Origin of the sequence: Stutzerimonas azotifigens DSM 17556 (genome assembly GCF_000425625.1) — a bacterium.
Taxonomy (GTDB): domain Bacteria; phylum Pseudomonadota; class Gammaproteobacteria; order Pseudomonadales; family Pseudomonadaceae; genus Stutzerimonas; species Stutzerimonas azotifigens.
The window spans coordinates 1-57,671 of record NZ_AUDU01000044.1 but is presented as its reverse complement, the minus strand read 5'-3'; the positions used below and the strand labels follow the sequence as shown (position 1 = coordinate 57,671).

Below are 57,671 nucleotides of genomic sequence, written 5' to 3'. Positions count from 1 at the left end.
CGGCACGCCGATGAAGGCGGCGTCCAGCGCGCGCTTGTCGGCCTCGGCCTGGACGAAGGGCAGGCGCAGCATGGTGGCGATGCCGCCGAAGCGCGGCATCTCGTTGCCGCCCAGCGGCTGGTGGAGAATGCGGGACATGGCGGGCCTCAGGAATCCGGGACGATCCGATTCTTGGCCAAGGGGCAAAACGGAAAAATTGCCGAGGGCAAATAATTACTTCAGAGTTTTCTGAAGCAATGCCTGCCGGAGACGCCGATGCACACCGCCCTGCCCGACCTCAAGCTGCTGCGCATCTTCGTCAGCGTGGTCCAGCACCAGGGCTTCACCGCCGCCCAGCAGGCGCTGAACCTGTCCACCTCGGCGATCAGCACCTACATGAGCCAGCTCGAGGCGCAACTGGGCATCACCCTCTGTCACCGCGGCCGCGGCGGCTTCAGCCTGACCGGCAAGGGCGAGCTGTTCTACCAGGAGTGCCTGCGCCTGCTCGGCGAACTGGAGGGCTTCGAGCGCTACACCGCGGCGCTCAAGGGCGAGCTGCGCGGCACCCTCACCCTCGGCGTGCTGGACTCCACCGTGAGCGACCCGGCCCTGCCGCTGCCGGACGTGATCGGCGCCTACAACCGCAACCACCCAGCCGTGCACCTGCGCCTGCAGGTCATGAGTCCCTACGAGCTGCAGATGGGGGTGCTGGAAAACCGCCTGGACGTCGCCATCGGCGCCTTCTACAACCGCATGAGCGGCCTGGTGTACCAGCCGCTGTACCGCGAGCAGCACTGGCTCTACTGCAGCGACCGGCACCCGCTGTTCGCCGAACGCGGCATCCCGGCGACCCTGATCATGGGCCAGCGCATGGTCGGCCGCGGCTACTGGAGCCAGGCGGAAATGGCCCGTCATGGCATCCGCGACAGCGCCGCCACGGTGGAAAGCATGGAGGCCCAGCTGATCCTGGTGCTCTCCGGCGCCTACATCGGCTACCTGCCCGAACACTACGCGCAGCCCTGGGCTGACCAGGGCCGGCTGAAGGTCCTGCTGCCGGCGACCTTCGGCTACCAGGCGCCCTTCACCCTCATCTATCGCCGCGGGCGCACCCGCGAGCCGCTGATCCAGGCGTTCCGCGACCTGCTCAGGCCCGGCCCGCAGCACTGAGGCTTGCATCCCCGCCGCGGCCGGCATCCAATGGCGGCCCCGACCCGGAGTAGCCATGGCCCGACCCGCCACCGCCCGCAAGCCCCGCGCCAGCAGCCAGGCGCGCATCGACGCGATCCTCGAAGCCGCCCGCACGCTGCTCGCCGAGCAAGGCGTCGGCGGCCTGTCGATGTATGCGGTGGCCGAGCGCGCGGGCCTGCCGCCGTCATCGGTCTACCACTTCTTCCCCAGCGTGCCGGCGCTGCTCGAAGGGTTGATCGCGCAGGTCCACGAGGCCTTCCGGGACTGCCTGGCGCAGCCGCTGGACGGTCCTGTTCCGGCCCGCTGGCAGGAACTCTCGCGGAAGATCGAACTGCGCATGCTGGCGATCTACGAACGCGATCCGGCCGCGCGCCAGCTGATCCTCGCCCAGCACGGGCTGGCCGAGGTGACCCGCGCCGACCTGTCCCACGACATCGAACTCGGGCGCGCCATGCGGGTCCTCTTTGAAAGCCATTTCGTCCTGCCACCGCTGCCGGAGGAGCCGGACGTGTTCAGCCTGGCGCTGGAACTCGGCGACCGCGTCTACGCCCGCTCGATCCAGCAGTACGGCGAGATCACCGCGCGCATGGCCGAGGAAGGCATGCGGGTGTTCGACGCCTACCTGGGCCTGTACCTGCCGCCCTTCCTTCCGCGCACCGACGGAATTACTCGATAAATATCGGTATTCAGCCCTATCCGGATACTCATTGCGAAAGTACCCGGCTAGGCATACGGATAAACATCGAATAGAGTGCACCACTCAATTCCCGCCGTCCCGGCACCCGCCCGTTCGCGAGGTCTCGTCATGTCCCGAATCGTCACCGTCGCCGCCACCCAGATGGCCTGCTCCTGGGATCGCCAGGCCAACATCGCCAACGCCGAGAAGCTGGTCCGCGAAGCGGCCGGCAAGGGCGCGCAGATCATCCTGATCCAGGAGCTGTTCGAGACGCCCTACTTCTGCCAGAAGCCGAACCCGGAATACCTGCAGCTGGCCACCCCGGTCGAGGAGAACCCGGCCATCCAGCACTTCCAGAAAGTCGCCGCCGAACTGCAGGTGGTGCTGCCGGTGAGCTTCTTCGAACTGTCGGGGCGCGCGCGCTTCAACTCCATCGCCATCATCGACGCCGACGGCACGCTGCTCGGCGTCTACCGCAAGAGCCACATCCCGGACGGCCCCGGCTACCACGAGAAGTACTACTTCAACCCGGGCGACACCGGCTTCAAGGTGTGGAACACCCGCTACGCCAAGATCGGCGTGGCCATCTGCTGGGACCAGTGGTTCCCGGAAACCGCGCGCAGCATGGCGCTGATGGGCGCCGAACTGCTGTTCTACCCCACCGCCATCGGCAGCGAGCCGCACGACCCGAGCATCACCTCGCGCGACCACTGGCAGCGCGTGCAGCAGGGCCATGCCGGCGCCAACCTGATGCCGCTGATCGCCAGCAACCGCATCGGCACCGAGGAGCAGGACGGCTACGACATCACCTTCTACGGCTCCTCGTTCATCGCCGACCAGTTCGGCGCCAAGGTCGAGGAAATGGACGAGACCAGCGAAGGGGTGCTGGTGCACAGCTTCGACCTCGACCAGCTGGAACACATCCGTAGCGCCTGGGGCGTGTTCCGCGACCGCCGTCCGAACCTGTACAGCCCGATCCGCACGCTGGACGGCTCGCAGCCCTCCAGCTGAGCCACAGCCATTCGTAGGGTGGAAAACCGCGCAGCGTTTTCCACCGCCAGGCCAAACAGTCGGTGGAAAAGGCCTGCGGCCGTTTTCCACCCTACACGGACATCGCCATGACCACCCTGACCACCACGCCACGCACCGACGGTTACTTCATGCCCGCCGAATGGGCCCGGCACAGCCAGACCTGGATGGTCTGGCCGCAGCGCCCGGACAACTGGCGCGACAACGGCGCGCCGGCGCAGGCCGCCTTCGCCGAGGTGGCGCGGGCCATCGCCCACTTCGAACCGGTCACCGTCTGCGCCACCGCCGAGCAGTTCCTCGCCGCCCGCGCGGCGCTCGACCATCCGCGCATCCGCGTGGTGGAGATGAGCACCGACGACGCCTGGGTGCGCGACACCGGGCCGACCTTCGTCATCGACGGCAAGGGCGGCCTGCGCGGGGTGGACTGGACCTTCAACGCCTGGGGCGGGCTGGAAGGCGGGCTCTACGCCGACTGGCGGCGCGACGACCAGGTGGCGCTGAAGATCCTCGAGATCGAGCGCTGCGATCGCTACCGCACCGAGGGCTTCGTGCTCGAGGGCGGCTCGATCCACGTCGACGGTGAAGGCACCCTGATCACCACCGAGGAATGCCTGCTCAACCGCAATCGCAACCCGCAGCTGTCGCGCGAGCAGATCGAGAACGTGCTGCGCGAGCACCTGGCGGTCGACACCGTCATCTGGTTGCCGCACGGCCTGTACAACGACGAGACCGACGGGCACGTCGACAACTTCTGCTGCTTCGTGCGCCCCGGCGAGGTGCTGCTGGCCTGGACCGACGACGCGGCCAACCCCAACTACGAGCGCTGCCAGGCGGCCATGGCGGTACTGAGGAGCGCCCGCGACGCCCGCGGCCGCCCGATGAAGGTGCATCGCATGCCGATTCCCGGCCCGCTGCATGCCACGGCCGCCGAGTGCGCCGGTGTCGCCCCGCTGGTGGGCAGCCAGCCGCGCGACCCGTCGATCCGCCTGGCCGGCAGCTACGTGAACTTCCTCATCGTCAATGGCGGCATCGTCGCCCCGGCCTTCGACGACCCGCTGGACGCCGAGGCCGAGCGCATCCTCCGCGAATGCTTCCCCGAGCACGAGGTGGTGATGGTCCCCGGCCGCGAGATCCTGCTCGGCGGCGGCAACATCCACTGCATCACCCAGCAGCAACCGGCGCCCTGAGCGGCTGATCGGGCGGGAGCGGTCTTGACCGCGAACGCCGCCCGCCAAGTCGTAGGCAAAGCCTGCTCTTACAGGTGCGTCAAGATCATAGGCCGCGCCATACCTTTCCCTTCTCCCGCCGGGAGAAGGTGGCCCGCAGGGCCGGATGAGGGCGCGTGCAGGCCCTCGACCCTCTCCCGGAGGGAGAGGACGTTGGCTCCTTGTCGGTGCGCGGCTACGTGCAGGCTGGTTCGCGACCGAGGTCGCTCCTACAGGGAGCGGGTGCCTGCATTCCAGTGAGTGCTCTTGACCGCGCGCGAGACGGGTCGCAGGCGGTGCCTGCTCCTACAGGGGCCAGCAAGCATCGAATGCCTTTCCTCGTCCCGCAAGAAAAGGAAAAGCTCGTGCCGGCGTGAAGCCTCGCCTCGCGACTGAACGCCGGGCCGATCCGCGGGGGTCATAGGGATATCGCCCCCTGCTGGAGCCCCGCATGCCGGAACCCCGCGCCCCACGAGAAAGCCCGCAGCAGCGCGCGCTGAGCCGCAGGATCGGCTGGCGGCTGATTCCCTTTCTCTGCCTGTGCTACCTGGCGGCCTACCTCGACCGCATCAACGTCGGCTTCGCCAAGCTGCAGATGGCCGAGCAGCTGGGCTTTTCCGAGACCGCCTTCGGGCTCGGCGCCGGGCTGTTCTTCGTCGGCTACATCCTCTTCGAGGTGCCGAGCAACCTGGTGCTGCAGCGGGTCGGCGCGCGGCTGTGGATCGCGCGGATCATGATCAGCTGGGGGCTGCTGTCGACCTGCACGCTGTTCGTGCAGACGCCGGCGCAGTTCTACCTGGTGCGCTTCCTGCTCGGCGCCGCCGAGGCCGGTTTCCTGCCCGGCGTGCTCTATTACCTGACGCTCTGGTACCCGAGCTGGCGGCGCGGGCGGGTGATCGCCCTGTTCATGCTCGGCCTGCCCTTGTCGAGCATCCTCGGCGCGCCGCTGTCGGGCTGGATCATGGGCAATTTCGACGACCTGCACGGCCTGCAGGGCTGGCAGTGGCTGTTCCTGCTCGAAGGGCTGCCGAGCGTGCTGCTCGGGCTGCTGGCCTTCGCCCTGCTGCCGCGCGACCCGGACCACGCGCGCTGGCTCGACGCCGGCGAGCGGGCCAGCCTGCAGGCCACGCTGGCCGCCGACCTGGCGCAGAGCCCCGAGAGTGGGCAGCGCTTTTCCGAGGGTTTCTTCAACCTGAAGGTATGGATGCTCGGCGGCATCGACTTCTCGATCCTGCTCAGCGCCTATGCGCTGGGCTTCTGGCTGCCGACCTTCCTCCGCAACGCCGGGGTCGCCGACCCGGTGCGGATCGGCTGGCTGACCGCGCTGCCGAGCGTCGCCGCGCTGCTCGGCATGCTGCTGCTCGGCGCCAGCTCCGACCGCTACCGCGAGCGCCGCTGGCACATCATCCTGCCGTTCTGGATCGGTGCCGCGGCGATGGCCGGCAGCACCTTCTTCGCCGGCAACCTGGCGGCCACGGTGGCGCTGTTCGCCCTCGCCCAGGCGATGATCGTCGGCGCGGTGCCGGTGTTCTTCAGCCTGCCGGCGACCTTCCTCACCGGCACCGCCGCGGCCACCGGCTTCGCCCTGGCCTGCTCCCTGGCGAACATCGCCGGGCTGGTGAGCAACTCGCTGGTCGGCCTGGCGCTGGACCTCACCGGTTCCAGCCAGGGCGCTCTCTGGTTCTTCGCCGGCTGCCTGCTGCTCAGCTCGCTGCTGGTCATGGCGTTGCCGGCGAAGGTGGTCAATCGCTGAAGGTAGCGAGGCTCAGAGCGCGTCGGCGAGGAAGGTCAGCGTGCGGCCGTGGGCAATGGCGGCGCTGCGCTGGTCGTACATCGGCCGTTCCCAGCAGTTGAAGCCATGGTCGACGCCCGGGTAGACCTCGATGGTCGCCTGCGGCGAACCGGCGAAGGCGCCGCGCACGGCCTGCACCGCCTGGGCGGGGATGTAGCTGTCCTGTTCGGCGAAGTGCAGGAGGATCGGGCAGTTGACCTTGTCCGCCTTGTCCAGGTGCGCGTCGATGCTGCCGGGGTAGTAGCAGACCGCGGCGTCCACATCGGTGCTGGCGGCGCAGAGATACGACAGCAACCCGCCCATGCAGTAGCCGATGGCGGCCACCTTGCCGCTGCATTCGACGCGCCCGCGCAGGGTCTTCAGCGTGCTGTCGAGGTCGCCGATGGCCAGGCCGAAGTCGAGCCCCTTCATCAGTTCGAAGGCGCGCGTCCAGTCGGCTTCGCCGTAGCCGAGGTCGACCTGCGGCTCGGCGCGCCAGAACAGGTCCGGCGCCAGCACCACGTAGCCGTCCAGCGCGTACTGGTCGGCCACGGCGCGGATGTGCGCGTTGACGCCGAAGATTTCCTGTATCAGCACCAGCCCCGGGCCGCGGCCGGTGGGCGGCAGGGACAGGTAGCCCTTGAAGGTCTGGCCGTCGTTGCCGGCGATGTCGATCCACTGTGAGTTCATCGGTTGCTCCATGTTGGTGTGGGGATGGCCACCGGACTGCGGCGGCCTTTTTACAGGGCACCACGGCTCGGGGCGTCCTGGCAACCGACTGCGCGAGGCCGGCCGAGTTCGGCGGCGAAGTGCGGCACGCCCTTTCCATCCCGGCATCCACCCCATGCATCGCGGAAATTCACCGACGCGCAAATTTCGGCTTGCGCTTTTGTGGAAACGATTCCATGCTGTTTTTCAGCAGGCCGCCCGCCCCCTATGCCGGCCTCGAATCACAACAAGAACCATGAGGGAAACGATGAAAATCACGCGCGTTGTACCCCTGCACGTCGGCCAGTTCATGTTCTGCCGCGTGGAGACCGACGAGGGCATCGTCGGCTTCGGCGAAGCCGGCGCCTGGGGTCATATCGAGGCCTCGGGCGTGGCGATCCAGCGCTTCGCCGAATACCTCGAAGGCAAGAACGCCTTCGACATCGAGCATCACTGGAACGTGATGCACCGCTTCAGCTACTTCCAGGGGCTGGCGATCAATGCGGCGATCTCCGCCATCGACATCGCGCTCTGGGACATCAAGGGCAAGGCGCTCGGCGTGCCGATCTACGAGCTGCTCGGCGGGCCGGTGCGGCGCAAGGCGCGCATCTACGGGCACATCTACGAGAAGACCATCGAGAAGATGCTCGAGGAGTGCCAGGCAAAGATGGATGCCGGCTTCACCGCCTTCGGCCACCTCAACCCGTTCCTCGACGAGGGCAACGACCAGGTCTATTTCAAGACCCATATCAAGAAGATCCGTGACGCGGTGGACAACGTGCGGCGCATGCGCGAGGTGGTCGGCGACCGGGTCGACCTGCTGATCGAGCTGCACCGGCGCCTGACGCCTGCCGAGGCGGTCACCTTCACCCGCGACATCGAGCAGTACCACCCGATGTTCGTCGAGGACCCTATCCGCCCCGAAGGGGCGGATGCCATGGCCCGCGTCGCCGACCGGATCCCGGTGCCGATCGCCACCGGCGAGCGCTTCTCGACCATCTACGAATTTCAGGCGCTGCTGTCGCGCAATGCCGTGGAGTTCGCCCGGGTCGACCTGTGCCTGTGCGGCGGCATCACCGGCGCGCGCAAGGTGGCGGCGATGGCCGAGGCGCACCACGTGCAGCTGGTGCCGCACAACCCGCTGTCGCCGATCGGCCTGGCGGCCTGCCTGCAGGTGGCCGCGGCCGCGCCGAACTTCGCCATCCAGGAATACGCCACCGGCTTCGAGGCGGGAATCTTCGAATCCCGTCCCGAGCATCTGGGCAGCAACGTGGTGGACAGGGTTCCGCTGCCGGACCAGGGCTTCGTCGACATCCCCGACGGTCCCGGCCTGGGCATGGCGCTGCTCGACGACGCGCAGAAGATCCGCCCGCCGCAGTCGCGCCCGATCAGCATGCGCCCGCATTTCGACGGCTTCGTCGTGGACCAGTGAGCCCCCACCTTCATCCGCACAACAAGAAGAGGAAAACGGACATGATCATCGAACACGTGGAAGCCATCCCGCTGGACATGGCGCTGAGCGAGGTCTTCAAGGGCGGCACCTACCAGGTCGCCTCCCGCCCCACCATCGTCACCCGCGTGCACCTGGCCAACGGCATGGTCGGCGAGACCTACGGCGGCGATGAATTCCACACCCAGAAGGAGATCGTCGAGGTGGTGCGCCAGCACCTCGCACCGCTGCTGATCGGCCAGGACGTGCGCGACTTCCAGCGCCTCTGGGAGCGCATGTTCCACGTCGACCTGGACCTCGGCAACCGCGGCCTGCACCAGCTCGACATGCATCCGCGCGGCATCCTCATGCAGGCCATCAGCTGCCTCGACAACGCCATGTGGGACGCCCGCGGCAAGCTCTACCAGACGCCGGTGTACAAGCTGCTCGGCGGGGTGCGCGAGCGCGTTCCGGTGATCTCCATCGGCGGCTACTACCCCAAGGACGGCAAGGACCCGCTCGAGGCCATCGCCGAGGAAGTGGACATGGTCCGGGCGGCCGGCTGCATGGGCATCAAGATGAAGGTCGGGCGCGCCAGCCTCGACGAGGACCTGGCCCGCGTGCGTGCTGCGCGCAAGGCCGGCGGCGAGGACTTCGTGGTCACGGTCGACGCCAACCAGGGCTGGGACCCGCTGGACGCGGTGAAATTCTGCGTGGCCATGGAGAAGGTCGATCTCGGCGTGCGCTGGATGGAAGAGCCGGTGAAATGGTACGACCAGACCGACGGGCTCAGGCTGCTGGCCAGCAAGACCTCCATCCCGATCAACGTCGGCCAGGGCGAGATCAGCGGGCGCGCCTGCCGCGACCTGATCGACAAGGGTGCGGTGAACATCCTCAACGTCGACTGCACGCTGTGCGGCGGCGTCACCGAATGGCAGCGCATCGCCGACATGGCCAGGTTCATGAACGTCGAGATGGCGCACCACGAGGAGCCACAGGTGGCGGTGCACCTGATCGCCGCCAACCCGCACGCCCTGTTCGTCGAGATCTTCGCCAACCGCGTGCGCGACCCGCTGCTGTGGGAACTGCCGGACGGTTTCCCGGAAATCCGCAACGGCTACATGACCGTGCCCCAGGAGCCCGGGCTGGGCGTGCGCCTGCGCCAGGAGGTCATCGACCGCTACCGCTGCGACTGAACCGGCGAGGCCCGGCCATCCCGGCCGGGCCCGCACCACGCGACATGCCCTCTCCAAGAACAACAACGGAGGCAAGCGTCATGAATCAACACAAGCCCGATCCGGCACGCGATCAGCTCGAGCGGGAAACCGCCGCCGCCGAAGCCGATGCGGAGAAATTCGATTTCGGCGCCAAGGCGCGCCACCTGAGCGGCTGGCAGCTCGGCCTGGTCTTCGCCCTCTGCGTGCTCTACTCGGCGTTCCACCTGGTGGTGTTGAACGTGCTGCCGATGGACGAGTGGGTGTTCCGCGCGCTGCACGTCAACCTGGGCGCCGCCATCGCGCTGTCCCTCTACGCCACCTGGGGCCGGGCCAAGGGCTCGAAGATTCCGTTCTGGGACCTGGCGCTCGGCCTCGCCGCACTGGGCTGCTCGGCCTACATCTGGTGGCAGCTGGACGAACTGATCGTGCGCACCGGGGTGCTGATGACCACCTGGGACGTGATCGTCTCGGCCATCGGCATCCTGATCGTCATCGAGTTCGCCCGCCGTTCGGCCGGCTTGGCGCTGCCGGTGCTGGCCCTGGTGTTCATCGTCTACGGCATCGTCGGCCCCTGGCTGCCCGGCGTGCTGTACCACCGCGGCTACGGCTTCGACGAATTCTCCACCTTCCTCTACAGCATGGAAGGGATCTTCGGCATCACCACTGCCGCGGCCGCCCAGTACATCGTGCTGTTCGTGATCTTCGCCGCCTTCCTGCAGGTGTCGAAGGTCGGCGACCTGTTCATGAACCTCGCCTTCGCCCTGGTCGGCCGCGCGCGCGGCGGTCCGGCCAAGGCGGCGATCCTCGGCAGCATTTTCTTCGGCATGATCAGCGGCAGCGGCGTGGCCAACGTGGTCGCCTCGGGGACCTTCACCATCCCGGTGATGCGCCGCATCGGCTACTCGCGCAGCAGCGCCGGCGCGATCGAGGCAGCCGCCTCCACCGGCGGCCAGCTGGCGCCGCCGATCATGGGCGCCGGCGCCTTCATCATGGCCGAGGTGACCGGCATCCCCTACACGCAGATCGCCCTGGCCGCGCTGCTGCCGTGCTTCCTCTACTACCTGGCGGTGTACGCCCACGTCGACATCGAGGCGATCAAGGAGCGCATCGATGGCCTGCCGGCCTCGGAGCTGCCGCGCTTCCGACCGATGATGCGCGACATCTTCATGCTGCTGCCGCTGGGCATCCTGATGTGTTTTCTGATCGCCGGCTACTCGGTGATCTCGGCCGGCTCCTGGGGAATCGCCTCGGCCGTGCTGGTGCTGCTGCGCAACCGCTTCGAGCTGGACAGCCGCCTGCTGGCGGTACCGCTGGTGGCCTGCATCCTCAGCCTGGTACTGCTGCCCACGGCGGCCGCCAACACTCATGGCATGCTGGCCATCGGCGGCGGGCTGCTGGCCCTGCTCGGGGCGCTGGCCAGCGGCCGCTCGCCGGTCCGCCTGGGTGGCGCGCTGAAGGAGACCGGGCGCGACATTCTGGCCGCGCTCGAAGGCGCCAGCCGGCAGTCGCTGCAGCTGGCGGCGGTGTGCGCCTGCGCCGGGATCATCGTCGGCGTGATCGGGCTCACCGGCCTCGGCGGCCGCTTCTCCGCGCTGCTGCTCGGCATGGCCGGCCAGAGCGAGTTCTTCGCGCTGTTCTTCGCCATGCTGGTGGCGCTGATCCTCGGCATGGGCATGCCGACCACGGCCGCCTACGCGATCGCCGCCAGCGTGGTGGCGCCCAGCCTGCAGAAGATGGGGGTCGACGCGCTGTCGGCGCACTTCTTCGTCTTCTACTACGCGGTGATTTCCACCATCACCCCGCCCATCGCCCTGTCCGGCTTCGCCGGCGCCGCGCTGGCGCAGGCCAACCCCTGGACCACCTCGTTCAAGGCCATGCGCTATGGCATCGCCGCGTACATCGTGCCGTTCCTGTTCGTCTACCACAGCGAGATCCTGCTGCGCGGCGAACCGCTGGCCATCGTCCACGTGCTGGTCACCGCGTCGCTGGGCATTTGCGGCCTGGCCATCGCCAGCGAGGGCTGGTTCAAGGGCCGGCTCAATCCGCTGCTGCGCGTACTGGCGGTGGTCGCCTCGATGTGCCTGTTCGATGGCGGGCTCTACACCGACCTGGCCGGCTTCATCCTCGGCGGCACCCTGCTGGCCTGGCGCTTCGCGCGGCCGGCGTCGGCGTCCGCCCGGCCCCAACTCCACTGACCCATAACAACAAGAAGGAAGGTAACTCCATGATCAAGACAGCGATCGCCACCCTCACCCTCGCCCTGGCGGCCCAGGCCCACGCCGCCGACCGTGCCGACTGGCCGCAGACGCTGGTCATCGGCACCGGTTCGCCCGGGGCCGTCTACGGCATCTACGGCCAGGGCGTGGCCGGCGTCATCAGCCGCCACGTCGGCGTGCCGGCCTCCACCCAGCAGACCCAGGGCCCGAACCAGAACCTGGTGCTGCTGCACAAGGGCCGCATCGACATCGCCATGTCCACCATGGGCCCGGCCTACGAGGCCTGGACCGGTGAGCTGGACCTGCACCCGGGCACCCGCTACGAGAACATGCGCGCCGTGCTGCCGATGTACAACACGGCCTTCCAGGTGGCGGCGCTCGAGCGCACCGGCATCAAGTCGGTGAGCGACCTGGACGGCAAGGTGCTGGGCACCGGGCCGAAGGGCGGCACCGGGTCCTACTGGAAACGCTGGCTCGACATCCTCGGCATCGAGGTGACAGAGCGCAACGGCCCGCTAGGCGACCAGGCCTCCCAACTGGCCGACGGCCGCCTGGACGCGGTGGCCACGGCGGCGGGCCTGCCCACCTCGGCATTCAGCGAACTGGAAGCGCAGGTGCCGGCGACCGTCTTCTCCTTCAGCCAGGAGCAGATCGACCAGTTGCTGCCCAAGCTGCCCTACGCCAGCATCACCGAGATCCCGGCCGGGACCTACCAGTCGCTGAAGGTGCCGATCAAGACCCTGGGCATGTGGAACTTCGTCATCGTCGACCACGAGATGCCGGAGGACCTGGTCTACGAGATCACCAAGGCAGTACTCGAGCACCCCGACGAGATGGTCAACACCCACGCCTCGGCCAAGGAGACGCTGGCGGAGAACGTGCTGAAGAACGACTTCCTGCCGCTGCACCCAGGCGCCGTGCGCTACTACCGCGAGCGCGGCATCGACATTCCGGACAAGCTGCTGCCGCCGGAAATGAAGCAGTGATCAACGGCTGCGCAATGGCCCGCCACCTGCTGTAACGCCGTTAAGCTTCTGGGCTATACCGGGCTTGCCTGAACGTAAAAGGCCGATGCCGGATCTCTGGCATCGGCCTTTTTATGTCCGTAGTCTCTGCTCCTCAGCAGCGTAGGAGCGAGCTTGCTCGCGAACTCGGCCGGCAGCGTGGTCCGCCCCTTCTTCAAAGCAGCGCCTGTCACCGCGCAAGCCAACTGGACCCCGGCCTGCGGGGGCGACGGGCGAACGCCGTGCCGCCTCATGGTCCGGCGCCTCGCATCTCGACACGGACCATTGTGGGAGGCGCCCCTGGCGGCGATCCGCCACGCCGCCCGCGTTCTTGGCCTTCAGAGTTGGCGCACGCTGGCCGTCTCGACGAACTCGGTGGGCAGCACCACGCAGCGCCGCTCGCGGTCGCCGCTGTTGAGGCGCATGAAGACATCGTAGGCGGCTTCGCCGATCAGGCCCAGGTCGCGCCGGATCACCGAGATCGGCGGCGAGTAGAACTCGGTGAGTTCGGTCTCGTCGCAGCAGATCAGCGAAATGTCCCGGCCGACCTCCACGCCGCGCTCGCGCAGAGCCCGCAGCACGCCCGGCAGCATCCGGTTGTGGCCGACCACCAGGGCATCCGGCAGCGGCTCGCGTTCGAGCCGGTTCTTCAGCACCTGGTAACCCGAATCCGGGCGCTCGTGGCCGCACTCCAGTTCGGCCTGCAGGCGCCCCTGATGGCGCTCGACGGCTTCGAGGAAGCCGCGCCGGCGCTCCAGGCCCGGGCGGGTCATGTCGAGGTAGAACAGCATCACGGTGCGGTGGTTGCGCGCCGCCAGGGTATCCACCGCCTGGCGCATGCCCATTTCATGGTCGGTCTGCACGTGCCCCACCCGCGGGGCGTCGCCGAGCATGTAGCGGTCCATGATGACCACTGGCTTGCCCCAGTTCGCCAGCAGCTCGGTCATGGCCGGGTCGTCCTCGGAACAGGGCACCACCACCAGCCCGTCCACCCTGCGGCTGGCCAGGCTCTGGAACAGCTCCACCTCCAGCGTCGGGTTGCTGAAGGAGCTGGTGAGCAGCGCCGAGTAGCCCTGCTGGCGCAGCTTCTCTTCGGTGCGGCTGATGATCCGGGCGAACAGCGGGTTGGCCATGTCCGGCAGGATCACCCCGACCGTGCGCGTCTCGCCGCGGCGCAGGTTGCGCGCCATCTCGTCGGGGCGGTAGTTCAGCTCGGCGATCGCCCGCATCACCCGCTCGCGGGTTTCCTCGCCGACATAGCCGGTGCCCGACAGCACGCGGGACACGGTACCGACCCCGGCACCGGCCAGGCGGGCGACGTCTTTGATGGTGATCTTCTTGTCAGGCATAAGGGTCCTCGGGTCGAGGACGCATCATAAACGACCGCCGGGCCCGGGGACCGAACCCCGGCCACGCACGTGGCATCGGCCCGGCGGCAGGTGCGCGCTGCGCCATGTATCCCGTGGAGCCCCCTCATCCGTCCCTGCGGGCCACCTTCTCCCGGAGGGAGAAGGGAAAAGCCCGGCGTGACCGCGACATCCAACCGATCGCGGTCAAGACCCCACACAAGGCTGATCGCCCCGAGGTCGGGCCTCTACAACAGCAAGCGAGCGTGCAGGGTGGATGACGGCGAAGCCTCATCCACGCGTCCGGTCGGGCCGTTGCCGACTTCACCATGATCAACGGGGCGCCACCGCGGCCACGGTGGAAAACGCTTCGCGGTTTTCCACCCTACGTCTGCGTGGGAGCGGCCTTGACCGCGAATGATGGAAGGGGCTCGTTCACGGTCAAGACCGTTGCTCCCACGAGGCCTGTCTCACCCGACGCCGCTAGCCGCCCAGCTCGCCCAGCCGGCGTTGCAGAAAGGCCCGCTCGGGGGCCAGCCGGGTCAGTTCCAGGGCGCGGCGATAGGTGGCGCGCGCGGCGTCGTGGCGGCCCAGGCGGCGCTGGAAGTCGGCGCGGGCGGCGTGGGCCAGGTGGTAGTCGCCGAGTTCGCCGCGCGCCAGCAGGCCGTCGACCAGCGCCAGCCCGGCCTGCGGTCCGCGCAGCATGGCCACCGCCACTGCACGGTTGAGTTCGATCACCGGCGACGGGGCCAGGCGCAGCAGCAGGTCGTAGAGCGCGACGATCTGCGCCCAGTCGGTATCCGCGGCGCAGGCGGCCTCGGCGTGCACCGCCGCGATCGCCGCCTGCAGGCTGTAGGGGCCGAAGCGACGCGAGGCCAGCGCCCGCTCCACCAGCGCGCCGCCCTCGACGATCAGCGCGTGGTTCCAGCGGGCGCGGTCCTGGTCCTCCAGCAGCACCAGCGCGCCCTCGGCATCGGTGCGGGTCTCGCGGCGCGCCTCGGTCAGCAGCATCAGCGCCAGCAGGCCCATGACCTCGGGGTCCGGCAGCAGCTCGAGCAGCAGGCGGCCGAGGCGGATGGCCTCGGCACTGAGGTCGGCGCGGGTCACGCGCTCGCCGGCCGAAGCCGCGTAGCCCTCGTTGAACACCAGGTAGATGACCCGCAGCACGCTGTCCAGGCGCTCGGGCAGCTGCTCGCGCGCCGGCACCTGGTAGGGGATCGCCCGCTCGCGGATGCGCTGCTTGGCGCGCACGATGCGCTGGGCGATGGTCGCCGGGCCGGCGAAGTAGGCGCGGGCGATCTCCTCGGTGGTCAGCCCGCAGACCTCGCGCAGGGTCAGCGGCACCTGGGCGGCGGCCGGCAACTGCGGGTGGCAGCAGGTGAAGATCAGGCGCAGACGGTCGTCTTCCATCTCCTCGACCTCCTCGGGCGAACCCTCGGCCTCCGTGGCGAGGCTGTCGGCCAGCTGCGCCAGCGAGGCGTCGAAGCGCGCGCGCCGGCGCAGCGCGTCGATCGCCTTGAAGCGGCCGGCGGAGACCAGCCAGGCGCGCGGATTGGCCGGCAGGCCCTGCTCCGGCCACTGGCGCAACGCCGCGGTGAAGGCCTCCTGCAGCGCCTCCTCGGCGCGCTCGAAGTCGCCCAGCAGGCGGATCAGCGTGGCCAGCACGCGGCGCGATTCCTGGCGGTACAGCTGCTCGATGTCCGCCGGCGTGACCGCCGCCATCAGCGCTCGGGCAGCTGGCGTACCGGGCGCACTTCGATGTGCCCGAGCGGCGCGGGCGGGATGCGCGCGGCGATGGCCGTCGCCTCGTCCATGTCGGCGGCTTCGATCAGGTAGAAGCCGGCGAGCTGCTCGCGAGTCTCGGCGAAGGGGCCATCGGTCACCGTCATCGCGCCGTCGCGCACCTGCACCGTGCGGGTCTCGGCCACTGGCCGCAGCGGCTCGCCACCGAGCATGTGGCCGCTGGCGCGCAGGCCTTCGCCGTAGGTCAGGCAGCGGTCGACCAGGGCCTGCCACTGGGCGTCGGTCATGCCGTCGACGGCAGCTTCGGGGTAATAGATCAGACACAGGTATTTCATGGGCGCTCTCCATCTGCCGGCGAGAGTGAAAAGCTAGCAGCCGGATGGCGAACGTGCGGCGAGCGACGACGAATGCCGTGAAGCGATGCTCGAAAGGCGTTGCGTCGTTGGCATCACAGTGCCGTCCGGCTCCCCGAAGAGCGCAATTTCAGGGCACCGGCGCCATTCGTCTTGCGAATTATTATCATTAAGCTATTCTTGCCGCTTTTGAACGATTCGCCGGTCCTCATTCGGCGACTTCCCGAACAATCACAGACCCTGTCAGGCCACCCATGCCCATCCTTCGCCGCCCGCTCCAAACAGGTGCCGTCTCCGCCCTGCTGCCCGCCTGCCTTGTCGCCAGCTTCGCCGGCGCCCCGGCCATGGCGCAGCAATCCGCAACCCAGCCCTCGGACGAGGTGCAAGCGGCCGAAGGACAGGCCAGCCCGCGCAGCGAGCCGCTCGAACTGCCCGAAACCGAGATCGTCGCCAGCGCCGACGCCTCGGCCGGCGGCCTGACCGAGCCCTATGCCGGCGAGCAGGTGGCGCGCGGCGGCCGGGTAGGCATCCTCGGCAACCAGGACTATATGGATACGCCGTTCACCTCGACAGCCTATACCTCGCAACTGATTCAGGATCAGCAGGCACGCAGCGTGTCGGACATCGTGCAGAACGACCCATCGGTACGCGTATCCCGCGGCTTCGGCAACATGCAGGAGCTATATATGGTGCGAGGTTTCCGCCTGTTCTCTGACGACATTTCCTACAACGGCCTGTACGGCCTGCTGCCGCGCCAGTACGTGGCCGCCGAGTTCATCGAACGCGCCGAGGTCTTCCGTGGCGCCAGTGCCTTCCTCAACGGCGCGGCGCCGGGGGGAACCGGTGTGGGCGGCATGATCAACCTGCTGCCCAAGCGAGCGCCCAACGAACCGCTGACCCGCTTGACCATAGGTGCTGAGAACGGCGGACAGGGCATCGCGGCAGCCGACATTGGCCGCCGCTTCGGAGAGAAAAACCGCTTCGGTGTGCGCCTGAATGCAGCCAAGCATGACGGCGATACTACGATTGATGACGAGAGCCGCACGCTCGATATGTTCGCCCTGGGCCTGGACTATCAGGGCGATAATTTCCGCCTGTCCGCCGATATCGGCCATCAGTACCACTTCCTCGACACCCCACGCCCGAGCGTGACGCCACTTGCGGACGCAAGCATTCCGAGGACCCCGGACGCTGATGACAACTTCGCCCAGCCCTGGACGTATTCGAAGGAGAAGCAGACCTTCGGCACCTTCCGCGCTGAATACGACTTCTCGGACTCTATAACCGGCTGGCTGGCGGCGGGCATGCGTGAGGGGGAAGAAAAGAACCGTCTTGCCGGTCCACGCTATACGGCTGCGGGCGACACCACATCGTATCGCTTCGATAACAGGCGAAAAGAAGAGGTCGCTACCGGCGAAATGGGCCTGCGCGGATCGTTTTTTACTGGTGAAATCAGTCATCAATGGGTGGCATCAGCGGCCATGTTCGCTCTGAAAGAACGCAACGCCTGGGCAATGTCCGATACATTCACTGGCGATCTCTACGACCCGATCGACGTCTCCCTGCCTCCGATTATTAGTAGCGGTGGGGCCATGTCCGATCCAAACGTCATTGGCCGCACCCACACACAAAGCCTGGCCATCGCGGATACCCTCGGCTTCTTCGATGACCGGCTGCTCGTGACTCTCGGTGCCCGCCGGCAAGGAATCGAGACCAAGAACTATGCTGCGGCGACCGGAGAGCGCGAGTCTCGGATCAATCGCTACGAAACCACTCCGGTTGGTGGCGTGCTCTACAAACTGACCGACGACATATCGGTCTATGCCAATTACATCGAAGGTCTCGCCAAAGGCGACACTGCACCCTGGACCACTACACGTCCTGATGGGACAACCGAGCCGGTTAGCAACGCCGGCCAGACGCTCGCGCCCCACATCGCCAAGCAGACCGAAATCGGCTTGAAGTATGACGGCATCAACCTAGGCGGCAGCTTGGCCGTTTTCCGTACCGAACGACCAATCGGGACTGTAGCAGATGGAGCCTTCAGGGAAGGCGGCGACCAACTCAATCAGGGCATCGAGCTGTCGGTGTTCGGCGAACCGATCTACGGTGTGCGCCTGCTGGGCGGCGTAACCCTGCTCGATACAGAACTGCAGGACACTGACAATGGCGACTACGACGGTAACCACGCCATCGGCGTGCCTCGCACCCAGGCCAATGTCGGAGGCGAATGGGACGTGCCGGGGCTTGATGGTCTGACCCTGACCAGCCGGGTCGTCTATACCAGCAGCCAGTATGCCGATATCTCCAACAATCGGGAGATTCCATCCTGGACCCGCCTTGATCTCGGCGCACGCTATCGCATGACCATCGAGAACCGCGACGTGACCCTGCGGGCCCGTCTGGATAATGTCACCGGTCGCGACTACTGGGCATCGGTTGGCGGCTACGCCAATGAAAACTACCTCGTCCTCGGCGCTCCCCGCACCCTCTCGCTCAGCGCCACGGTCGATTTCTGATGCGGCCAGCCGTTCTTCGCCGCTGGGGCTGGGTCCACAAGTGGTCCAGCCTCGTCTGCACGGCGTTCATCCTGCTGCTGTGCCTGACCGGATTACCGCTGATCTTTTCCCACGAGATCGACCACCTGACCGGCGCCGAGATCGAGGCGCCGCCGATGCCGGAAGGCACGCCGCGCGCCTCGGTCGACCAGGTCGCCGCCGAGGCGGTGCGGGCCTACCCGGGGCTGGTGCCGCTGTACTTCTTCGCCGAGGAGGACGCGCCGGACCTCTGGTACGTCAAGCTCGACACCCGGGTCGATACCGATGAAAGCAAGTCGCTCCTGATCATGTCGGACGCCCGCACCGCCGAGGTGGTGGGCGCGCCGAACTTCGACGAAGGCTTCATGAGCGTGATGTACCGCCTGCACGTCGACCTCTACGCCGGGTTGCCCGGCAAGCTGTTCCTCGGCGCCATGGGCCTGCTGCTGGTGGTGGCGATCGTCTCCGGCGTGGTGCTCTACGCGCCCTTCATGCGCAAGCTGGGCTTCGCCGAAGTGCGCCGCGAACGGGCACCGCGCACGCGCTGGCTGGACCTGCACAACCTGCTCGGCATCGTCACGCTGGTCTGGGCGCTGGCGGTGGGCTTCACCGGGGTGGTCAACACCTGGGCGGATCTGATCTTCAAGAGCTGGCAGGCCGACCAGGTGCGCGCGCTGCAGGCCGGCGAGACGCGGGTGCTGCTCGGCGCCGATGCCGGCGGGGCGCCGGCCGCCGACGGCTCGCTGCAGGCGGCGGTGGATCGTGTGCTGGCGGCCGCGCCGGGCATGGCGGTGGCGATGATCGCCTACCCCGGCACCCTGCGCGCGACGCCCGAGCATGCGGCGGTGATCCTCAGCGGCGACACGCCGCTGACCTCCCGGCTGACCCAGGCGCTGCTGGTGGACCCGGCCAGCGGCGAAGTGCTCGAGGCCAGCGCCCGCCCGTGGTACGTCACCGCCCTGCAGCTGTCCGAGCCGCTGCATTTCGGCGACTACGGCGGCCTGCCGCTGAAGGTGCTCTGGGCGCTGCTGGACATCCTCACCATCGTCGTGCTGGGCAGCGGCCTGTACCTCTGGCTCAAGCGCGGTCCTACGGAGGTGCGGGCATGATGCGCATCTGGCTGTGGCCGGCGGTCATCGCCCTGACCTCGACCCTGGGACTGATCGCCGGACTGGTCTCCGAGGGCCTCGGCGACTGGTTGAGCTGGCTGGCCCTGGGCCTGCCGACGCTGATCGGGCTGCACGGACTGGCGCGCTGCCGGGCGAGCCGTGCGCCGGCCGGCAAGGCGCTGCTGCGCGGCACGCCCGGGCCGCTCGATCGCGGCTGAGCAGCCGGCGGATCGCGCCGCCAGGCGCGACCTGCCGAAGCGCTGACCGGTGGCGTGATCCGCCGCAGCGGCAACCCGCCACCCGCCTTGCATCAGGGCTTCTGGGAAAAATCGACCTGCATGCTCTGCATGTCGAAGGGCATCGAGCAGTGCTCGTGCACCACCTTCCAGTCGCCGGCTTCCTTGCGCAGGCAGCGGGTGCCGCGCATCCAGCCGGTCTGGATCTCGCCCTGCTCGTTGGCCCCCCCGCATTCGGCGATGAAGTGGCAGAAGGCGACCTCCTCGCCGGCCTGCACCTGCAGGTCCTGCATGCGGAAGAAGCCGCCCTGGCACATTTCGAAGCAGGCCTCCCAGTGACGGCGGTAGCTGGCCAGGTCGGTGAAACGGACCGGGCCGATGCAGTCGAAGGCGACCAGCTCGCTGCCGTACTGGCGCATGACGGTCTCCAGGTCCTTGCCGTTGGCGGCGGTGGCGAAGTCTTCGCAGAGCTGGCGGATGCGCTGTTCGTCGGCCAGGCGGTGTTCGGCGATGTTCATGGTGCGGTCCTCTCGGGTGGTTGGGGTGAGGCGGACAGGGCGCCGACCGGCCGTACCTCGATACAGCCGAGGCGCCCCTGCGGCAGCCCGCTGGCCAGCAGCACGGCCTCGTTGAGGTCGCGCGCCTCCAGCAGGCAGAAGGCCTGCACCGGTGCCGTGCCGACGAGCGCCTCCAGCCGCAGCCGGCCGCCGCGCCGGCACAGGCGCAGGGCGTCGGCGGCCGGCTGCAGCGACTCGGCGACCAGCAACCGGTCGCGTTCGCCGAGCCGGGCGAGATGCTCGGCCGCCTCGTCGAACAGCGCACGGCGCCGTTCGGCGGGAAGCGTCTCGAGCGCATCGGGCTCGAGATAGACGAGGCAGAGGTATTTCACGGGCGGCTCCGGCGATGTCCTGTGAACTGGTCGTCCGGCAGCGGGCCGAATCGACAGCCCCCGGCGAATTTTTTCGGCGGGCGGCTCCGGTCGATCACCGGCAGACGCGTGCGGGAACCATCCGTCGCCGGCAGGATCGACCATCCGGTAACACCGCGATACAACCCGCCCGGAGACCACCATGACGGCCCACGGCCCCTCGCCCCGCTCCCGCCTGCTGCCCACGCTCCTCGGCCTGCTACTGATCCTGGCCGCGCTGGCCATGTCCTTCGGCGGCGTCCGCCTGCTGACGCTCGGCGGCTCGCCCTATTACCTGATCGGCGGCCTGGTGCTCGGCCTGGCGGGCCTGCTGCTGGTGCTCGGCAAGTCGTCGGCGCTGCTGGTCTACGGGCTGTTCCTGCTCGGCAGCACGGCCTGGGCGCTGTGGGAGGCGGGCCTGGACTGGTGGCAGCTGGTGCCGCGCCTGGCGCTGTGGTTCGCCATCGGCATCGTCCTGCTGCTGCCCTGGCTGCGCCACCCGCTGGGCGACCGCGAGCACCGTGCACGGCTCGGCAGCGGGCTGACCGCGCTCGGCGTGGTGGCCGCCGGGGTGATCGCGCTGGCCAGCCTGGTCATGCCGCCGCGCGGCGAGATCGACGGCGAGCTGAGCCGCGCGCCGGCGCCGATCGACAACCCGGCCCCCCAGGCCGACCCGGGCGACTGGCCGTCCTACGGGCGCACCGCCTTCGGCCAGCGCTATTCGCCGCTCGACCAGATCACCCCGGACAACGCCGAGCGGCTGGAACTGGCCTGGAGCTACCGCACCGGCGACATCCCCGGTCCCGACGACCCGCAGGAAACCACCGCGGAGAACACGCCGCTGAAGGTCAACGGCATGCTCTACGTGTGCACCCCGCACAGCCAGGTGATCGCCCTGGACCCGGACACCGGCAAGGAGATCTGGCGCTTCGATCCCAAGCTCAGCACGCAGCACGCCGAGAGCTTCAAGGGCTGGGCGCACATGACCTGCCGCGGCGTCGCCTATCACGACGAGGCCGCCTACGGCGCGCCCGCCCCAAGCGGCCCGGACCTGCCCGAGGGCGCCTGCACCAAGCGCCTGTTCCTGCCCACCGCCGACACCCGGCTGATCGCCCTGAACGCCGACACCGGCAAGCCCTGCCCGCGCTTCGGCCAGAGCGGCTCGGTGGACCTGGCCACCGGCATCGGCGACTTCAACCCCGGCGGCTACTACTCCACCTCACCGCCCTCGGTGACCCGCGACCTGGTGATCATCGGCGGGCACGTCACCGACAACGTCTCGCTGGACGAGCCCTCCGGCGTCATCCGCGCCTACGACGTGCGCAGCGGCGAACTGGTGTGGAACTGGGACAGCGGCAACCCGGAGCAGACCGAACCGCTGCCGGAGGGCCAGACCTACACGCGCAACTCGCCGAACATGTGGTCGGTGATGAGCGTCGACGAGGACCTCGGGCTGATCTACCTACCGATGGGCAACGCCACGCCCGACCAGTGGGGCGGCCACCGCACCCCGGCGATGGAGCGCTACAGCGCTGGCATCACCGCGCTGGACATCGCCACCGGGCAGGTGCGCTGGGTGTTCCAGACTACCCACCACGACCTCTGGGACATGGACGTCGGCGGCCAGCCGAGCCTGACCGACATCCAGACCCCGCAGGGCCCGCGTCCGGCGCTGGTGGCCTCGACCAAGCAGGGCAGCGTCTACGTGCTCGACCGCCGCACCGGCGAGCCGATCCTGCCGGTGGAGGAACGCCCGGTGCCGCAGGGCGCCGCCGAAGGCGACTGGACCGCGCCGACCCAGCCGTTTTCCAGGCTCGACCTGCAGCCGCCGCTGATGCAGGAAACCGACATGTGGGGCGTCACGCCCTTCGACCAGCTGCTGTGCCGGATCACCTTCAAGTCGCTGCGCTACGACGGCATCTACACCCCGCCCTCGGAACAGGGCTCGCTGGTCAACCCGGGCAACTTCGGGGTATTCGACTGGGGCGGCGTGTCCATCGACCCGGCGCGCCAGATCGTCTTCATGAACCCCAGCTACATGGCCTTCACCTCGCAGCTGGTGCCCAGCGACCAGGTCGGCGAGGGCCAGCGCATCAGCGAAACCGAAGGCGTGCAGCCGAACAAGGGCGCGCCCTTCGGGGTGATCCTGCAGCCGCTGCTGTCGCCGCTCGGGCTGCCCTGCCAGGCGCCGGCCTGGGGCTACGTCGCCGCCGCCGACCTGACCACCGGCGAGCTGATCTACAAGCGCAGGAACGGCACCATCCGCGACAGCTCGCCGATCCCGCTGCCGATCGAGATGGGCGTGCCGAGCCTCGGCGGTACCATCACCACCGCCGGCGGCGTGGGCTTTCTCTCCGGCACCCTCGACCAGTACCTGCGCGCCTACGACCTGAACACCGGCGAGGAACTGTGGAAGGGCCGCCTGCCGGCCGGCGGGCAGACCACGCCGATGACCTACACCGGCGCCGACGGCCGTCAGTACGTGCTGGTGATGGCCGGCGGGCACGGCTCGCTGGGCACCCGGCAGGGCGACTACGTGCTGGCCTTCGCCCTGCCGGACGACACGCAATGACACGGAGGAACACGGCATGTCCAACCCGGCGCGTCTCGGCGTGCTGGCCGCCGGGCTGCTGCTCGGCGCCGCCGGCGCACTCGGAGCCCCCATGCACGAACTGCTGATCGGTACCTACACCGGCGACGGCAGCGAGGGCATCTACCGCTACCGCTTCGAGCCCGGCAGCGGGCGGATCGACCCCGAGTCGCTGCAGGTGGTGCGCAGTCACAATCCCTCCTGGCTGGTGCTGGATCCGAGCGGCGAGCGCCTGTTCGCGGTCAACGAGAACGGCGCCGGCGACCCCGACCCTATCGGCCGGGTGAGCAGCTTCGCGCGCGACCCCGCGAGCGGCGAGCTGACTCCGATCGACCGCGTGCAGACACTCGGCGACCATCCCACCCACGCCAGCCTGAGCCACGACGGCCGCTACCTGTTCGTCGCCAACTACTCGGCCGGCGGCGGCCCGGACGGCAGCCTGGCGGTGATCCCGGTGGGCAGCGACGGCCGGCTCTCGCCGGTCACCCAGCTGAGCAGCTACCAGGCCAGCCGCGCCGACCCGGAGCGCCAGCTGTCGTCGCATGTGCATTCGGCGGTGGTGTCGCCGGACGGGCGCTTCGTCTTCGCCAGCGACCTGGGCGCCGACCGGGTGTTCGCCTACCGCTACGACCCGGGCAACGCGGAGCGCCCGCTGAGCCCGGTCTCGCCGGCCTCGATCGAATTGCCGCCAGGCAGCGGCCCACGGCACATGGCCTTCAGCGCCGACGGCAAGCAGGCCTACCTGACCCTGGAGATGGCTTCGCAGCTGGTGCGCTTCGACCACGCCGAGGGCGTGCTCACCGAGCGCCAGACGGTGGACCTGCGCGGGGCGGAAAAGGGCGGCTCGACGGCGCCGCACCTGTCGGCCGACGGTCGCTTCCTCTACGTCACCGACCGCGGCGACGCCAGGCGCATCCTGGCCTTCGCCATCGAGGCGGACGGCAGCCTGCGCGAGATCCAGCGGCGCCCGGCCGAGGGCCAGGAGCCGCGCGAATTCGCCCTGGCACCGGACGGCCGGCACCTGCTGGTGGCCAACCAGCTCAGCGACGAGGTGGTCGTCATCGCCCGCGACCCGGACAGTGGCCGGCTCGGCGAGACGGTCGGGCGCCTGGCGGTCAGCCGGCCGTCGCACCTGCTGTTCGTCGCACCGCCTGCCGCGCTGGACAAGGGCGAAGTGGCGCGCCGGTAGCTGCGCATCTCTCCCTTCTCCCTTGGGAGAAGGTGGCCCGCAGGGCCGGATGAGGGAGGCCTGGCCAGGTTCTTCCCGCCGCCCCGGTGCGCATGGCACTTTCTGCCGGCCGGGCGATTTCCTGTGGGACGCCCCGACCTCGGGGCGAGTTCTTCTGCCCTGTCGCCGCGAGGGCGCGCCTCCCACAGGAAACAGGACGCGCCGTGCAGGTGCGTGCGCGGTCGAGACCGCTCCCACGGCGGGCCGCGCGCCTTTCCCTTCTCCCCCGGGAGAAGGTGGCCCTCAGGGCCGGATGAGGGAGGCCTGGCCAGGTTCTTCCCGCCGCCCCGGTGCGCATGGCACTTTCTGCCGGCCGGGAGATTTCCTGTGGGAGGCCCGACCTCCGGGCGAGTTCTTCTGCCCTGTCGCCGCGAGGGCGCGCCTCCCGCAGGGAACAGGACGCGCCGTGCAGGTGCGTGCGGTCGAGCGCCTTTCCCTTCTCCCTGCGGGAGAAGGTGGCCCGCAGGGCCGGATGAGGGAACGCGCGCCTAGGGCTTGCCCGGGCGGTCGCGTTCGGCCTCCTCGTCGCCGACCTCCTCGATCATTTCCTCGGGCACGTTGTAGGCGCCGCCCGGGGCGTCGTCGCGGCTGCCGCCGGCGACCTCGCCGTTGCTTGGCCGGCGGGAGGGAAGCCCCTCGGCATCCCGCTCCGGATCGCGGTTCTGTTCTTTCATCGGTCGTCCTCCTGCTCGATAGGGATGCAGGTAGGAAACGCCGCGCCCGCACGAAGTTGCGCCGTACCGCCCGCCAGTCGACCGGCGGGGCGCCGACGGGTGGAAGAACTAATCCAGGCCGTCCGGGGCCGAATGAATACCGGCCTGCCATGCCGCCTTGAAAGAAACGACCATGCAGTTGACCTCAGCCAGCAGCCTGCCGCTACGCTCGCAGCCCGCCGTGCCGGCCACCGAGGAACCCTCGAAGGCCTTGTATTTCGCCCTGAACGCCGCCGCGCCCGATGCCTCCGGCCTCGCCCGCGCCGCGGATTATCTGGAAACCCGGCTGGACGCCGCCGCCAGCCTGCCCTGCGACCTGCCCGACGACCCGGCGGCGCTGGCCGACTGGGCGATGGCGCACACCGCCGAGGTCGGCCGGCAGTACCAGGCCTATCTCGAGGCGCGGCGGGCCGGGGCGCCGCGCCGCTACTTCGGCAGCCGCGCGCACGCGCTGCATTTCCTCCAGGGCGTGGCGCCGACCAAGCTGGTCGACGGCGCCTGGCTCTACGGCCTGCTGCAGCGCTGGGACGACCCGCGCTTCGGCGGGCTGATCCAGACCTACCTCGAAGAGCTCGGCGAGGGCATCCCGGAAAAGAACCACGTGGTGCTCTACCGCCGGCTGCTGGCGGCGCACGGCTGCGAGGACTGGCAATCGCTGGACGACGAACACTTCGTCCAGGGGGCCGTCCAGCTGGCCCTGGCGCACCAGGCCGAGCGCTTCCTGCCGGAGCTGATCGGCTACAACCTCGGCTACGAGCAGCTGCCGCTGCACCTGCTGATCAGCAGCTACGAGCTGACCGAACTGGGCATCGACCCCTACTACTTCACCCTGCATGTCACCGTCGACAACGCCGACACCGGCCATGCGAAGAAGGCCGTGCAGGCGCTGGAGGCGGCCTGGCCGCAGGTCGGCGACCGCGCCGAGTTCTACCGCCGGGTGAAGGCCGGCTACCGACTCAACGAGCTGGGCGCCAGCACCCTGTCGGTGATCGCCGGCTTCGACCCGGAGCAGGAGGTGCTGCGCGTGCTCGAGCGCAAGCGCGCGGTCGGCCGGTTCGTTCATTCCGACTACATCCGTTTCGCCGGCAGGACGGTCAACCAGTGGCTGGCCGACCCGGCGCTGCTACCCGAGTTCCTCGCCACGCTGGAGCAGCGCGGCTGGATCAGGCGTCACCGCGATCCGCAGGAGAGCCGTTTCTGGCAGCTGATCCAGGGCGAGCAGGCGGAAATGTTCGGCGTGTTCAGCGCCCACGAGCAGCAGCTGATCCACGACTGGATCGCCGGCGACTGGGCGCCCGCGCCCGAGGCGGACGGCGCCGCCCTGCGCGGCGCGCCGCTGCCGCAGCGCCCGTCGGCCTTCCAGGGCCGCCGTCGGCTGCTGGACAATCGCGGCCGCCGCGCGCCCACGACCGCCGAGCGCCTGCCACGCCCGCAGAGCGACTTCGACGCGGAGCTGCGCCAGTTCGAACGCGAACTGGCCGCGCTGCCGACGCGCCCGGAAAAGATGCGCCGGCTGCTGCCGCTGCTCTCGCCGGCCGACCACCATACGCCGCTCGGCCTGATGGCCACGCGAATCTTCACCCGCCTGCTGTACTGAGGCCCCGGCACACGGACACCGACATGACCGACCAGGCCGCGCAGGATCGCGCGCTGCTGCAACTGGCCCGGGCGCTGCGCGAGGCGGGCTACCGCTTCGTCACCCCCACTCCGCTGACCCATTCGCGGGTCAATGCCCGACCAGCCAACCGCCGCGCCGCCGACCTCGCCGGCGTGTTCGGCTGGAGCCGGCCATTCACCCGCGAGCGGCTGCCCGATCCCCTGTTCGCCCTGATGGAAACCGCCGGGGTGCTGCGCGAGCGGGACGGGGACTGGCAGAGCGCGGTGCGCCTGTCGAGCCTCGGCGAGGAGCTGCTGCTGCACTCGGCCTACCCCACCGAGGCCGCCGATGCGGTGTTCTTCGGCCCCGACACCTACCGCTTCGCCAACGCCCTGCGCGACTACCTGCGACGCCGCCAGGCGCCGCTGCGCCGCGCGGTGGACATCGGCTGCGGTTCCGGCGCCGGCGCCCTGCTCATTGCCCGCCAGCATCCACGGGCGCAGGTACTGGCGGTGGACATCAACCCCGCCGCCCTGCGCCTGACCCGTATCAACGCGGCGCTGGCCGGTCTCGACAATGTCGAGGCGCGGCACAGCGATCTGCTCGGGTCGGCCGAGGGCGTTTTCGACCTGATCGTGGCCAACCCGCCCTATCTGGTCGACCCGGGCGAGCGCACCTACCGCCACGGCGGCGGGCCGCTCGGGGCAGGACTGTCGCTGGCGATCGTCGAGGCCGCGGGCGAACGCCTCGCACCGGGCGGCACGCTGCTGCTCTATACCGGCGTGGCGATGCGGGCCAACGCCGATCCCTTCCTCGCCTGCGTGCGCGAGCGCCTGGAGGGCCGGGGGCTCGACTGGCGCTACCGGGAAATGGACCCGGACGTGTTCGGCGAGGAACTGCTGCTCGAACCCTACACCGGCTGCGACCGCATCGCCGCCGTGGTGCTGGAGGTCACCCGCCCGGTCGGCTGAGATCGCCGCAGGTTGGGCTGAGCTTGGCGAAGCCCAACGCCCGAGGGCATCGGCGGGTTCGTCGTCAGAGCCCGAGCAGGTAGAGGCAGGCCGACAGCGTGACAAGCGACGCCAGGGTGGAGAACAGGATCACCCGCGACACCAGCGCGGCCTCGCGCTTGTACAGCTCGGCGAGCATGAAGGGGCCGGTGCCGGTCGGCAGCGCACTCAGCAGCAGCGCCGAATAGGCCCACACCGGCGGCAGCTCGAACACCACGAAGGCGAGGAACCAGGTGATCAGCGGCTGCACCAGCAGCTTGATGGCGACGATCGGCCAGACGCCGTCGCTGCGCCCGGTCTGGCTGTGCGCGAGGAACAGCCCCAGCGAGACCAGCGCCGCCGGCGCGGTGGCGGCGCCGAGCATGTCCAGCAACTGCTCCAGCGGCTGGTACAGCGGCAGCGCCGACAGCGCCCAGAGCGCTCCGAGCACCGGCGACACCACCAGCGGGTGGCAGGCCAGCGCCCGGCCCACCTTGAGCAGCGTGTGGCCGACGCTCTGCCCGGCGTGCAGGCCGGTCTCGATGCAGACGATGGTAATCGCGAAGAGAATGCAGAGCACAATCAGGCAGGAAATCAGCGTCGGCTGCAGCGCCTCGTCGCCGAGCAGCAGCACGCACAGCGGGATGCCCATGTAGCCGGTGTTGGCGTAGGACGCCGAGAGCGCGTCGAGGCTGGCATCGACCAGCGAGCGCCGCTGCGCCATGCGGTACAGCAGGGTCACCGCGAACACGCCGAGGCAGCCGGCGGTGAAGGCGACGATGAAGCCCGGGTGCCAGATCGCTTCCCAGGAAGCCGTGGCGGTGGCCTTGAACAGCAGCGAGGGCAGCGCCAGCCAGACCACGAAGCGGTTGATCTCCGACGCCGCCGTCTCCCCCAGCCGCCCGGTGCGACGGCACAGGTAGCCGAGCAGGATCAGCGCGAAGATGGGCAGTACGACATTGACGATCGAGGACATGGGCTACCACAGGCTCGCCGCCGACGCGGCCAGCCCCAGCGAATCGGGCCCGCCACCTTAGCAAAAGCGAGGCGGCGCGGGTATGGCGGGGACGGCCTGCGCCCCGGCGGCCGAGCACACCCGCCGTCGCCCCGGCCCAGGCCGGGGCCCAATGCGCAGGTCGCAGCCACACGCGTCCCTTCTCCCACCGGGAGAAGGCGGCCCGCAGGGGCGGATGAGGGAAAGTCCTTGCACACCAGACCCTCACCCCGGCCCTCTCCCGGAGGGAGAGGGGGATTGGCTCGGCGCTGGTGCGTGGCAACGTGCATGTTCATTCGCGGTCGAGACCGCTCCACACACAGTCGTCGCCCCGGCCCAGGCCGGGCCCAATGCGCAGGTCGCAGCCACACGCATCCCTTCTCCCACCGGGAGAAGGTGGCCCGCAGGGCCGGATGAGGGAAGCCCTGCACACCCGCCCTCACCCCGGCCCTCTCCCGGAGGGAGAGGGGCTGGCCCGGTGTGGGTGCCACGCCCTCGGGCGAGACCGGGAGCCGGATGACGTAGGAGCGAGCTTGCTCGCAAATGGAGTCAATGCTGGAGCTGCGTTCTTCGCGAGCACGGACTCGGCGTCCTCCTCGCGCCTACGTCAGCACGTCGGCGTCACGCCCACACCGCACTCAATGCCGCGTTTCGGTCTCCCGGTCGGCCGCCGCCAGGCCCGTCACCTGCGGGATGTTGGCCATGTCGCCATTGGCGGCGGCGCGGCCGCGCATGCGCTCCGGGGCTTCGGGGAAGCCGCTGCGGTCGCTGTAGTCGTAGACGGTCACCGGGTGATGCTCGCTGCCGAGCGCACGCGCGCAGGCCATGTCGACGGCGGTCACGCCCGCCACGGCACCGGCGGCAATGGCCGCGCCCACCGGATTGCTGCCGTGCTGCATGCTCATGCCGAGCGTGGCCAGGTCCAGCGCGTCGCCGCCGATGCGGCCATAGACCCAGGGCTCGGGGTTGTCGGAGAGCAGCAGGCCGACGCCGGTGCCGATCTCGCGCAGGCCGTAGAGGCGGATCAGCCCCTCGTGCTCCTCGAGGCCGACGGCACGCGCCAGCCTGCCCGGCATCAGCAGTTCGGCCAGGCCCAGCCCGATACTGAACCAGCCGAGGCGGCGGGCGGTCTTGCGGGCGGCGTAGTTGAGGCGGTAGTCCTGGTATTCCTGACGGGGAAGTTGCATGGCGATGCCTCCTCAGGGCTTGAGCACGACTTTCACGCAGCCGTCGTGCTTGTCGCGAAAGACCTTGTACATGTCCGGCCCCTCTTCGAGGCTGACGGTATGGGTGATGACGAAGGAGGGGTCGATCTGCCCTTCCTGGATGCGGTTGAGCAGGTCGTCGGTCCAGCGGTTGACGTGGGTCTGGCCCATGCGGAAGGTCAGGCCCTTGTTCATCGCCGCACCGAACGGGATCTTGTCGATCAGCCCGCCATACACGCCGGGAATCGAGAGGATGCCGGCCGGGCGGCAGACGTAGATCATCTCGCGCAGCACGTGGGGCCGGTCGGTTTCCAGCATGAGCGCCTGCTTGGCGCGGTCGTACATCGAGTCGATCGAGCGCGCCGCGTGCGCCTCGAGGCCCACCGCGTCGATGCACTTCTCCGGGCCCTTGCCGCGGGTCAGCTCGTGCAGCCGGTGGACCACGCTTTCCTCGTCGAAGTTGATGGTGATGGCGCCGCCGGCGCGGGCCATGGACAGCCGTTCGGGCACGTTGTCGATGCAGATCACCTGCTCGGCGCCCATCAGGATCGCGCTGCGCACGGCGAACTGGCCGACCGGCCCGGCGCCCCAGACCGCCACCGTGTCGGTGGGCTCGATCTCGCACTGGGCGGCGGCCTGCCAGCCGGTGGGCAGAATGTCGCCGAGGAACAGCACCTGCTCGTCGGTCAGCCCGTCGGGAATCACCACCGGGCCGACGTCGGCGTAGGGCACGCGGACGAACTCGGCCTGGCCGCCGGCATAGCCGCCGGTGAGATGGGTGTAGCCGTAGAGCCCGGCGGTGCTGTGGCCGAACACCTTGTCGGCCACCTCCTTGTTGCGGTTGGTGCGCTCGCACACCGAGTAGTTGCCGCGCCGGCACTGGTCGCACTCGCCGCAGACGATGGTGAAGGGCACCACCACACGGTCGCCGACCTTGAGCTTCCTGTTGTCCTTGCCGACCTCGACCACCTCGCCCATGAACTCGTGGCCGAGGATGTCGCCGTGCATCATCCCCGGCATGAAGCCGTCGTACAGGTGCAGGTCCGAGCCGCAGATGGCGCAGGAGCTGACCCTGATGATGGCGTCGCGGCCGTCCTCGATGCCGGGGTCGGGGACGTGGTTGTCGCAGCGGATGTCTTTCTTGCCGTGCCAGCGTAACGCTCTCATGCGGAAGTCTCCTGGTCGGTGGTGTAACGCCGCCGGGGCCTCCCTGTTCGCCGCTGCGCGAGGGCAGTCGGCACGCTCTCCCGTCGCGGTGGCCGGTGGCCACGGCCTGCGGCGCATGCGGTGACTTCTAAAGGGACGGGACGCGTGGGGATTTAGTTGCCGGCGGGCGACGGGCTGCACGCCAACCGGCGGCAGCTGGCCTGGCAGAACGAGGGCCATCGTAGGCAGGAGCGGCGCGCCGGCCCCGCTTCAGCCGAGCACGATCCGGTTCGGGCCTTCGCGCCGGGCCTGGTGCACGGCGTGGTCGGCCCGTGCGAACAGGCTGGCGAGGTCGGCGTCGTCGGCGCGCAGCGAGGTCAGGCCGAAGCTGGCGCTGACGGTGAAATCGCCGCCCGGCGCCGGGAACACCAGGCGTTCGATCTCGCCTTGCAACCGCAGGGCGATCTGCTCGGCGAGGTCCGGCGCACAGCCGGGCAGCAGGGCGGCGAACTCTTCCCCGCCGATGCGCCCGAACAGGTCGCCGCGGCGCAGCACCGAGGCGCCACAGCGAGCCACCTGTTGCAGCACCTGGTCGCCGACCGCATGGCCGTGCTCGCTGTTGATCTGCTTGAAACCGTCGATGTCCAGCAGCAGGAAGGCCACGGGCGTAGCGAACTGCCGGGCGTGGTCGAACTCGCGCCCGGCGCACTCGAAGAAGTGCCGGCGGTTGCTGCTCTGGGTGAGCACGTCGGTGGTGGCCAGGCGCTCCAGCTCGCCCTCCATGCGCTTGCGCTCGGTGATGTCCTCGGCGATCCCCACCAGCAGGGGGCCGCGGTCGTGGCCACCGGAGCGGCCGAGGAAGCACTTGTCGCTGATCCAGCGCAGCTGCCCGTCGCCGCGGATGATGCGGTATTCGCGCGTCTCGACGGCGCCCTGTTCGAGGGCGTCGAGCATGCTCACCCGCGCGTAGACCAGATCGTCCGGGTAGATGCTGTTGCGCCATTCGCCGTAGTCGGCCAGCAGCATCGCCATGGAACGGCCGAAGATGCGCTCGTAGGCCGGGCTGACATAGATCATCCGCTGGGCCTTCCAGTCGAAGGCCCAGAGCACCGCGTTGACGCTGCCGAGCAGCAGGCTGAGCAGCTGCTCGCGATCGCTCAGGCGCGCCACCTCGGCACGTGCATGCATGAGCGCCAGCAAGGTTTCGGCTTCCGTGCCGGGCATCAACCGGCCCGCACTCTCCCGTCTATCCGTCGCCAGACCCATGCCGCTCCCCCTGGATTGGAACACAGGCGCCAATCGCCCGCGTTAGAGCGATCTTTCCCATTCGAGACGTTGCTAAGAGAACCGGCAGGAAAAACAAAGTTCCGGTCGGTGCGCCCAGGGCCCGGGCGCACCGATCAGCGGTGTCAGGCCGCGGCCGAAGCGGTGGCCGGGCGCAGGGAGTAGGTCTTGAGCTGGTTGGCGAAGTCGTGCAGCGACTGGATGCCGCTGGCCTCCGCCTCGTGGATCCAGTCCTTGATCGCGGCCAGCATGTCGTGCCCGTTGGCGCTGGTGCGTGCCCAGATCTGCTGCAGCGCCAGGCGCTTCTCGTAGATCACCCGCAGCGTGTGGCTCTGCTGCAGCATCAGGTCGATGCGCGCCTGCTGTTCGTGGTGCAGCAGGCTCGGCTCGCGCGACAGCAGCCGCTTGGCGCGGCGGAACTGATGGCGCACCGAGGCATCGGCCTTGGCCAGTTCCTGGCGCACCAGCGGGCCGATGACCAGCTTGCGGTACTGCGCCATGATCTGGAAACGGTTGTTGAGGATGGCCATCGCCGTGTCCATGTCCAGGTGGCCCTTGCCCTCGACGCGGTGGGCGATGGGCGCGACGCGGTTGACCTTGGCCAGCCCCAGCGCGCTGAACAGCTTGATCCAGACCCAGCCCAGGTCGAATTCCCACTTCTTCACCGACAGCTTGGCCGAGTTCGGGTAGGTGTGGTGGTTGTTGTGCAGCTCCTCGCCGCCGATGAGGATGCCCCAGGGCACCAGGTTGGTGGCGGCGTCCTTGCACTCGAAGTTGCGATAGCCCACGGCATGGCCGAGGCCGTTGACCACCCCGGCCGCCCAGAACGGAATCCAGATCATCTGGATCGCCCAGACCGACAGGCCGAGGAAGCCGAACAGCGCCAGGTCGATCAACGCCATCAGCGTCACCCCGGCGTTCGGGAAGCGGCTGTAGAGGTTGCGTTCGATCCAGTCGTCCGGGCAGTTCTTGCCATATATCCGCAGAGTCTCTTCGTTCTTCGCTTCTTCCATGTATAGTTCGGCCCCCTTGCGCAGCACGGTGCCCAGGCCCTTGTGGACCGGACTATGCGGATCTTCGGGGGTCTCGCACTTGGCGTGGTGCTTGCGGTGGATCGCGGTCCACTCGCGGGTGTTCATGGCGGTGGTCAGCCACAGCCAGAAGCGGAAGAAATGCTTGAGCGCAGGATGCAGCTCGAGCGAGCGGTGAGCGGAATACCGATGCAGGTAGACCGTGACGCTGACGATGGTGACATGGGTCAGAGCCAGGGTGACCAGAACGAGTTGCCAGATCGACAGGTCGAGAAAACCGTTGTACCACATAGCGCTTGGGTGCCTCTTGGGAAAGAAATGCGCAGGCCGATGAGCAGGCCCGTCCGCATTATCTACTTCACCGGCGAGAAAACCACTCTACCTTTCGGCAGGTAGGGCGCCACACGTCGTACCAAATGTTTCTGCCAATAGCTGGAAAAAACGCAATGTCCGAATTTCGCCAGGCGCTGCGCATCGCGTTGCTCTACGGGACCCTCGCCACCCTCTGGGTGCTGCTCAGCGACGAGGGCCTGCGCCTGGTCGGCAACCGCGTCGACGTGGCCGCCTGGCAGTCCTACAAGGGGCTGCTGTTCGTCGCGGTCACCAGCCTGCTGCTGTACGTGCTGGCGTGCCTGCACCTGCGCCGCATCAACCAGGAGCTGCGCCGCCGCCAGCAGCTCGACGCCAGCCTGCGGCAGGCCGCCGCCGTGTTCGAAAGCAGCCTGGAGGGGGTGCTGGTCACCGACGCCGAGCAGCGCATCGTGCACACCAACCCGGCCTTCACCCGCATCACCGGCTATACCGCGGCCGAAGTGCTCGGACGCACGCCCAACATGATGAAGTCCGGCCGCCACGACCAGCCGTTCTACGAGCAGATGTGGCACTGCCTGCAGCAGCACGGCGAATGGCGCGGCGAGATCTGGAACCGGCACAAGAACGAGTCGGTGTTCCCGGTCTGGCAGTGCATCCGCGCGATCCATGACGAGCAGGGCCAGCTCAGCCACTTCGTCGCGGTGTTCTCCGACATGAGCGCGATCAAGCGCTCGCAGAGCGAACTGGACTTCCTCGCCCACCACGACCCTCTGACCACCCTGCCCAATCGCCTGATGTTCACCCAGCGGGTCGAGCACGCCCTGGAGCGGGCGCAGCAGGACAAGCGCACCGGCGCGGTGTTCCAGCTCGACCTGGACTACTTCAAGCACATCAACGAAAGCCTCGGCCACCGCATCGGCGACCAGTTGCTGCAGGCCATCGGCGAACGCCTGCAGCATCCCGCCGAGGGCATGACGCTGGCCCGCCTGGGGGGCGACGAGTTCGGCCTGCTGTGCGAGCACTGCAGCTCGGTCGAGCACGCCGCGGCGCTGGCGCAGTCGATCCTGCAGGTGTTCAGGCAGCCCTTCCGCCTGGAGGGCAAGGAGCTGTTCATCGGCGCCAGCGTCGGCATCAGCCTCTACCCCAGCGATGCGCAGACCGCCGAGCAGGTACTACGTAACGCCGACTCGGCGCTGTCGCGCGCCAAGAGCCGCGGCCGCCAGACCTATGCCTTCTACAGCCAGGAACTGACCGCGCTGGCCAGCCAGCGCATCGAGCTGGTCTCGGCGCTACGCCACGCGCTCGAGCGCGGCGAGCTCTGCGTGCACTACCAGCCGATCCACGACCTGGCCAGCGGGCGGGTCCTCGGCCTGGAGTCGCTGGTGCGCTGGGAGCGGCCCGGCTACGGCCTGGTGCCGCCGGACGAGTTCATCCCGATCGCCGAGGAGACCGGCCTGATCGCCGCGATCGACGCCTGGGTGCTGCGCCAGGCCTGCCGGCAGATGCGGCGCTGGCTGGACGAGGGCCGCGCGCTGGAATTCGTCGCGGTGAACGTCTCCAGCCGCTCGTTTGGCACCGGCGAGCTGGACGCGCGGGTCGCGGCGACGCTGGAGGAAACCGGCCTGCCGGCCCGTCACCTGGAGCTGGAGATCACCGAAAGCGCGGTGATGGAAGACCCGGACGCCGCCCAGGCGCTGCTCGAGCGGCTGGGCGGGCTCGGCGTGCAGCTGTCGATCGACGACTTCGGCACCGGCTACTCGTCCCTGCTGCGGCTCAAGCGCCTGCCGGTGCACAAGCTGAAGATCGACCGCGGCTTCATCGCCGGGCTGCCCAGTCACGAGGAAGACATGGCGCTGACCATGGCCATCATCGCCCTGGCGCGCAGCCTCGGGCTGCAGGTGCTGGCCGAGGGGATCGAGCGCCCGGAGCAGGCCGAGTTCCTCCTGCAGCGCCAGTGCCTGCAGGGCCAGGGCTACTGGTTCGGGCGTCCGCAGCCGGCCGCGACGCTCGCCTTGCCGGGCCCGGACGCCACGCCCTGACGCGCGCCGGGCGGGCGATGCGCGCCAGTATTCCGCGCAGGCCGGCCAGCGTATATTCAGGCGCTGTCGCCGGCCGATCGGCTGCCAGCCGTACAGGTGACGCCCGGGCGCCGGGCACCTGCACGACAAGACGGCGCGGCGCCCGTTGGGCGGACGGGCACGGCGCGGCGCCCGGGCGCACTACACTCTTTTTCTGGGGAGGCCGCGATGGAACTCAAGCGCATTCTGCATGTCGAGGATGATCCGTCGATCCAGGCGGTGACCCGGCTGGCGCTGGAAATGGTGGGGGGCTTCGAGGTGTTGAGCTGCTCCTCCGGGCCGCAGGCCCTGGCGCAGGTGGATGCGTTCGCCCCGGACCTTATCCTGCTGGACGTGATGATGCCGGGCATGGATGGGCCGCAGACACTCGCCGGCCTGCGCGAACACCCGGCGCTCGCCGACGTGCCGGTGGCCTTCATGACCGCCAAGGTCCACCCCGGCGAGATCGAGCACCTGCGTGGCCTGGGGGCACAGGAGGTGATCATCAAGCCGTTCGACCCGATGCAGCTGGCCCAGCAGGTGCGGCTGATCTGGCAGAACAGTCGTCGCTGAACGTCCCTCGCCCTCGCCGCCTGCAGCAGACCCGACCATGGACCCGAGCCCGAACCCCGCCAAGGAACACCCCGCCGACCCCGAGCCGTCCCGGCTCTCGGCCCTGCTCCGTTACGAGATCCTCGACACCCCGGACGAACAGGACTTCGACGACTTCACCCAGCTGGCCGCCTACATCTGCGGCACGCCGATCGCCCTCATTTCGCTGCTCGACGAACACCGCCAGTGGTTCAAGAGCCGCGTCGGGCTGGAGGTCTGCGAGACGCCGAGGAAAATCTCCTTCTGCACCCACACCATCCAGGGCGACGGCATCTTCGAGGTCCAGGACGCACTGACCGACGCACGCTTCCACGACAACCCGCTGGTGCTCGGCGCGCCGGGGATCCGCTTCTACGCCGGCGCGCCGCTGACCACGCCGGACGGCCACAACCTCGGCACCCTGTGCGTGATCGATCGCCGCCCGCGGGCGCTCGGCCAGAGCCAGCGCGACGCCCTGGTACGCCTGTCGCGGCAGGTCATCCGGCTGTTCGAGGAACGCCTGCTGGCCCGCCGCCATGCCGAACAGGCGGCGCTGCAGCAGGCCATCCTTGACAGCGCCGCCAGCGCGGTGCTGGTGATGAACGTGGACGGCACGGTGGCGCGGCAGAACCCGGCGGCGCAGCGGCTGTTCGGCTACGAGGACGAGGAGCTGCTCGGCCGCCCGGTCAGCGAGGCGTTGTTCCCGCGGGACGCGCTGGAGAACCAGGCGGCGCTGCTCTCGGCCGAGTTCCACCAGAGCATCGAACCCGGCTTCGCCGTGCTCACCGCGCCGCTGCGCCGCGGCCCGCAGTACATGCGCGAGTGGCGCCTGCGCCACCGCCAGGGCGGCGAGGTGCCGGTGCTGCTCAACGTCTCGCCGATCCACGACGAATCCGGGCGGCTGCGCGGCTACCTGGCGATCGCCCACGACCTCACCTTCCAGGCGCAGCTGCAGCTGCGCCTGCAGCAGATCGCCGCGCAGGTGCCGGGCATGCTGTTCCAGTTCCACTGGCACAAGGGCGACTACGGCTCCTTCCCCTACGCCAGCGAAGGCATCGAGCAGATCTACGGGCTGCAGCCGGAGCAGGTGGCCAACGACATGACGCCGATCCTCGAGAAGGTCCATCCGGACGACCGCCCGCGGGTCAGCGCGGCCATCCACCGGGCCGCCGAGCAGAACGGCGCCTGGCACCTGGAGCACCGCGTGCTGCATCCGCAGCGCGGCGTGATCTGGGTCGAGGCACGCGCCACGCCGGTGCCGCAAGCGGACGGCTCGGTTCTCTGGAACGGCCTGGTCACCGACATCAGCGGGCGCAAGGCGCAACAGGCCGAGCTGGACAAGCAGCAGGAGATGAACCGCCGGCTGCTCGAGGCGCTGTCCGAGGGGGTGGTGGCCTGCGATGCGCAGGGCAATCTGACCCTGTTCAACGACCTGTCCCGGCAGTGGCACGGCCAGGGCGCCCGACCGGTGCCGCCGGAACAGTGGGCGTACGTCTACGGGCTCTACCAGCCGGACGAGGTCACCCTGCTGGCGCACGACCAGGTGCCGCTGTTCCGGGCGCTGCGCGGCGAGCACGTGCGCGACGTGGAGTTCGTCGTGCGCAACGGCGACCAGGTGCGCCACGTGCAGGCCAACGGCAACCCGCTGTACGCCCCCGACGGCACGCAGGCGGGCGCCGTGGTGGTCATGCACGACATCACCGAACGCAAGCGCATTGAGCGCATCCAGCGCGAATTCGTCGCCACCGTCAGCCATGAGCTGCGCACCCCGCTGACCTCCATATCCGGCTCCCTGGCGCTGGTCTGCGGCCGGGTCATGGGCGACATCCCCCCGCACCTGCAGGAACTGCTGGACATCGCCTACCAGAACAGCCTGCGCCTGAGCGCGCTGATCAACGACCTGCTGGACATGGACAAGCTCAGCGCCGGCAAGCTGCGCTTCGACTTCCGCGTGCAGGCCCTGCAGCCGCAGCTGGAACAGGCGCTGCGCAGCAACCAGGGCTACGCCGAGCGGCACCAGGTGGGCTACCGCCTCGGCGGCCACACCGACGCGCTGGTGCGGGTCGACCCGCTGCGCCTGCAACAGGTACTGAGCAACCTGCTTTCCAATGCGGTGAAGTACTCACCCACCGGCGGCGTGGTGGAGCTGACCAGCGAGCTGCGTGATCGCTGGGTCAGGGTCAGCGTGCGCGACCAGGGGCCGGGGATCGCCCCGGCGTTCCACGACCGGGTGTTCCAGAAGTTCGCCCAGGCCGATTCCTCAGACGCCCGCCAGAAGGGCGGCACCGGCCTGGGCCTGGCGATCAGCAAGGAACTGATCGAGCGCATGGGCGGGCGCATCGGCTTCGACACCCACACCGAGCAGGGCGCCTGCTTCTGGTTCGAACTGCCGCGCAGCGATCTGATCGAAAGCACTTCAGGCGAGGGGAACAAATGAAGCCGCTGCAACGCATCCTGCACGTCGAGGACGTGCCGGCGATCCAGGTGGTGACGCGTATCGCACTCGAGCGCGTCGGCGGCTTCCAGGTGCTCAGCTGCACCACCGGCCAGGAAGCGCTGGACCGGGCGGCCGCGTTCGATCCGGACATGGTCCTGCTCGACGCCATGCTGCCGGGAATGGACGGCGCCGAAACGCTGCGGCGGCTCGCCGGGCGGATCGACCTCGGCCGCGTGGCGGTGGTGTTCCTGACCGGCGACATCGATGCCGAGCGGCTCGAGGAACTGCACCAGCTGGGTGCGCGCGAGGTGCTGAGCAAACCCTTCGACCCCATGCAACTGCCTGCACGACTGACGGCGATCTGGGACGCGATGGATGATGACGGCACGACCGAAGGATGAAGTACGGGACGCACTGCGCGCGCTGAACGAGCAGTTCGCCGAGCGCCTGCGTCGCGAGCTGCCGGCACTGGCGGCGCAGGCCGAGCGCCTCTCCGGCGACATGGCGGGCGAGCGCCGGGCCATCGAGCTCGACGACCTGCGCAGCCGCCTGCACCGTCTCGCCGGTGCCGCCGGCTCCTTCGGCCAGCCCGCGCTCGGCCGCGAGGCCTGGCGGCTGGAACAGCGGATCGCGCGCTGGCTGGAGGCCTCCGAACCGGCCGAGGCGGGGTTCGGCGAACTGGCCGAAGCGATGCGCGAGCTGGCCCGCAAGGACCTCAGCGGCGCCGGCGATACCGCACCGGTCCCGAGCCTGGAGGCGGAGCCCGCCGGCCAGTGCATCTACCTCATGGAAAGCGATCCGCAGGCCTGCCGGCTGATCAGCCAGACCTTGCGCACCTTCGGCTACCAGGTTCAGGCCTGCCATGACCTCGACGGGCTCGAGGCGCTGTTCCGGCAGCAGCCGCCGGACGCCCTGGTGCTGGCCCTGCACGCCTGCGACGCGCTGACCCGCGTCAAGGCGCTGCAGGCCGGGCTCGAACGGCCCCTGCCGCTGATGGTGATCGGCGAGCGGGACGACTTCGACATCCAGCTCGCCGCGGTGCGCGCCGGCGCCGAGGGCTTCTTCACCCGCCCGCTGGACCTGACCCGGCTGGAAAGCCGCCTGGCGCGCAGCCTCGAGCGGCAGCAGGGCGAGCCGTACCGGGTGCTGATCGTCGACGACGACGCCGACCTGACGCTGCGCTACAGCCTGGTGCTGCGCGGCGCCCGGATGGAGGTGCAGGCGCTCGACGAGCCGGTACGGCTGTTCGAGACCCTGCACGCGTTCAATCCGGAAGTGGTGCTGCTGGACCTGAACATGCCCGGCTGCTCCGGACTGGAGCTGGCGCAGATGATCCGCCTGCACGACGACTGGCTGCGCATACCGATCATCTACCTGTCGGTGGAGACCGACGCCAGCCGGCAGATGGAGGCGCTGGTCAAGGCCGGCGACGACTTCATCACCAAGCCGATCAGCGACAGCGCGCTGGTGTCCGCGGTGTTCTCCCACGCCCAGCGGGCCCGGGCGCTCAGCGCCGCGCTGACCCGAGACGGCCTGACCGGCCTGCTGACCCACGCCAGCATCAAGGAGCAGCTGCTGGTGGAGGTCGACCGGGCCCGCCGCAGCGGCCGTCCGGCCTGCGTGGTCATGCTCGACATCGACCGCTTCAAGCAGGTCAACGACAGCCACGGGCATGCCGCCGGCGACAGCGTGATCCGCGCCCTGGCCAACCTGCTGCGCCAGCGCCTGCGCCGCGTCGACAGCCTCGGCCGCTACGGCGGCGAGGAATTCCTGGCAGTGCTGCCGGACTGCTCGGCGACGCAGGCGCTGCGCATCTTCGACCACATCCGCGAGCGCTTCGCCGAGCTGACCTTCAGCGCCGGCGGCGCCTCGTTCCAGGCGACGCTCAGCGCCGGCATCTGCGAAACCAACCCGGCGCTGGACGCCGGCACCCTGCTGGAACAGGCCGACCGGGCGCTCTACGCGGCCAAGCACGGCGGGCGCAACCAGGTGTGCGTGGCGGACTAGCGGAGGGCTGGCGAGGGTGTGTGGGCGCTACCGCGCGGTGCCGGTGGCGCCAGCCCCCTTCCGCAGGCGTTGCACCCTGTGGTGCCGGCTTGCTCGCAGGCAGAGCCTGTTCCTACAGGGAGCATCGAAGCTCCAGGCAACGCCTGGCCTTTCCCTTCTCCCGCCGGGAGAAGGTGGCCCGCAGGGCCGGATGAGGGAGGCGCAGCCTCGACGCGCAGCCGGGCACGCCCTGGGAGCGACTGTCTCGACGCAGAACGAGTCCGGCCGCCGTCGCCGCGAGGGCGCGCAATCCACAAGGATGTGGTGAATGCCGCAAGCCCGTCGGGAACGGGCGCGGCCTCCCACAGAATCCGCTGGGCACCGCTTGTTTTTGTGGGAGGCCCGCCCTCGGCGGCGATGCTGGAAGCGATCTTAGCCGCGAGCGGGTGGGCTGAAGCGAAACGCCGCCCGGCCCACCCTATGGAACGCGTCCCGACCAACCTGCATCTGGTTCCCCAACCTTTCGTGGGAGCGGTCTATAGCTGAATCCAGGTGGCCTTGAGCTCGGTGTACTTGTCGAAGGCGTGCAGCGACTTGTCGCGGCCGTTGCCGGACTGCTTGAAGCCGCCGAAGGGCGCGGTCATGTCGCCGCCGTCGTACTGGTTGACCCACACGCTGCCGGCGCGCAGCGCGCGGGCGGCGCGGTGGGCCTTGGACAGGTTGGCGGTCCAGACCGCCGCGGCCAGGCCGTACTGGGTGTCGTTGGCGATGCGGATGGCCTCGTCCAGGTCGTCGAATTCGATCACCGAGAGCACCGGGCCGAAGATCTCCTCGCGGGCGATCTTCATGGCGTTGCTCACCCCGTCGAAGATCGTCGGCTCGACGTAGAAGCCGCCGGTCTCGTGCAGCGTGCGGCCACCGCCGATCAGCACCTGGGCGCCTTCGCGGCGGCCGGCGTCGATGTAGCCGAGCACCGTCTCCAGCTGCTGGGTATCGACCAGCGCGCCGACATTGGTCGCCGGGTCCAGCGGGTTGCCGGGCTTCCAGCCCCTGAGCGCCTCGACCACCAGCGGCAGGAAGCGCGCCTTGATCGAGCGCTCGACCAGGAGCCGCGAGCCGGCGGTGCAGACCTCGCCCTGGTTGAAGGCGATGGCGCTGGCCGCGGCCTGGGCCGCCGCCTCCAGGTCCGGCGCGTCGGCGCAGACGATGTTCGGGCTCTTGCCGCCGGCTTCCAGCCAGACCCGCTTCATGTTCGATTCGCCGGCATAGATCATCAGCTGCTTGGCCACCCGCGTGGAGCCGGTGAACACCAGGGTGTCGACGTCCATGTGCAGGCCCAGCGCCTTGCCCACCGTGTGTCCGTAGCCCGGCAGCACGTTCAGCACCCCGGCCGGCAGGCCCGCCTCGAGCGCCAGCCGGGCGATGCGGATGGCGGTCAGCGGCGACTTCTCCGACGGCTTGAGCACCACCGAGTTGCCGCTCGCCAGCGCCGGGCCGAGCTTCCAGCAGGCCATCATCAGCGGGAAGTTCCAGGGCACGATGGCGGCGACCACGCCGACCGGCTCGCGGGTGACCAGGCCGAGCTGGTCGTGCGGGGTGGCGGCCACCTCGTCGTAGAGCTTGTCGATCGCCTCGGCGCTCCAGCGGATGGCATTGGCCGAGCCGGGCACATCGATGTTCAGCGAGTCGCCGATCGGCTTGCCCATGTCCAGGGTCTCGAGCAGCGCCAGTTCCTCGCGGTGCTCGGCGAGCAGTCCGGCGAAGCGGATCAGCGTGGCCTTGCGCCTGGCCGGCGCCATACGCGACCAGACGCCCGACTCGAAGGCCGCGCGGGCGCTGGCCACGGCGCGGTCGGCATCGGCCTGGTCGCAGCTGGCGACCGTCGCCAGCCGGCGGCCGTCGATCGGGCTGAGGCAGTCGAAGGTGGCGCCGCCGGCCGCGTCGGTGTACTCACCCTCGATGAAGGCGCGGCCTTCGATGCGCAGGGCCTGGGCACGCTGTTGCCAATCGGCGAAGGTCGGAGTGGTCATGCGGCAGCCTCTTCGGTCGGATGGGGAAGGGTAATGAAAGCGCACCCTACAACTCGCGCACAGGGCCTATCAATATTTTTTACGAAACAGGGCAAAACGGCCTTGTAGCGTTCGTTTTATTAAACATAGACTCAGGACCACCTCTCCTCCCGCCCCCTGGAGCCCGCCATGCCACACACCGCGTCTTCCGACCACTTCTGGATGCCCTTCACCGCCAACCGGCAGTTCAAGGCGGGCCCGCGCCTGCTCGAACGCGCCGAAGGCATGTACTACACGACCACCGACGGGCGCCAGGTGCTCGACGGCACCGCGGGCCTGTGGTGCTGCAACGCCGGGCACGGTCGTCGCGAGATCACCGAGGCGGTGAGCCGGCAGATCGCGACCATGGACTTCGCGCCGACCTTTCAGATGGGCCATCCGCTGCCCTTCGAGCTGGCCGAGCGCCTGTCCACCATCACCCCGAACGGCCTGAACCGGGTGTTCTTCACCAACTCCGGCTCGGAATCGGTGGACACCGCGCTGAAGATCGCCCTGGCCTACCAGCGCGCGATCGGCCAGGGCACCCGCACCCGGCTGATCGGCCGTGAGCTGGGCTACCACGGGGTCGGCTTCGGCGGCATCTCGGTCGGCGGTATGGTGAACAACCGCAAGGCCTTCAGCGCCAACCTGCTGCCCGGCGTCGACCACCTGCCACACACCCTCGACATGGCGCGCAACGCCTTTACCCGCGGGCTGCCGGAGCACGGCGTGGAGAAGGCCGAAGAACTGGAGCGGCTGGTCGCCCTGCACGGCGCCGAGAACATCGCCGCGGTGATCGTCGAGCCGATGTCCGGTTCGGCCGGCGTGGTGCTGCCGCCCAAGGGCTACCTGCAGCGGCTGCGCGAGATCACCCGCAAGCACGGCATCCTGCTGATCTTCGACGAGGTGATCACCGGCTTCGGCCGCGTCGGCGAGCCCTTCGCCGCGCAGCGCTGGGGCGTGACGCCGGACATCATCACCTGCGCCAAGGGCCTGACCAACGGCTCCATTCCCATGGGCGCGGTGTTCGTCGACGAAAAGCTCTACCAGTCCTTCATGACCGGGCCGGAGAGCGCCATCGAGTTCTTCCACGGCTACACCTATTCCGGCCACCCGGTGGCCTGCGCCGCCGCGCTCGCCGCCCAGGAAATCTACGCGCGGGAGAACCTGTTCCAGAAGGCCATCGAGCTGGAAGGCTACTGGCAGGATGCGCTCTGGAGCCTGAAGGACCTGCCGAACGTGATCGACATCCGCACCACCGGGCTGGTCGCCGGCATCCAGTTCGCCGCTCACGCCGACGGCATCGGCAAGCGCGGCTACGAGGTGTTCCGCCACTGCTTCGAGAACGGTGCGCTGGTGCGCGCCAGCGGCGACATCGTCGCCCTGTCGCCGGCGCTGATCGTCGAGAAGCCGCAGATCGATGCCCTGGTCGAGCGCCTGGCCGACGCCGTGAAGGCGGTGGGCTGAGCCAGCGGTAGCTTCGCGAACGTCGAGGCCCTCACCGCACCAAGTCCTCTCCCTGCGGGGAGAGGACCGGCCATCATTGGTGGGCTGAAGCCCACCCTACGCCCCGGACGAGCCCCTGTGGAAGCAGGCTCTGCCTGCGACCCTGCCCACGCACCGCCCCCCTCTATCTCGCCTCCTGACGCTCGCCAGCGGTCACATTTGCGCTTTGCCGTTGTCTCGAACAGAACGCGCCCGCAAGCAGGCGCGAATGCACCGGCCAGACGATGAGGTTCCTTCCATGCTGACGCTTTCCATCAACGGCGCCGACCTGCAGGTCGACGTGCCCGAAGACATGCCCCTGCTCTGGGTCCTGCGCGATGTGCTGGGGCTGACCGGCACCAAGTACGGCTGCGGCATCGCCCAGTGCGGCGCCTGCACCGTGCACCTGGACGGCGTCGCCGCGCGCGCCTGCGTGCTGCCGGTCGGCAGCGTCGGCCAGCGCAAGGTCGTCACCATCGAGGCGATGAAGGAGCACCCGCTGGGCCAGCGCCTGCAACAGGCCTGGCTGGAGGACGAGGTGGTGCAGTGCGGCTACTGCCAGCCCGGACAGATCATGTCGGCGGTGGCGCTGCTGGCGCAGAACCCGGCGCCGGACGACCAGGCGATCGACCTCGGCATGGCCGGCAACCTGTGCCGCTGCTGCACCTACACCCGCATCCGCAGCGCCATCAAGCGCGTGGCCCAGGCGTGAGGAGGCCGGACGTGAGCGTGGATTCCAACGCACCGCTGTCGCCCAGCCGGCGCCAGTTGCTGAAGGTCGGCGCGCTGGCCGCCGGCGGGCTGATGATCGGCTTCGCCCTGCCCTTCAGCGGGCGCAGCTTCGCCGAACAGGTGATCAACGAGGGCCCGGAGGACGGGCGCACCCCCACCGCCACCGCGCTGGATGCCTTCATCGGCATCGACCGCCAGGGCCGGGTGTTCTTCACCGTGCCGAAGATCGAGATGGGCCAGGGCGCGCAGAGCGGCCTGGCGACGATCCTCGCCGAGGAGCTGGAGGTGGGCCTCGAGCAGATCACCCTGAAGGAGGCGCCGCCGAACGAGCAGCTGTACAACGACAAGCTGCTCAACTTCCAGGCCACCGGCGGCTCCACCTCGATTCGCAGCAACTGGGAGCCGCTGCGCCGCGCCGGCGCCGCCGCGCGCCTGCTGCTGATCCAGGCCGCCGCCGGGCAATGGCAGCTGCCGGCCGACCAGCTGCGCGCCGAGAACGGCCGGGTGCTCGGCCCGGATGGCCGCTCGCTCGGCTACGGCGAGCTGGTCGACGCCGCCGCGCAGCTGCCGGTGCCGGAGAACGTGCCGCTGAAGACGCCCGAACAGTTCCGCCTGATCGGCCAGCCGAGCCGGCGCCTGGACACCCCGGACAAGGTCGACGGCACCGCCCGCTTCACCATCGACCTGACGCTGCCCGGCATGAAGCACGCCTCGACCCTGACCTGTCCGGTGCTCGGCGGCCGCCTGGCCGAGGTCGACGAGCGCGCCGCGCGGCAGGTCCCCGGCGTGCGCGAGGTCATCCGCCTGGACAACGCCGTGGCGGTGATCGGCGACCACACCTGGGCGGCCTTCGCCGGCCTGCGCGCGCTCGAGGTGCGCTGGGACCTGGGCGAAAACGCCGACATCGGCTCCGACGCCATGGAGCGCGACCTGCACCGGGCGCTGGACGGCGACGACGGCGCGGTGGCCAACGAGGCCGGCGACATCGAGCAGGCGCTCAAGGAGGCCGCCAGCACCTTCGAGGCCGAATACGAGATGCCCTTCCTCGCCCACGCCGCGCTGGAGCCGATGACCTGCGTGGCGCAGGTGCGGCCCGATGCGGTGGAGCTGTGGGTCGGCACCCAGGTCCCGGTGCGCGCCCAGACCGCCGCCGCCGAGGCCGCCGGACGCCCGCCCGAGCAGGTGATCGTCAACAACCAGCTGATCGGCGGCGCCTTCGGCCGCCGTCTGGAAACCGATTTCATCACCCAGGCGGTGGCCATTGCGGCCAAGGTCGACTACCCGGTCAAGCTGACCTGGACGCGTGAGGAAGACACCACCCACGACCTCTACCGCCCGCACTACGTCGACCGCTTCGCCGCCGCCCTCGACGGCGAGGGCCGCCTGCTCGGCTGGCGGCACCACATCGCCGGCGCCTCGGTGCTGGCCCGCTTCGCCCCGGCGGCGGTGCCGCCGAACGGGCTCGACGGCGACGCGGTGGAGGTCGCCATGCACCCGATCTACGCCATGGAGCACCTGCGCGTGAGCTACACGCCGGTACCCCCGAAGGCGCTGCTGCAGAGCTGGTGGCGCGGCGTCGGGCCGCTGCGCAGCAGCTTCATGCTGGAGAGCTTCATCGACGAGCTGGCGCTCAAGGCCGAGCGCGACCCGGTGGACTACCGCCTCGAGCGCCTGGCGCTGCATCCGCGGGCGCAGAGGGTGCTGCGCCGCGCCGCCGAGCAGGCCGGCTGGGGCGAGGCGCTGCCCGCCGGGCGCGGGCGCGGCGTGGCCGTGCAGTTCGTGTTCGGCAGCTACCTGGCGACGGTCGTCGAGGTGGAGGTCGGCGAGGACAAGGCGCTGCGCGTGCGGCGCATCGTCAGCGCGATCGATTGCGGCCGGGTGATCAACCCGGTCTCGGTGCGCGCGCAGATCGAGGGCGGCACCCTGTTCGGCCTCTCCGCGGCGCTGTTCAACGAGATCACCCTGGCCGAGGGGCGCGTGCAGCAGACCAACTTCCACGACTACCGCCAGCTGCGCATCAGCGATGCGCCGCCGGTGGAGGTGCAGCTGATCGACAGCAGCGAGGAGCCGGGCGGCGTCGGCGAGGCCGGCACCGCGCTGATCGCCCCGGCGCTGGTCAATGCCGTGGCCGCCGCCAGCGGCACGCGGGTGCGCCGCCTGCCGCTGGTGCGCGCCGGTTATCACGTCGTCTGAGGAGCTCGCATGAACCTACGTACCTGTCTGCGCGGGGTGTTCGGCCTGAGCCTGCTCCCGCTGGCCGCCGTCGCCCAGACCGCGCCGGCCGACCAAACGCTGATCGAGCGCGGCGAATACCTGGCGCGCGCCGGCGACTGCCTGGCCTGCCACGTCGTCGAGGGCGGCCGTCCCTACGCCGGCGGCCTGCCGATCGAGATGCCGTTCGGCACCCTGTATTCGACCAACATCACGCCGGACAAGGAAACCGGCATCGGCAACTGGAGCGACGACGACTTCGTCAAGGCGATGCAGCAAGGCGTCGGCCCGGACGGCCAGCACTACTACCCGGCCTTCCCCTACACCTCCTTCACCCTGATGCCGCGCGAGGACATCCTGGCGATCAAGGCCTACCTGTTCAGCCTCGAGCCGGTGCGCCAGCAGAACCCGGAGAACGACCTGCGCTTCCCCTTCGACCAGCGCTGGGGCATGGCGCTGTGGAACCTGCTGTTCCTCGACGACGAACGCTTCGAGCCGGACCCTGCGCAGTCGGAGCAATGGAACCGCGGGCGCTATCTGGTCGAGGGGCCGGGCCACTGCGCCGAGTGCCATTCGCCGCGCAACCTGTTCCAGGCCCGCAGCGGCTCCAAGCACCTGGCCGGCGCCGAGATCCAGGGCTGGAACGCCTGGAACATCACCGCCGACGAGGAGGCCGGCATCGGCGCCTGGCCCGATGAGGCGCTGGCCCGCTACCTCAGGACCGGCGTCGCCGAAGGCTACGGCGTGGCCGGCGGGCCGATGGCCGAGGTGGTCAACCACAGCCTGCGTCACCTGACCGAAGCGGACATCGACGCCATGGTCGTCTACCTCAAGACGGTGGAGCCGCAACCGGCGGATATCGGCCGGCCGGCTCCGCGCGAACTGGCCGCCGAGGTGCCGGCCGAGACCGCGCACCCGCTCGGCCGCAAGCTGTTCGCCGACGCCTGCGCCAGCTGCCACCAGTGGGACGGCAGCGGCCGGCAGACGCCCTACGCCGCGCTGCGCGGCCTACGCACGGTGCACGATGCGGACGGGCGCAACCTGCTGCGCATCCTGCTCGACGGCGGCCATCTGGAAGGCCCCGACGGTCATCATCTGATGCCGGCGTTCAACCGCCACTTCGACGACCGCGAGCTCAGCGACCTGGGCAACTTCGTGCTCTCGCACTTCGGCGCCACCGAGGGCAGGCTGACGCCGGAGGGCGTGGCCGAACGGCGCAAGCCAGGCAGCTAGCGCGTCAGCGAACCGGTCGCCGGCCTGCCCGACGACCGGTCATTCGTCGATTAGTACCCTGCCGTTCGTCGCATCCACCCAACGCACCGGGCGGTTGCCGTATTCTCGCGGCCAACGGGTTCCCCACCCGATCAACGGCCTGTCTGACCCCGAAAAGCCTGCCGATAAGCCTGTCAGCGTCTGGCCGACTTCGCGCCGATCTTGGCGCCAGCGGGATTTCCCGCGCTACGGTGGTCCGCCCGCGGGCGGTTGTATGATGATGCGCGGGCCCAGCGCCCCGCCTGGAAGTGAAATGAAGAAAGCACCGCTGCTTCAAGGCCGTCGCGGCCTTGCGCTCTGCCTTTTCGTCCTGCTGGTGAGCGCCGTGCTGGCCGCCTGGCAGTTCATGCCCGCCTCGCCGGCCAACCCGCCCGCCGCCGGTAGCGTCGCCGCCATGCTCGCCGAGCTGAAGGACTCGACCGAGCCCTGGCGCAGCAACCGGCGCGACATCTCCACACTGATGGCCGACCTCACCGAGAGCCGCATCGGCACCGCCGCGATCAGCGACGAGGCGGTCTACGTCACCACCGCCGACGGCCTGCAGTACTGGGTGCCGGACCAGTCCGGGCGCATCGCCGACCTGCTGCTCGAGCGCTATGCCGGCCTCTCCGGCGAGCGCTTCCCGGTCACCCTGTTCGACACCGACGGCGAGACGCCCTGGTACAAGCGCGTGCTGCCCTATTCGCCGATCGGCCTGCTGATCCTGCTGGCGGCCGGTGTGGCCATCTACCGGATGCAGCCCTACCGTGCCCGCCGCGAAGGCACCGGCATCGGCTTCGACCAGGTGATCGGCGCCGGCGAGGCCAAGCTCGCGCTGCGCGACGTCACCGCCTACCTGCGCGACCCGGCGGCCTACGCTGCCCTCGGCGCGCGACCGCCGAAAGGCGTGCTGCTGACCGGCGAGCCGGGCACCGGCAAGACCCAGCTGGCCAAGGCGCTGGCCACCGAGTCCAACGCCGCCTTCATCCAGGTGACCGGCAGCGAGTTCTCCTCGATGTACTTCGGCGTCGGCATCCAGAAGGTCAAGGCGCTGTTCCGCGCGGCGCGCAAGCAGGCGCCCTGCATCATCTTCATCGACGAGATCGACGGCATCGGCAAGCGCGCCGAGCAGCAGCGCTCCAGCGACGCCGAGAGCAACCGCATCATCAACCAGTTCCTCGCCGAGATGGACGGCTTCGAGCCGGCCAGCGGCGTGCTGGTGCTCGGTGCCACCAACTTCCCCAACTCGCTCGACCCGGCGCTGCTGCGCGAAGGCCGCTTCGACCGCTCGATCGCCGTCGGCCTGCCGGGGCTGGACGACCGCGAGAAGCTGTTCCGCCTCTACGCCGGCAAGATCCGCGCGGCCGAGGGCCTCGACTACGCCCAGCTGGCGCGCAACACCGTCGGCCTGACCCCGGCGTCGATCGCCTACATCGTCAACCACGCGGCCCTGCTGGCGGCGCGCGGCGAGGCGCTGCAGGTGGAGATGAGCCACTTCGTCGACGCCATCGAGACCTGCCGCATCGGCGAGCAGCCCTCGGGCGTCACCCCGCTGTCGGCCACCGACCGCAAGCGCATCGCCGTGCACGAGGCCGGCCACGCGCTGATCGCCGCCGACCTGCGCGTCGGCCGGGTGGAGAAGGTCACCATCCTGCCGCGCGGCCAGGCGCTGGGCGTGACCCTGGTCACCCCGGTGGAGGACAAGCGCCTGCACCTGGAATCCGAGCTGCGCGCGCGCATCATGATGTTGCTGGCCGGCCGCGGCGCCGAGCAGCTGTACTTCAACGAGGTGTCCTCCGGCGCCGGCCAGGACCTGCAGGAAGCCTCGAAGATCGCCCTGTCGATGGTCGGCGCGCTGGGCATGAGCCCGAGCGGCACGCTGCTCAGCCTGCAGGCGGTGCGCGAGGCGAACATCGACTTCGATTCGCGCGCCTCCATCGAGGCCGCCGACCACCTGCTGCGCAGCCTGGAACGCGAGTGCCTGGCGCGCCTGCGGCTGATGAAGCCGGCGCTGGACGAGATCACCCAGCGCCTGCTGGACGAGGAAACCGTGCCCGGCGAAGACGTGCTCGCCGCCATCGCCCGCCTGCCCCAGCCCAGCCAGGACGCGCAGATCAGCGTGCTCATCGGCCCGGCGCTGGAAGCCATCGACCGGGTCGCCGCCAGCGCCATGAACGGCGAGGGGCTGCAACTCACCCCGCTGGGCAAGGACGGCGACGACGAAGGGCCCGGGATGGTCTGACGGCCTGGCGATACCAGAAGGCTCGTGGTCGAGACCGCTCCCACGACACGCACCGGCCCGTGGGAGCGCCTGTCTTGACGCGGAACGCGCAGAACGAGTCCCGATCGCCGCTCGGCCCCGCTGTCGCCGCGAGGGCGCGCCTCCCACAGGATTCGGTGGGCACCGTTCGCTTTCGTGGGAGGCCCGCCCTCGGGGCGATGCTCTTGTGGGAGCGTCTTGACCGCGAACCGCTTTTATTCGAGCACCACCAGCCGGTTCGGCAACTCGTTGCGCGGGTGGGTCTTGGGCACGTGCTGCCTGAGCAGCGCGCCGCAGGCCTCGATGCAGATGATGAAGCCTTCCAGCACCTGGCCGGCGCGCACCTGCTCGGTGAAGGCGGCGACGATGGATTCCCAGGCCCGGTCGTCGATGCGGCTGGAGATGCCGCGGTCGGCAATGATCTCGACGTAACGTTCGGCCTCGGAAACGAAGATCAGGATGCCGGTATCGCCCTCGGTGTGGTGCAGGTTCTGCTCGATGAACTGCCGCCGCGCCAGGTTGCAGGCGCGCCAGTGGCGTACCGAGCGGGGAATCAGCCGGGTGGTCACCGAGGGCATGCGGAACACCATCGCCAGCACCACGAACAGCGCCCACTGCACCAGCAGCAGCTCGACGGCGCCCAGCCAGTCGGTGAACAGGAGCAGCGCCGCGGGCAGCACCAGCGCCACCAGGCTGGCCCAGAGCAGCGGGATGTAGCGGTAGTCGTCGGCCTGCGCGGCGAGCACGGTGACCAGCTCGGCGTCGGTGTCGCGCTCGATCCGCTCGATCGCCTCGGCGACCAGCTGGCATTCGGCCTGCGTCAGTAACCTCACGTCCTTTCTCTCCTCAACTGGGCTTGATCGGGCCTTACCAGCCGCCGGAAGCCCCGCCGCCGCCGAAGCCGCCGCCGCCCCCGCCGAAGCCTCCTCCGCCGAAGCCGCCGCCTCCGCCCATGCCGGAGCCACGGCTCATGCCGCCGAGCAGCGCCCCGAGCAGCACGCCCCGGCGCATGCCGCCACGGCGGCCGCCCCCACCGCCGCCGCCGAGCATCATCATCACCACCAGCAGCACGAAGAACAGCAGCACCGGCAGAGCGCCCTCCGGCGCCTGCGGCCCGGCCGGCGTGTAGCTGGCCTGGCGCAGCGGGTCGCCGCCAAGCACCTGGACCATGGCCGCGGCGCCCTCGGTGATGCCGCGCGCGAAGTCGCCCTGCTGGAACGCCGGGGTGATGATGCGGTTGATGATCAGCGAGGCCTGGGCGTCGGTCAGCCGGCCCTCGAGGCCGTAGCCGACCTCGATGCGGATGCGTCGCTCGTCGCGTGCCACGATCAGCAGCGCGCCGCTGTCCTCGCCACGCTGGCCGATGCCCCACTGGCGGCCGAGCTGCAGGCCGACCTCCTCGATGGTGCGCCCCTGCAGGTCGGGCAGGGTCACCACCACCACCTGTTCGCCGCTGGCCTGCTCGTGGGCGGCGAGCATCTGCGTCAGCCGCACCTCGGCCGCCGCGTCGAGCATCCCGGCCTGGTCGACCACCCGCCCGGTCAGCGGCGGCGCCTGGAACTCCTGGGCCGCCAGACCGGCGGCCCAGAGCAGCAGGCCGAGCGCGAGGAACGGCAGGCGCTTCATCAGAACTTCACTTCGGGGGCGCGTTCGGCGTTCTCGGTGGTGGCCTCGAAGTTCTCGCGCAGCGGCATGTCACGATACAGCACGCTGTGCCAGATGCGCCCCGGGAAGGTGCGGATCTCGGTGTTGTAGCGCTCCACTGCCTGGATGAAATCGCGCCGCGCCACGGCGATGCGGTTCTCGGTGCCTTCGAGCTGCGACTGCAGGGCGAGGAAGTTCTGGTTCGACTTCAGGTCCGGATAGCGCTCGGCGACCGCCATCAGCCGGCTCAGCGCGCCGGTCAGCTGGGCCTGCACGGCCTGGAACTGCTGGATGCGCTCGGGATCGTCGAGGGTGCTGGCGTCGACCTGGATGGAGGTGGCCTTGGCCCGCGCCTCGATCACCGCGGTGAGCGTCTCGCGCTCCTGGGCGGCGTAGCCGCGCACCGTCTCGACCAGGTTGGGCACCAGGTCGGCTCGGCGCTGGTACTGGTTCTCCACCTGCGCCCAGGCCGATTTCACCTGCTCGTCGTATTGGGGGATGTTGTTGATGCCGCAGCCGGCCAGCAGCCAGGTCATGCAGAGCATGGCGGCTGCGCGCCAGATCGTTCGCTGATGTGAAAGGTCCATGGTCGCTCGTGTCCCAGTTCGTCGATCAATAGGCACGACGAAGGGCGCAGAGTTCAGCCCGTCGTTGGGCTTCGTCGCCAGACGACTCAACCCAACCTCGTATTGGCGAGCGGGCACCTGGCACAGGCGGGCGATATCCCAGACGCAGGCGCGGCATGACAGGCTTCACAGGGAAATGGGTTCGTTCGCGGTCAGGGATCGCTCCCACGCACCTCGCGTTCCATGCGCCTGCCGGCTTTCGTGGGAGCAACTGCCTTGACCGCAACGACGCCCGCGGCCAAGGTCGCTCGGCCCGTAATCGCCGCGAGGGCGCACAATCCACAGGATGTGGTGAATGCCGCAAGCCCGTCGGGAACGGGCGCGGTCTTCCACAGGATTCGGTGGAACCCCTTTGTTTTTGTGGGAGGCCCGCCCTCGGGGCGATGCTCTTGTGGGAGTTCTCGACTGCGATCGCCAGCCCTACACCACGCCATCCTGCTGCAAGCGCTCGATATCGGCCGGACCCAGGCCGAGCAGGCGCCCCAGCACCGCCTCGGTATGCTCGCCCAGCAGCGGCGGCGCCTGACGGTAGCTCACCGGGGTTTCCGAGAGGCGGATCGGGCTGGCCACCTGCGGCAGCGTGCCGGCCAGCGGATGCTCGACTTCGACGCGCAGGCCGCGCGCCCGCACCTGCGGGTCGGCGAACACCTGCGCCAGGTCGTTGATCGGGCCGCAGGGCACGCCGGCCTGCTCCAGCGCGCTCACCCACTCGGCGGTGCTGCGGAACACCGTGACCTGGCGGATCATCGGCACCAGCTCGGAGCGATGCGCCACCCGCGCCTTGTTGGTGGCGAAGCGCGGATCCTCGGCCCACTCGGGCTTGCCGGCCACCTCGCAGAACTTGCGGAACTGGCCGTCGTTGCCGACCGTGATGATCAGGTCGCCGTCGGCGGTGGGGAAATCCTGGTAGGGCACGATGTTCGGGTGGGCGTTGCCCAGCCGCCTCGGCGCCACCCCGGTGGTCAGGTAGTTCATCGCCTGGTTGGCCAGGCAGGCGACCTGCACGTCGAGCAGGGCCATGTCGATGTGCTGGCCGATGCCGCTCTGCTGGCGGTGGTTGAGCGCCGCCAGCACCGCGACGGTGGCGTACAGGCCGGTGAGGATATCGGTCAGGGCCACGCCGACCTTCACCGGCCCGGCGCCCTCCTCGCCCTCGCCGCGCCCGGTCAGGCTCATCAGCCCGCCGAGCGCCTGGATCATGAAATCGTAGCCGGCGCGCTGGGCGTAAGGGCCTTCCTGGCCGAAACCGGTGATCGAGCAATACACCAGCTTCGGGTTGACCGCCTTCAGCGCGGCGTAGTCGAGGCCGTAGGCGGCCAGGCCGCCGACCTTGAAGTTCTCCAGCACCACGTCGCACTGCGCGGCCAGTTCGAGGACCAGGCGCTGGCCCTCGGGCCGGGTGAAGTCCACCGTCACCGACTGCTTGTTGCGGTTGGCGGAGAGGAAATAGGCCGACTCGGAGGTGTCGCGCCCCTCGGCATCCTTGAGGAAGGGCGGCCCCCAGTGGCGAGTGTCGTCACCGCTGCCGGGGCGCTCGATCTTGATCACCTCGGCCCCGAGGTCGGCAAGGATCTGCCCCGCCCAGGGCCCGGCGAGCACGCGGGACAGGTCGAGGACGCGGATGTGGGAAAGGGCACCAGGCATGCCGGAAATCCTTCGTAGGGTGGAAAACGACCGCAGGTCTTTTCCACCGGTTGGTGGCGGTGGAAACGCCGAGGCGGTTTCCACCCTACGGTCTAACAGGCTGGAGGCTGGACGGGAGGATTCACCTACCGCTTTTTCGTCCAGCCTTCAGCCCAAGGCGCTCTTCTCGGTCCTTAAAAGAACGCCTGGATGCCGGTCTGCGCGCGGCCGAGGATCAGCGCGTGCACGTCGTGGGTGCCCTCGTAGGTGTTCACCACCTCCAGGTTGACCAGGTGCCGGGCCACGCCGAATTCGTCGCTGATGCCGTTGCCACCCATCATGTCGCGGGCCAGGCGCGCCACGTCGAGCGCCTTGCCGCAGCTGTTGCGCTTCATGATCGAGGTGATCTCCACCGCCGCGGTGCCTTCGTCCTTCATCCGGCCCAGGCGCAGGCAACCCTGCAGGCCGAGGGTGATTTCGGTCTGCATGTCGGCCAGCTTCTTCTGGATCAGCTGGTTGGCGGCCAACGGACGGCCGAACTGGTTGCGGTCGAGCACGTACTGGCGCGCGGTGTGCCAGCAGAACTCGGCGGCGCCCAGCGCACCCCAGGCGATGCCGTAGCGGGCGGAATTCAGGCAGGTGAACGGACCCTTCAGGCCGCGCACGTCGGGGAAGGCGTTCTCCTCGGGGCAGAACACGTTGTCCATGACGATCTCGCCGGTGATCGAGGCGCGCAGGCCGACCTTGCCGTGGATCGCCGGAGCAGACAGGCCTTCCCAGCCCTTCTCGAGGATGAAGCCGCGGATCGCGCCCTCGTCGTCCTTGGCCCAGACCACGAAGACATCGGCGATCGGGCTGTTGGTGATCCACATCTTGGCGCCGGACAGACGATAGCCGCCGTCGACCTTCTTCGCCCGGGTGACCATCGAGCCCGGGTCGGAACCGTGGTTCGGCTCGGTCAGGCCGAAGCAGCCGATGGCCTGGCCGCTGGCCAGCTTCGGCAGGTACTTCTGCTTCTGTGCCTCGGTGCCGAACTCGTTGATCGGCACCATCACCAGCGACGACTGCACGCTCATCATCGAGCGGTAGCCCGAGTCGATGCGCTCGACCTCGCGGGCGATCAGGCCGTAGCACACGTAGTTCAGGCCGCTGCCGCCGTACTCTGCGGGAATGGTCGCGCCGAGCAGGCCGGTCTCGCCCATCTCGCGGAAGATCGCCGGGTCGGTCTTTTCATGGCGGAAGGCTTCGAGGACCCGCGGGGCCAGCTTGTCGGCGCAGAACTGCGCGGCGCTGTCGCGCACCATGCGCTCTTCCTCGGTGAGTTGCTGGTCGAGCAGCAGGGGGTCGATCCAGTTGAAGCTTGCTTTGCCGGCCATGGAAATTCCTCTTAGTCGCTCTGCCGGACGCTACCGGCGGGATGCACTGATCCTAGGCGCCGCATCGCGCAGGGGCAAACGAGGATTTCGCAACGACCTGTGCAATAAACGCACTTCGTATTAGGCTTTTGTGCCCATATTTCCCGCTGACGAGTGAGCCCTACGCATAATGCGCCGCAAGATCCCCAGCACGTCCGCCCTGCTCGCCTTCGAGGCCGCGGCCCGCCACGAGAGCTTCACCAAGGCCGCCGAGGAGTTGTCGCTGACGCAGAGCGCAATCTGCCGGCAGATTGGCGGGCTGGAGGCCTTTCTCGGCATCGAGCTGTTCCGCCGTTCGCGACGGGGGGTGAAGCTGACCGAGGCGGGGCTGTCCTACAGCCGGCGCGTCGCCCTGCAGCTCGACGCGGTGGAGCGCGACACCCTCTCGGTGATGGGCCGGCACGGCGCCGGGCGCCTGGAACTGGCGTTGGTGCCGACCTTCGGCACCCAGTGGTTGCTGCCGCGGCTGCGGGATTTCCAGGCCCGCCATCCGGAGATCACCGTCAACCTGACCAACCGCACCCGGCCGTTCCTGTTTGCCGACACCGAGTTCGACGCGGCCATCTATTTCGGCAACGCCGACTGGTCGGGCACCGAAGCGCACTTCCTGATGCCGGAGCACTCCGTGCCGGTGTGCAGCCCGGCCCTGCTCCCACAGGGCGCGCCGCTGGCGCCGGAGGCGATCGCCGAGTTGCCGCTGCTGCAGCAGACCACCCGCCCCTACGCCTGGCGACAGTGGTTCGATTCGCTGGGAATGAAGGTGCCGCGCGACATGACCGGCCCGCGGCTGGAGCTGTTCTCCATGCTCGCCCAAGCCGCCGAGCACCAGATGGGCATGGCGCTGATCCCGCCCTTCCTGATCCAGCGCGAGCTCGCCGAAGGCCGCCTGGTAATCGCCCACCCGCACGCCTACCGCAGCGAGACGCAGGCGTACTACCTGATGATTCCGGAACGCAAGGTCGAATCGGCGGCGCTCAACGCCTTCCGCGACTGGCTGCTGGAAGAGGCGCGGGCCTGGCGGGAGCGCGACGGCGGGCCGGCAGGCGCCGCAGCGGCTGAAGCCCGCTTGATGGGCTAAAACCCACCCTACAGCGGGGCGGCCTCTCCGCCCCGTAGGAGCGAGGGGGATGCCAGGTCCTCGTTCGCACAGGAACGCGGCGCCGGCGTCGAATCGTTCGCGACCAAGGTCGCTCCTACACGGCGCCCTGCCCAGCGCGTGAGGGGCCCGCTGTCACGGCCAGCTTGGTAGATACCGTCTTGAGCCCTAGTGGGCAAGGGCCAGTTTAGGGTCGAAAGGCTGGCCGGATTTCAGTACCCCATAGGCGATGTGCAATAGCTTGCGCATGGCGGCACAGACGATCTGCTTGCCGGTCTTGCCCCTGGCTTTCAAGCGGTCCCGCAGAGCGCTGATGGCGGCGTTGTGCTTGAGCGAGCAAACAGCCGGCATATAGAGCCCAGCCCTCAGGCGAGACGAGCCCGTTCGAGATATGCGCGTCTGGCCCTTGTAGGTGCCGGACTCCTGCAGCTTGGGGTTCAATCCGGCAAAGGCGGTGATCGCACGGC

47 protein-coding genes (1 of these 47 running past the window's edge) are annotated in these 57,671 nt (G+C 69.2%); 27 read left to right on the top strand and 20 right to left on the bottom strand.

The annotated features are described in order from the left end of the window. Nucleotides 1-138, bottom strand: partial view of an agmatinase gene (gene speB / locus H610_RS0104595; RefSeq protein WP_028238589.1) — the 5' portion only. The gene continues 822 nt to the left of window position 1, outside the view; 138 of the gene's 960 nt are visible here — the first part of the coding sequence; its start codon is at nt 136-138; the stop codon falls past the left edge of the window. Between the two features lie 117 nt (nt 139-255). On the opposite strand from speB, the gene H610_RS0104590 reads away from it, so the two are divergent. The 5 genes from H610_RS0104590 to H610_RS0104570 all read left to right on the top strand — a co-directional run bounded on the left by H610_RS0104590 (nt 256) and on the right by H610_RS0104570 (nt 5,830). Then, nucleotides 256-1,146 carry a LysR family transcriptional regulator gene (locus H610_RS0104590; RefSeq protein WP_028238588.1) on the top strand — a complete coding sequence of 297 codons (891 nt, stop codon included), beginning with the start codon at nt 256-258 and terminating at the stop codon, nt 1,144-1,146. Nucleotides 1,147-1,201: 55 nt separating this feature from the next. Continuing rightward, a complete protein-coding gene (locus H610_RS0104585; protein ID WP_028238587.1) occupies nt 1,202-1,843 on the top strand; it encodes a TetR/AcrR family transcriptional regulator in 642 nt (213 codons plus the stop codon). A 129-nt stretch (nt 1,844-1,972) separates the two neighbouring features. After that, nucleotides 1,973-2,854: an N-carbamoylputrescine amidase gene (gene aguB, locus H610_RS0104580; RefSeq protein ID WP_028238586.1), complete on the top strand. Its 882-nt coding sequence runs from the start codon at nt 1,973-1,975 to the stop codon at nt 2,852-2,854. Nucleotides 2,855-2,961: 107 nt separating this feature from the next. Further along, on the top strand, nt 2,962-4,059 hold the full coding sequence (gene aguA / locus H610_RS0104575; protein ID WP_028238585.1) for an agmatine deiminase: 1,098 nt from the start codon (nt 2,962-2,964) through the stop codon (nt 4,057-4,059). 469 nt (nt 4,060-4,528) lie between these two features. Then, complete coding sequence (locus H610_RS0104570) at nt 4,529-5,830, top strand: MFS transporter (RefSeq protein WP_028238584.1); 1,302 nt, start codon at nt 4,529-4,531, stop codon at nt 5,828-5,830. A gap of 12 nt (nt 5,831-5,842) precedes the next feature. On the opposite strand, the gene H610_RS0104565 is transcribed toward H610_RS0104570, so the two are convergent. After that, a complete protein-coding gene (locus H610_RS0104565; protein ID WP_028238583.1) occupies nt 5,843-6,538 on the bottom strand; it encodes a dienelactone hydrolase family protein in 696 nt (231 codons plus the stop codon). Nucleotides 6,539-6,824: 286 nt separating this feature from the next. Between H610_RS0104565 and H610_RS0104560 the strand changes: the two genes are divergently transcribed. The 4 genes from H610_RS0104560 (at nt 6,825) to H610_RS0104545 (ending at nt 12,404) form a co-directional block, all read left to right on the top strand. Beyond that, nucleotides 6,825-7,988 carry a mandelate racemase/muconate lactonizing enzyme family protein gene (locus H610_RS0104560; RefSeq protein ID WP_028238582.1) on the top strand — a complete coding sequence of 388 codons (1,164 nt, stop codon included), beginning with the start codon at nt 6,825-6,827 and terminating at the stop codon, nt 7,986-7,988. Nucleotides 7,989-8,029: 41 nt separating this feature from the next. Beyond that, complete coding sequence (locus tag H610_RS0104555) at nt 8,030-9,181, top strand: mandelate racemase/muconate lactonizing enzyme family protein (RefSeq protein WP_028238581.1); 1,152 nt, start codon at nt 8,030-8,032, stop codon at nt 9,179-9,181. A gap of 80 nt (nt 9,182-9,261) precedes the next feature. Then, on the top strand, nt 9,262-11,397 hold the full coding sequence (locus H610_RS23250; protein WP_051231499.1) for a TRAP transporter permease: 2,136 nt from the start codon (nt 9,262-9,264) through the stop codon (nt 11,395-11,397). Between the two features lie 29 nt (nt 11,398-11,426). Further along, nucleotides 11,427-12,404, top strand: a complete 978-nt coding sequence (locus tag H610_RS0104545) for a TAXI family TRAP transporter solute-binding subunit (protein ID WP_028238580.1) — start codon at nt 11,427-11,429, stop codon at nt 12,402-12,404. Between the two features lie 356 nt (nt 12,405-12,760). Here the strand turns inward: H610_RS0104545 and H610_RS0104540 are convergent, their stop codons facing one another. The 3 genes from H610_RS0104540 to H610_RS0104525 form a co-directional block, all read right to left on the bottom strand. Then, a complete protein-coding gene (locus H610_RS0104540) occupies nt 12,761-13,771 on the bottom strand; it encodes a LacI family DNA-binding transcriptional regulator (protein ID WP_043237613.1) in 1,011 nt (336 codons plus the stop codon). A 480-nt stretch (nt 13,772-14,251) separates the two neighbouring features. Beyond that, nucleotides 14,252-15,490 (bottom strand): RNA polymerase sigma factor, encoded by a 1,239-nt coding sequence (locus H610_RS0104530; RefSeq protein ID WP_043237609.1) that lies wholly within the window; start codon nt 15,488-15,490, stop codon nt 14,252-14,254. Beyond that, complete coding sequence (locus tag H610_RS0104525; protein ID WP_028238577.1) at nt 15,490-15,846, bottom strand: YciI family protein; 357 nt, start codon at nt 15,844-15,846, stop codon at nt 15,490-15,492. The genes H610_RS0104530 and H610_RS0104525 overlap by 1 nt, the downstream gene beginning before the upstream one ends. A 272-nt stretch (nt 15,847-16,118) precedes the next feature. Between H610_RS0104525 and H610_RS0104520 the strand changes: the two genes are divergently transcribed. Genes H610_RS0104520 through H610_RS23245 form a run of 3 tightly spaced genes read left to right on the top strand, consistent with a single transcriptional unit; the run spans nt 16,119 to nt 19,728 of the window. Next, the gene (locus H610_RS0104520; protein ID WP_028238576.1) at nt 16,119-18,383 is read left to right on the top strand and encodes a TonB-dependent receptor; all 2,265 of its coding nucleotides are present in this window, start codon (nt 16,119-16,121) and stop codon (nt 18,381-18,383) included. Beyond that, on the top strand, nt 18,383-19,510 hold the full coding sequence (locus tag H610_RS0104515; RefSeq protein ID WP_028238575.1) for a PepSY-associated TM helix domain-containing protein: 1,128 nt from the start codon (nt 18,383-18,385) through the stop codon (nt 19,508-19,510). The genes H610_RS0104520 and H610_RS0104515 overlap by 1 nt, the downstream gene beginning before the upstream one ends. Next, nucleotides 19,507-19,728: a hypothetical protein gene (locus tag H610_RS23245; RefSeq protein ID WP_043237605.1), complete on the top strand. Its 222-nt coding sequence runs from the start codon at nt 19,507-19,509 to the stop codon at nt 19,726-19,728. Before H610_RS0104515 ends, H610_RS23245 begins: the two co-directional genes overlap by 4 nt. A 92-nt stretch (nt 19,729-19,820) precedes the next feature. Here H610_RS23245 and H610_RS0104505 read toward each other — a convergent pair whose 3' ends face one another. Further along, nucleotides 19,821-20,264: a YybH family protein gene (locus H610_RS0104505; protein WP_028238574.1), complete on the bottom strand. Its 444-nt coding sequence runs from the start codon at nt 20,262-20,264 to the stop codon at nt 19,821-19,823. Next, nucleotides 20,261-20,635 carry a YciI family protein gene (locus tag H610_RS23240; RefSeq protein WP_051231497.1) on the bottom strand — a complete coding sequence of 125 codons (375 nt, stop codon included), beginning with the start codon at nt 20,633-20,635 and terminating at the stop codon, nt 20,261-20,263. Before H610_RS23240 ends, H610_RS0104505 begins: the two co-directional genes overlap by 4 nt. A 181-nt stretch (nt 20,636-20,816) precedes the next feature. Here H610_RS23240 and H610_RS0104495 point away from each other — a divergent pair, with 181 nt between their 5' ends. Further along, nucleotides 20,817-23,225: a glucose/quinate/shikimate family membrane-bound PQQ-dependent dehydrogenase gene (locus H610_RS0104495; RefSeq protein WP_028238573.1), complete on the top strand. Its 2,409-nt coding sequence runs from the start codon at nt 20,817-20,819 to the stop codon at nt 23,223-23,225. Nucleotides 23,226-23,241: 16 nt separating this feature from the next. Next, a complete protein-coding gene (locus H610_RS23235; RefSeq protein WP_051231495.1) occupies nt 23,242-24,432 on the top strand; it encodes a lactonase family protein in 1,191 nt (396 codons plus the stop codon). Between the two features lie 527 nt (nt 24,433-24,959). Here the strand turns inward: H610_RS23235 and H610_RS0104485 are convergent. Next, nucleotides 24,960-25,145, bottom strand: coding sequence for a hypothetical protein (locus H610_RS0104485; protein ID WP_028238572.1), 186 nt, complete (start codon nt 25,143-25,145; stop codon nt 24,960-24,962). Nucleotides 25,146-25,317: 172 nt separating this feature from the next. Here H610_RS0104485 and H610_RS0104480 point away from each other — a divergent pair, with 172 nt between their 5' ends. Next, entirely contained in the window at nt 25,318-26,781 is a 1,464-nt protein-coding gene (locus H610_RS0104480) for an iron-containing redox enzyme family protein (RefSeq protein ID WP_028238571.1), read from the top strand. 23 nt (nt 26,782-26,804) lie between these two features. Continuing rightward, entirely contained in the window at nt 26,805-27,752 is a 948-nt protein-coding gene (locus tag H610_RS0104475) for a methyltransferase (RefSeq protein ID WP_028238570.1), read from the top strand. A 64-nt stretch (nt 27,753-27,816) separates the two neighbouring features. Here the strand turns inward: H610_RS0104475 and H610_RS0104470 are convergent, their stop codons facing one another. From H610_RS0104470 to desA, 5 genes are all read right to left on the bottom strand, one after another. Continuing rightward, a complete protein-coding gene (locus H610_RS0104470) occupies nt 27,817-28,746 on the bottom strand; it encodes an AEC family transporter (protein WP_028238569.1) in 930 nt (309 codons plus the stop codon). A 656-nt stretch (nt 28,747-29,402) separates the two neighbouring features. Then, nucleotides 29,403-29,951 carry a hypothetical protein gene (locus tag H610_RS23230; protein WP_051231493.1) on the bottom strand — a complete coding sequence of 183 codons (549 nt, stop codon included), beginning with the start codon at nt 29,949-29,951 and terminating at the stop codon, nt 29,403-29,405. A 12-nt stretch (nt 29,952-29,963) separates the two neighbouring features. Beyond that, nucleotides 29,964-31,136, bottom strand: a complete 1,173-nt coding sequence (locus tag H610_RS0104460; protein ID WP_028238568.1) for a zinc-dependent alcohol dehydrogenase — start codon at nt 31,134-31,136, stop codon at nt 29,964-29,966. A gap of 249 nt (nt 31,137-31,385) precedes the next feature. Further along, nucleotides 31,386-32,381 carry a GGDEF domain-containing protein gene (locus tag H610_RS0104455; protein ID WP_028238567.1) on the bottom strand — a complete coding sequence of 332 codons (996 nt, stop codon included), beginning with the start codon at nt 32,379-32,381 and terminating at the stop codon, nt 31,386-31,388. A 143-nt stretch (nt 32,382-32,524) separates the two neighbouring features. Continuing rightward, nucleotides 32,525-33,721, bottom strand: a complete 1,197-nt coding sequence (gene desA, locus H610_RS0104450; RefSeq protein WP_028238566.1) for a delta-9 fatty acid desaturase DesA — start codon at nt 33,719-33,721, stop codon at nt 32,525-32,527. A gap of 155 nt (nt 33,722-33,876) precedes the next feature. Between desA and dibA the strand changes: the two genes are divergently transcribed. From dibA to H610_RS0104425, 5 genes are all read left to right on the top strand, one after another. After that, nucleotides 33,877-35,781: a phosphodiesterase DibA gene (gene dibA, locus H610_RS23225; RefSeq protein ID WP_028238565.1), complete on the top strand. Its 1,905-nt coding sequence runs from the start codon at nt 33,877-33,879 to the stop codon at nt 35,779-35,781. Between the two features lie 207 nt (nt 35,782-35,988). Next, on the top strand, nt 35,989-36,372 hold the full coding sequence (locus H610_RS0104440; RefSeq protein WP_028238564.1) for a response regulator: 384 nt from the start codon (nt 35,989-35,991) through the stop codon (nt 36,370-36,372). Between the two features lie 37 nt (nt 36,373-36,409). Next, on the top strand, nt 36,410-38,827 hold the full coding sequence (locus H610_RS0104435) for a PAS domain S-box protein (protein WP_028238563.1): 2,418 nt from the start codon (nt 36,410-36,412) through the stop codon (nt 38,825-38,827). Then, complete coding sequence (locus tag H610_RS0104430; protein WP_028238562.1) at nt 38,824-39,228, top strand: response regulator; 405 nt, start codon at nt 38,824-38,826, stop codon at nt 39,226-39,228. Before H610_RS0104435 ends, H610_RS0104430 begins: the two co-directional genes overlap by 4 nt. Then, on the top strand, nt 39,206-40,834 hold the full coding sequence (locus tag H610_RS0104425) for a diguanylate cyclase (RefSeq protein ID WP_028238561.1): 1,629 nt from the start codon (nt 39,206-39,208) through the stop codon (nt 40,832-40,834). The genes H610_RS0104430 and H610_RS0104425 overlap by 23 nt, the downstream gene beginning before the upstream one ends. 515 nt (nt 40,835-41,349) lie before the next feature. Here H610_RS0104425 and H610_RS0104420 read toward each other — a convergent pair. After that, complete coding sequence (locus H610_RS0104420) at nt 41,350-42,843, bottom strand: aldehyde dehydrogenase (protein WP_028238560.1); 1,494 nt, start codon at nt 42,841-42,843, stop codon at nt 41,350-41,352. Nucleotides 42,844-43,011: 168 nt separating this feature from the next. On the opposite strand from H610_RS0104420, the gene H610_RS0104415 reads away from it, so the two are divergent. From H610_RS0104415 to H610_RS0104395, 5 genes are all read left to right on the top strand, one after another. After that, entirely contained in the window at nt 43,012-44,328 is a 1,317-nt protein-coding gene (locus H610_RS0104415) for an aspartate aminotransferase family protein (protein ID WP_028238559.1), read from the top strand. Nucleotides 44,329-44,605: 277 nt separating this feature from the next. After that, nucleotides 44,606-45,058 carry a (2Fe-2S)-binding protein gene (locus H610_RS0104410; RefSeq protein ID WP_028238558.1) on the top strand — a complete coding sequence of 151 codons (453 nt, stop codon included), beginning with the start codon at nt 44,606-44,608 and terminating at the stop codon, nt 45,056-45,058. 92 nt (nt 45,059-45,150) lie between these two features. Further along, nucleotides 45,151-47,271, top strand: a complete 2,121-nt coding sequence (locus tag H610_RS0104405) for a xanthine dehydrogenase family protein molybdopterin-binding subunit (protein WP_152529045.1) — start codon at nt 45,151-45,153, stop codon at nt 47,269-47,271. Between the two features lie 9 nt (nt 47,272-47,280). Then, nucleotides 47,281-48,522: a c-type cytochrome gene (locus tag H610_RS0104400; RefSeq protein WP_028238556.1), complete on the top strand. Its 1,242-nt coding sequence runs from the start codon at nt 47,281-47,283 to the stop codon at nt 48,520-48,522. Nucleotides 48,523-48,814: 292 nt separating this feature from the next. Next, entirely contained in the window at nt 48,815-50,782 is a 1,968-nt protein-coding gene (locus tag H610_RS0104395) for an AAA family ATPase (RefSeq protein ID WP_028238555.1), read from the top strand. 233 nt (nt 50,783-51,015) lie between these two features. On the opposite strand, the gene H610_RS0104390 is transcribed toward H610_RS0104395, so the two are convergent. The 5 genes from H610_RS0104390 to H610_RS0104370 all read right to left on the bottom strand — a co-directional run bounded on the left by H610_RS0104390 (nt 51,016) and on the right by H610_RS0104370 (nt 56,069). After that, nucleotides 51,016-51,633: a TPM domain-containing protein gene (locus H610_RS0104390; protein ID WP_028238554.1), complete on the bottom strand. Its 618-nt coding sequence runs from the start codon at nt 51,631-51,633 to the stop codon at nt 51,016-51,018. Between the two features lie 34 nt (nt 51,634-51,667). Next, the gene (locus tag H610_RS0104385; protein ID WP_043237602.1) at nt 51,668-52,426 is read right to left on the bottom strand and encodes a TPM domain-containing protein; all 759 of its coding nucleotides are present in this window, start codon (nt 52,424-52,426) and stop codon (nt 51,668-51,670) included. Further along, nucleotides 52,426-53,031 (bottom strand): LemA family protein, encoded by a 606-nt coding sequence (locus H610_RS0104380; RefSeq protein ID WP_028238552.1) that lies wholly within the window; start codon nt 53,029-53,031, stop codon nt 52,426-52,428. The genes H610_RS0104385 and H610_RS0104380 overlap by 1 nt, the downstream gene beginning before the upstream one ends. Nucleotides 53,032-53,490: 459 nt before the next feature. Continuing rightward, nucleotides 53,491-54,714, bottom strand: a complete 1,224-nt coding sequence (locus tag H610_RS0104375) for a CaiB/BaiF CoA transferase family protein (protein WP_028238551.1) — start codon at nt 54,712-54,714, stop codon at nt 53,491-53,493. Between the two features lie 173 nt (nt 54,715-54,887). Then, nucleotides 54,888-56,069 (bottom strand): acyl-CoA dehydrogenase, encoded by a 1,182-nt coding sequence (locus H610_RS0104370; protein WP_028238550.1) that lies wholly within the window; start codon nt 56,067-56,069, stop codon nt 54,888-54,890. 169 nt (nt 56,070-56,238) lie between these two features. Here H610_RS0104370 and H610_RS23220 point away from each other — a divergent pair, with 169 nt between their 5' ends. Beyond that, entirely contained in the window at nt 56,239-57,186 is a 948-nt protein-coding gene (locus H610_RS23220; protein WP_051231492.1) for a LysR family transcriptional regulator, read from the top strand. A 186-nt stretch (nt 57,187-57,372) separates the two neighbouring features. On the opposite strand, the gene H610_RS0104360 is transcribed toward H610_RS23220, so the two are convergent. Continuing rightward, nucleotides 57,373-57,671: transposase (locus tag H610_RS0104360; RefSeq protein ID WP_028238549.1), on the bottom strand; the 299-nt coding region annotated here is incomplete at its 5' end.

Coding starts and splice junctions, on each gene's coding strand:
- H610_RS0104590 (WP_028238588.1), top strand. CDS start 256: ATGCACACCGCCCTGCCCGACCTCAAGCTGCTGCGCATCTTCGTCAGC.
- H610_RS0104585 (WP_028238587.1), top strand. CDS start 1,202: ATGGCCCGACCCGCCACCGCCCGCAAGCCCCGCGCCAGCAGCCAGGCG.
- aguB (WP_028238586.1), top strand. CDS start 1,973: ATGTCCCGAATCGTCACCGTCGCCGCCACCCAGATGGCCTGCTCCTGG.
- aguA (WP_028238585.1), top strand. CDS start 2,962: ATGACCACCCTGACCACCACGCCACGCACCGACGGTTACTTCATGCCC.
- H610_RS0104570 (WP_028238584.1), top strand. CDS start 4,529: ATGCCGGAACCCCGCGCCCCACGAGAAAGCCCGCAGCAGCGCGCGCTG.
- H610_RS0104565 (WP_028238583.1), bottom strand. CDS start 6,538: ATGAACTCACAGTGGATCGACATCGCCGGCAACGACGGCCAGACCTTC.
- H610_RS0104560 (WP_028238582.1), top strand. CDS start 6,825: ATGAAAATCACGCGCGTTGTACCCCTGCACGTCGGCCAGTTCATGTTC.
- H610_RS0104555 (WP_028238581.1), top strand. CDS start 8,030: ATGATCATCGAACACGTGGAAGCCATCCCGCTGGACATGGCGCTGAGC.
- H610_RS23250 (WP_051231499.1), top strand. CDS start 9,262: ATGAATCAACACAAGCCCGATCCGGCACGCGATCAGCTCGAGCGGGAA.
- H610_RS0104545 (WP_028238580.1), top strand. CDS start 11,427: ATGATCAAGACAGCGATCGCCACCCTCACCCTCGCCCTGGCGGCCCAG.
- H610_RS0104540 (WP_043237613.1), bottom strand. CDS start 13,771: ATGCCTGACAAGAAGATCACCATCAAAGACGTCGCCCGCCTGGCCGGT.
- H610_RS0104530 (WP_043237609.1), bottom strand. CDS start 15,490: ATGGCGGCGGTCACGCCGGCGGACATCGAGCAGCTGTACCGCCAGGAA.
- H610_RS0104525 (WP_028238577.1), bottom strand. CDS start 15,846: ATGAAATACCTGTGTCTGATCTATTACCCCGAAGCTGCCGTCGACGGC.
- H610_RS0104520 (WP_028238576.1), top strand. CDS start 16,119: ATGCCCATCCTTCGCCGCCCGCTCCAAACAGGTGCCGTCTCCGCCCTG.
- H610_RS0104515 (WP_028238575.1), top strand. CDS start 18,383: ATGCGGCCAGCCGTTCTTCGCCGCTGGGGCTGGGTCCACAAGTGGTCC.
- H610_RS23245 (WP_043237605.1), top strand. CDS start 19,507: ATGATGCGCATCTGGCTGTGGCCGGCGGTCATCGCCCTGACCTCGACC.
- H610_RS0104505 (WP_028238574.1), bottom strand. CDS start 20,264: ATGAACATCGCCGAACACCGCCTGGCCGACGAACAGCGCATCCGCCAG.
- H610_RS0104495 (WP_028238573.1), top strand. CDS start 20,817: ATGACGGCCCACGGCCCCTCGCCCCGCTCCCGCCTGCTGCCCACGCTC.
- H610_RS23235 (WP_051231495.1), top strand. CDS start 23,242: ATGTCCAACCCGGCGCGTCTCGGCGTGCTGGCCGCCGGGCTGCTGCTC.
- H610_RS0104485 (WP_028238572.1), bottom strand. CDS start 25,145: ATGAAAGAACAGAACCGCGATCCGGAGCGGGATGCCGAGGGGCTTCCC.
- H610_RS0104480 (WP_028238571.1), top strand. CDS start 25,318: ATGCAGTTGACCTCAGCCAGCAGCCTGCCGCTACGCTCGCAGCCCGCC.
- H610_RS0104475 (WP_028238570.1), top strand. CDS start 26,805: ATGACCGACCAGGCCGCGCAGGATCGCGCGCTGCTGCAACTGGCCCGG.
- H610_RS0104470 (WP_028238569.1), bottom strand. CDS start 28,746: ATGTCCTCGATCGTCAATGTCGTACTGCCCATCTTCGCGCTGATCCTG.
- H610_RS23230 (WP_051231493.1), bottom strand. CDS start 29,951: ATGCAACTTCCCCGTCAGGAATACCAGGACTACCGCCTCAACTACGCC.
- H610_RS0104460 (WP_028238568.1), bottom strand. CDS start 31,136: ATGAGAGCGTTACGCTGGCACGGCAAGAAAGACATCCGCTGCGACAAC.
- H610_RS0104455 (WP_028238567.1), bottom strand. CDS start 32,381: ATGGGTCTGGCGACGGATAGACGGGAGAGTGCGGGCCGGTTGATGCCC.
- desA (WP_028238566.1), bottom strand. CDS start 33,721: ATGTGGTACAACGGTTTTCTCGACCTGTCGATCTGGCAACTCGTTCTG.
- dibA (WP_028238565.1), top strand. CDS start 33,877: ATGTCCGAATTTCGCCAGGCGCTGCGCATCGCGTTGCTCTACGGGACC.
- H610_RS0104440 (WP_028238564.1), top strand. CDS start 35,989: ATGGAACTCAAGCGCATTCTGCATGTCGAGGATGATCCGTCGATCCAG.
- H610_RS0104435 (WP_028238563.1), top strand. CDS start 36,410: ATGGACCCGAGCCCGAACCCCGCCAAGGAACACCCCGCCGACCCCGAG.
- H610_RS0104430 (WP_028238562.1), top strand. CDS start 38,824: ATGAAGCCGCTGCAACGCATCCTGCACGTCGAGGACGTGCCGGCGATC.
- H610_RS0104425 (WP_028238561.1), top strand. CDS start 39,206: ATGACGGCACGACCGAAGGATGAAGTACGGGACGCACTGCGCGCGCTG.
- H610_RS0104420 (WP_028238560.1), bottom strand. CDS start 42,843: ATGACCACTCCGACCTTCGCCGATTGGCAACAGCGTGCCCAGGCCCTG.
- H610_RS0104415 (WP_028238559.1), top strand. CDS start 43,012: ATGCCACACACCGCGTCTTCCGACCACTTCTGGATGCCCTTCACCGCC.
- H610_RS0104410 (WP_028238558.1), top strand. CDS start 44,606: ATGCTGACGCTTTCCATCAACGGCGCCGACCTGCAGGTCGACGTGCCC.
- H610_RS0104405 (WP_152529045.1), top strand. CDS start 45,151: ATGATCGGCTTCGCCCTGCCCTTCAGCGGGCGCAGCTTCGCCGAACAG.
- H610_RS0104400 (WP_028238556.1), top strand. CDS start 47,281: ATGAACCTACGTACCTGTCTGCGCGGGGTGTTCGGCCTGAGCCTGCTC.
- H610_RS0104395 (WP_028238555.1), top strand. CDS start 48,815: ATGAAGAAAGCACCGCTGCTTCAAGGCCGTCGCGGCCTTGCGCTCTGC.
- H610_RS0104385 (WP_043237602.1), bottom strand. CDS start 52,426: ATGAAGCGCCTGCCGTTCCTCGCGCTCGGCCTGCTGCTCTGGGCCGCC.
- H610_RS0104380 (WP_028238552.1), bottom strand. CDS start 53,031: ATGGACCTTTCACATCAGCGAACGATCTGGCGCGCAGCCGCCATGCTC.
- H610_RS0104375 (WP_028238551.1), bottom strand. CDS start 54,714: ATGCCTGGTGCCCTTTCCCACATCCGCGTCCTCGACCTGTCCCGCGTG.
- H610_RS0104370 (WP_028238550.1), bottom strand. CDS start 56,069: ATGGCCGGCAAAGCAAGCTTCAACTGGATCGACCCCCTGCTGCTCGAC.
- H610_RS23220 (WP_051231492.1), top strand. CDS start 56,239: ATGCGCCGCAAGATCCCCAGCACGTCCGCCCTGCTCGCCTTCGAGGCC.